General features: G+C 74.2%; 53 protein-coding genes, 1 tRNA gene, 1 pseudogene and 1 riboswitch (1 of these 56 only partly in view). Of the genes and pseudogenes, 25 read left to right on the forward strand and 30 right to left on the reverse strand.

All coding sequences use genetic code 11. The features are described from left to right. Nucleotides 1-141: 141 nt before the first annotated feature. The 5 genes from HNR61_RS43035 to HNR61_RS43055 form a co-directional block, all read right to left on the reverse strand. Nucleotides 142-474: an FmdB family zinc ribbon protein gene (locus tag HNR61_RS43035; RefSeq protein WP_182848920.1), complete on the reverse strand. Its 333-nt coding sequence runs from the start codon at nt 472-474 to the stop codon at nt 142-144. A 276-nt stretch (nt 475-750) separates the two neighbouring features. Further along, nucleotides 751-2,235, reverse strand: a complete 1,485-nt coding sequence (locus HNR61_RS43040; RefSeq protein WP_182848921.1) for a potassium/proton antiporter — start codon at nt 2,233-2,235, stop codon at nt 751-753. A 104-nt stretch (nt 2,236-2,339) separates the two neighbouring features. Continuing rightward, nucleotides 2,340-3,329: an NAD(P)-dependent oxidoreductase gene (locus HNR61_RS43045; protein ID WP_182848922.1), complete on the reverse strand. Its 990-nt coding sequence runs from the start codon at nt 3,327-3,329 to the stop codon at nt 2,340-2,342. A 34-nt stretch (nt 3,330-3,363) separates the two neighbouring features. Next, nucleotides 3,364-4,383: a hypothetical protein gene (locus tag HNR61_RS43050; protein WP_182848923.1), complete on the reverse strand. Its 1,020-nt coding sequence runs from the start codon at nt 4,381-4,383 to the stop codon at nt 3,364-3,366. A gap of 50 nt (nt 4,384-4,433) precedes the next feature. Next, nucleotides 4,434-5,015: a 5-formyltetrahydrofolate cyclo-ligase gene (locus HNR61_RS43055; RefSeq protein WP_067818885.1), complete on the reverse strand. Its 582-nt coding sequence runs from the start codon at nt 5,013-5,015 to the stop codon at nt 4,434-4,436. 33 nt (nt 5,016-5,048) lie between these two features. Here HNR61_RS43055 and galU point away from each other — a divergent pair, with 33 nt between their 5' ends. From galU to HNR61_RS43090, 7 genes are all read left to right on the forward strand, one after another. Then, entirely contained in the window at nt 5,049-5,975 is a 927-nt protein-coding gene (gene galU / locus HNR61_RS43060) for a UTP--glucose-1-phosphate uridylyltransferase GalU (protein WP_182848924.1), read from the forward strand. Between the two features lie 28 nt (nt 5,976-6,003). Beyond that, nucleotides 6,004-7,212: a molybdotransferase-like divisome protein Glp gene (gene glp, locus HNR61_RS43065; RefSeq protein ID WP_182848925.1), complete on the forward strand. Its 1,209-nt coding sequence runs from the start codon at nt 6,004-6,006 to the stop codon at nt 7,210-7,212. A 5-nt stretch (nt 7,213-7,217) separates the two neighbouring features. Next, nucleotides 7,218-7,703, forward strand: a complete 486-nt coding sequence (gene moaC, locus HNR61_RS43070; protein WP_182849010.1) for a cyclic pyranopterin monophosphate synthase MoaC — start codon at nt 7,218-7,220, stop codon at nt 7,701-7,703. 100 nt (nt 7,704-7,803) lie between these two features. Further along, a complete protein-coding gene (locus HNR61_RS43075) occupies nt 7,804-8,664 on the forward strand; it encodes a hypothetical protein (RefSeq protein ID WP_182848926.1) in 861 nt (286 codons plus the stop codon). Between the two features lie 136 nt (nt 8,665-8,800). Continuing rightward, on the forward strand, nt 8,801-9,298 hold the full coding sequence (locus HNR61_RS43080; protein WP_246444970.1) for a MogA/MoaB family molybdenum cofactor biosynthesis protein: 498 nt from the start codon (nt 8,801-8,803) through the stop codon (nt 9,296-9,298). Between the two features lie 54 nt (nt 9,299-9,352). After that, the gene (locus HNR61_RS43085) at nt 9,353-11,545 is read left to right on the forward strand and encodes a WD40 repeat domain-containing protein (protein ID WP_182848928.1); all 2,193 of its coding nucleotides are present in this window, start codon (nt 9,353-9,355) and stop codon (nt 11,543-11,545) included. 103 nt (nt 11,546-11,648) lie between these two features. Then, nucleotides 11,649-12,398, forward strand: a complete 750-nt coding sequence (locus HNR61_RS43090) for a sugar isomerase domain-containing protein (RefSeq protein WP_182848929.1) — start codon at nt 11,649-11,651, stop codon at nt 12,396-12,398. A 6-nt stretch (nt 12,399-12,404) separates the two neighbouring features. Here HNR61_RS43090 and HNR61_RS43095 read toward each other — a convergent pair whose 3' ends face one another. Beyond that, complete coding sequence (locus tag HNR61_RS43095; protein WP_182848930.1) at nt 12,405-13,190, reverse strand: DeoR/GlpR family DNA-binding transcription regulator; 786 nt, start codon at nt 13,188-13,190, stop codon at nt 12,405-12,407. A gap of 131 nt (nt 13,191-13,321) precedes the next feature. Here HNR61_RS43095 and HNR61_RS43100 point away from each other — a divergent pair, with 131 nt between their 5' ends. The 7 genes from HNR61_RS43100 (at nt 13,322) to HNR61_RS43130 (ending at nt 18,683) form a co-directional block, all read left to right on the forward strand. After that, complete coding sequence (locus HNR61_RS43100) at nt 13,322-14,227, forward strand: SIS domain-containing protein (RefSeq protein ID WP_182848931.1); 906 nt, start codon at nt 13,322-13,324, stop codon at nt 14,225-14,227. Continuing rightward, complete coding sequence (gene nagA / locus HNR61_RS43105) at nt 14,224-15,348, forward strand: N-acetylglucosamine-6-phosphate deacetylase (RefSeq protein ID WP_182848932.1); 1,125 nt, start codon at nt 14,224-14,226, stop codon at nt 15,346-15,348. Before HNR61_RS43100 ends, nagA begins: the two co-directional genes overlap by 4 nt. Continuing rightward, on the forward strand, nt 15,345-16,256 hold the full coding sequence (locus HNR61_RS43110; RefSeq protein ID WP_182848933.1) for a 1-phosphofructokinase family hexose kinase: 912 nt from the start codon (nt 15,345-15,347) through the stop codon (nt 16,254-16,256). Before nagA ends, HNR61_RS43110 begins: the two co-directional genes overlap by 4 nt. Next, entirely contained in the window at nt 16,244-17,080 is an 837-nt protein-coding gene (locus HNR61_RS43115; RefSeq protein ID WP_182848934.1) for a class II fructose-bisphosphate aldolase, read from the forward strand. The genes HNR61_RS43110 and HNR61_RS43115 overlap by 13 nt, the downstream gene beginning before the upstream one ends. 102 nt (nt 17,081-17,182) lie before the next feature. Then, on the forward strand, nt 17,183-17,809 hold the full coding sequence (locus HNR61_RS43120; protein ID WP_182849011.1) for a GNAT family N-acetyltransferase: 627 nt from the start codon (nt 17,183-17,185) through the stop codon (nt 17,807-17,809). 202 nt (nt 17,810-18,011) lie between these two features. Continuing rightward, nucleotides 18,012-18,551, forward strand: coding sequence for a divisome protein SepX/GlpR (gene sepX / locus HNR61_RS43125; RefSeq protein ID WP_182848935.1), 540 nt, complete (start codon nt 18,012-18,014; stop codon nt 18,549-18,551). A 58-nt stretch (nt 18,552-18,609) separates the two neighbouring features. Next, nucleotides 18,610-18,683, forward strand: a tRNA-Ala gene (locus HNR61_RS43130). Nucleotides 18,684-19,455: 772 nt separating this feature from the next. On the opposite strand, the pseudogene HNR61_RS48825 reads toward HNR61_RS43130, so the two are convergent. The 5 genes and pseudogenes from HNR61_RS48825 to HNR61_RS43150 form a co-directional block, all read right to left on the reverse strand. After that, a pseudogene (locus tag HNR61_RS48825) lies at nt 19,456-19,641 on the reverse strand (sigma factor-like helix-turn-helix DNA-binding protein); the annotation flags it as partial. A gap of 12 nt (nt 19,642-19,653) precedes the next feature. Continuing rightward, nucleotides 19,654-19,911, reverse strand: coding sequence for a sigma factor (locus HNR61_RS48830; protein ID WP_246444971.1), 258 nt, complete (start codon nt 19,909-19,911; stop codon nt 19,654-19,656). Nucleotides 19,912-20,034: 123 nt separating this feature from the next. Beyond that, nucleotides 20,035-22,320, reverse strand: a complete 2,286-nt coding sequence (locus HNR61_RS43140; protein ID WP_182848936.1) for a sensor histidine kinase — start codon at nt 22,318-22,320, stop codon at nt 20,035-20,037. 153 nt (nt 22,321-22,473) lie between these two features. Further along, complete coding sequence (locus HNR61_RS43145) at nt 22,474-23,334, reverse strand: terpene synthase family protein (protein ID WP_182848937.1); 861 nt, start codon at nt 23,332-23,334, stop codon at nt 22,474-22,476. 64 nt (nt 23,335-23,398) lie between these two features. Next, complete coding sequence (locus HNR61_RS43150; protein WP_182848938.1) at nt 23,399-24,769, reverse strand: cytochrome P450; 1,371 nt, start codon at nt 24,767-24,769, stop codon at nt 23,399-23,401. A 250-nt stretch (nt 24,770-25,019) separates the two neighbouring features. Here HNR61_RS43150 and HNR61_RS43155 point away from each other — a divergent pair, with 250 nt between their 5' ends. After that, nucleotides 25,020-25,916: a glycosyltransferase gene (locus HNR61_RS43155; protein ID WP_182848939.1), complete on the forward strand. Its 897-nt coding sequence runs from the start codon at nt 25,020-25,022 to the stop codon at nt 25,914-25,916. Here the strand turns inward: HNR61_RS43155 and HNR61_RS43160 are convergent. The 7 genes from HNR61_RS43160 to HNR61_RS43190 form a co-directional block, all read right to left on the reverse strand. Then, complete coding sequence (locus tag HNR61_RS43160; protein WP_182848940.1) at nt 25,906-26,784, reverse strand: NmrA family NAD(P)-binding protein; 879 nt, start codon at nt 26,782-26,784, stop codon at nt 25,906-25,908. The genes HNR61_RS43155 and HNR61_RS43160 overlap by 11 nt on opposite strands. A gap of 271 nt (nt 26,785-27,055) precedes the next feature. Continuing rightward, a complete protein-coding gene (locus tag HNR61_RS43165) occupies nt 27,056-28,021 on the reverse strand; it encodes a TAXI family TRAP transporter solute-binding subunit (protein WP_182848941.1) in 966 nt (321 codons plus the stop codon). Beyond that, on the reverse strand, nt 28,018-29,391 hold the full coding sequence (locus HNR61_RS43170; protein WP_182848942.1) for a sensor histidine kinase: 1,374 nt from the start codon (nt 29,389-29,391) through the stop codon (nt 28,018-28,020). Before HNR61_RS43170 ends, HNR61_RS43165 begins: the two co-directional genes overlap by 4 nt. Continuing rightward, a complete protein-coding gene (locus HNR61_RS43175; RefSeq protein WP_182848943.1) occupies nt 29,391-30,062 on the reverse strand; it encodes a response regulator transcription factor in 672 nt (223 codons plus the stop codon). Before HNR61_RS43175 ends, HNR61_RS43170 begins: the two co-directional genes overlap by 1 nt. A 141-nt stretch (nt 30,063-30,203) precedes the next feature. Beyond that, the gene (locus tag HNR61_RS43180) at nt 30,204-30,692 is read right to left on the reverse strand and encodes a hypothetical protein (RefSeq protein WP_182848944.1); all 489 of its coding nucleotides are present in this window, start codon (nt 30,690-30,692) and stop codon (nt 30,204-30,206) included. 224 nt (nt 30,693-30,916) lie between these two features. Beyond that, nucleotides 30,917-32,206, reverse strand: a complete 1,290-nt coding sequence (locus tag HNR61_RS43185; RefSeq protein ID WP_312898370.1) for a TIGR04013 family B12-binding domain/radical SAM domain-containing protein — start codon at nt 32,204-32,206, stop codon at nt 30,917-30,919. Between the two features lie 30 nt (nt 32,207-32,236). Next, complete coding sequence (locus HNR61_RS43190; RefSeq protein WP_182848945.1) at nt 32,237-33,382, reverse strand: hypothetical protein; 1,146 nt, start codon at nt 33,380-33,382, stop codon at nt 32,237-32,239. Between the two features lie 133 nt (nt 33,383-33,515). On the opposite strand from HNR61_RS43190, the gene HNR61_RS43195 reads away from it, so the two are divergent. The 4 genes from HNR61_RS43195 to secY all read left to right on the forward strand — a co-directional run bounded on the left by HNR61_RS43195 (nt 33,516) and on the right by secY (nt 36,966). Continuing rightward, nucleotides 33,516-34,118: a class I SAM-dependent methyltransferase gene (locus HNR61_RS43195; RefSeq protein WP_182848946.1), complete on the forward strand. Its 603-nt coding sequence runs from the start codon at nt 33,516-33,518 to the stop codon at nt 34,116-34,118. A gap of 84 nt (nt 34,119-34,202) precedes the next feature. Continuing rightward, a complete protein-coding gene (locus tag HNR61_RS43200) occupies nt 34,203-35,036 on the forward strand; it encodes a transporter substrate-binding domain-containing protein (RefSeq protein WP_312898371.1) in 834 nt (277 codons plus the stop codon). Continuing rightward, nucleotides 35,033-35,545, forward strand: coding sequence for a hypothetical protein (locus HNR61_RS43205; RefSeq protein ID WP_182848947.1), 513 nt, complete (start codon nt 35,033-35,035; stop codon nt 35,543-35,545). Before HNR61_RS43200 ends, HNR61_RS43205 begins: the two co-directional genes overlap by 4 nt. A gap of 125 nt (nt 35,546-35,670) precedes the next feature. Beyond that, on the forward strand, nt 35,671-36,966 hold the full coding sequence (gene secY / locus HNR61_RS43210) for a preprotein translocase subunit SecY (protein ID WP_182848948.1): 1,296 nt from the start codon (nt 35,671-35,673) through the stop codon (nt 36,964-36,966). A gap of 54 nt (nt 36,967-37,020) precedes the next feature. On the opposite strand, the gene HNR61_RS43215 is transcribed toward secY, so the two are convergent. From HNR61_RS43215 to HNR61_RS43235, 5 genes are all read right to left on the reverse strand, one after another. Then, complete coding sequence (locus tag HNR61_RS43215) at nt 37,021-38,391, reverse strand: S41 family peptidase (protein ID WP_182848949.1); 1,371 nt, start codon at nt 38,389-38,391, stop codon at nt 37,021-37,023. Nucleotides 38,392-38,464: 73 nt separating this feature from the next. Next, nucleotides 38,465-39,136, reverse strand: coding sequence for a response regulator transcription factor (locus HNR61_RS43220; RefSeq protein ID WP_182848950.1), 672 nt, complete (start codon nt 39,134-39,136; stop codon nt 38,465-38,467). Further along, complete coding sequence (locus HNR61_RS43225) at nt 39,133-40,356, reverse strand: sensor histidine kinase (RefSeq protein ID WP_182848951.1); 1,224 nt, start codon at nt 40,354-40,356, stop codon at nt 39,133-39,135. The genes HNR61_RS43220 and HNR61_RS43225 overlap by 4 nt, the downstream gene beginning before the upstream one ends. A 122-nt stretch (nt 40,357-40,478) precedes the next feature. Then, nucleotides 40,479-40,715 carry a hypothetical protein gene (locus HNR61_RS43230; protein WP_182848952.1) on the reverse strand — a complete coding sequence of 79 codons (237 nt, stop codon included), beginning with the start codon at nt 40,713-40,715 and terminating at the stop codon, nt 40,479-40,481. Between the two features lie 118 nt (nt 40,716-40,833). Then, nucleotides 40,834-41,700 (reverse strand): SGNH/GDSL hydrolase family protein, encoded by an 867-nt coding sequence (locus HNR61_RS43235; RefSeq protein ID WP_182848953.1) that lies wholly within the window; start codon nt 41,698-41,700, stop codon nt 40,834-40,836. Between the two features lie 84 nt (nt 41,701-41,784). Here HNR61_RS43235 and HNR61_RS43240 point away from each other — a divergent pair, with 84 nt between their 5' ends. Continuing rightward, on the forward strand, nt 41,785-42,360 hold the full coding sequence (locus HNR61_RS43240) for a TetR/AcrR family transcriptional regulator (RefSeq protein ID WP_067825669.1): 576 nt from the start codon (nt 41,785-41,787) through the stop codon (nt 42,358-42,360). Between the two features lie 10 nt (nt 42,361-42,370). Here HNR61_RS43240 and HNR61_RS43245 read toward each other — a convergent pair whose 3' ends face one another. From HNR61_RS43245 to HNR61_RS43260, 4 genes are all read right to left on the reverse strand, one after another. Beyond that, entirely contained in the window at nt 42,371-42,670 is a 300-nt protein-coding gene (locus HNR61_RS43245; protein ID WP_182848954.1) for a hypothetical protein, read from the reverse strand. A gap of 93 nt (nt 42,671-42,763) precedes the next feature. After that, nucleotides 42,764-43,168 (reverse strand): ACT domain-containing protein, encoded by a 405-nt coding sequence (locus tag HNR61_RS43250; protein ID WP_182848955.1) that lies wholly within the window; start codon nt 43,166-43,168, stop codon nt 42,764-42,766. A 107-nt stretch (nt 43,169-43,275) separates the two neighbouring features. Continuing rightward, nucleotides 43,276-46,860, reverse strand: a complete 3,585-nt coding sequence (gene cobN, locus HNR61_RS43255; RefSeq protein ID WP_376770307.1) for a cobaltochelatase subunit CobN — start codon at nt 46,858-46,860, stop codon at nt 43,276-43,278. An 11-nt stretch (nt 46,861-46,871) separates the two neighbouring features. Beyond that, nucleotides 46,872-47,057: riboswitch (cobalamin riboswitch) on the reverse strand. Between the two features lie 26 nt (nt 47,058-47,083). Then, nucleotides 47,084-48,322, reverse strand: a complete 1,239-nt coding sequence (locus tag HNR61_RS43260; protein ID WP_182848956.1) for an RNA-guided endonuclease InsQ/TnpB family protein — start codon at nt 48,320-48,322, stop codon at nt 47,084-47,086. A gap of 103 nt (nt 48,323-48,425) precedes the next feature. Between HNR61_RS43260 and cobG the strand changes: the two genes are divergently transcribed. Genes cobG through HNR61_RS43275 form a run of 3 tightly spaced genes read left to right on the forward strand, consistent with a single transcriptional unit; the run spans nt 48,426 to nt 51,726 of the window. Next, nucleotides 48,426-49,607 (forward strand): precorrin-3B synthase, encoded by a 1,182-nt coding sequence (gene cobG / locus HNR61_RS48835; protein WP_312898372.1) that lies wholly within the window; start codon nt 48,426-48,428, stop codon nt 49,605-49,607. Beyond that, complete coding sequence (locus HNR61_RS43270; protein ID WP_182848957.1) at nt 49,604-50,224, forward strand: precorrin-8X methylmutase; 621 nt, start codon at nt 49,604-49,606, stop codon at nt 50,222-50,224. The genes cobG and HNR61_RS43270 overlap by 4 nt, the downstream gene beginning before the upstream one ends. Next, complete coding sequence (locus HNR61_RS43275) at nt 50,224-51,726, forward strand: precorrin-2 C(20)-methyltransferase (RefSeq protein WP_182848958.1); 1,503 nt, start codon at nt 50,224-50,226, stop codon at nt 51,724-51,726. The genes HNR61_RS43270 and HNR61_RS43275 overlap by 1 nt, the downstream gene beginning before the upstream one ends. On the opposite strand, the gene HNR61_RS43280 is transcribed toward HNR61_RS43275, so the two are convergent. Then, on the reverse strand, nt 51,714-52,454 hold the full coding sequence (locus tag HNR61_RS43280; RefSeq protein WP_312898373.1) for a cobalt-precorrin-6A reductase: 741 nt from the start codon (nt 52,452-52,454) through the stop codon (nt 51,714-51,716). The genes HNR61_RS43275 and HNR61_RS43280 overlap by 13 nt on opposite strands. A 17-nt stretch (nt 52,455-52,471) precedes the next feature. Here HNR61_RS43280 and HNR61_RS43285 point away from each other — a divergent pair, with 17 nt between their 5' ends. Then, on the forward strand, nt 52,472-53,506 hold the full coding sequence (locus tag HNR61_RS43285) for a cobalt-precorrin-5B (C(1))-methyltransferase (protein ID WP_182848959.1): 1,035 nt from the start codon (nt 52,472-52,474) through the stop codon (nt 53,504-53,506). Here the strand turns inward: HNR61_RS43285 and HNR61_RS43290 are convergent. Further along, on the reverse strand, nt 53,466-54,611 hold the full coding sequence (locus HNR61_RS43290; protein WP_182848960.1) for an MFS transporter: 1,146 nt from the start codon (nt 54,609-54,611) through the stop codon (nt 53,466-53,468). The two genes, HNR61_RS43285 and HNR61_RS43290, sit on opposite strands and share 41 nt — an antisense overlap. 102 nt (nt 54,612-54,713) lie before the next feature. On the opposite strand from HNR61_RS43290, the gene HNR61_RS43295 reads away from it, so the two are divergent. Next, the gene (locus HNR61_RS43295; protein ID WP_067825655.1) at nt 54,714-55,229 is read left to right on the forward strand and encodes an Lrp/AsnC family transcriptional regulator; all 516 of its coding nucleotides are present in this window, start codon (nt 54,714-54,716) and stop codon (nt 55,227-55,229) included. Here the strand turns inward: HNR61_RS43295 and HNR61_RS43300 are convergent. Continuing rightward, nucleotides 55,180-55,617, reverse strand: partial view of a nitroreductase family deazaflavin-dependent oxidoreductase gene (locus tag HNR61_RS43300; protein WP_182848961.1) — the 3' portion only. 93 nt of this gene lie beyond the right edge of the window; only the last 438 of its 531 coding nucleotides appear in the window; its start codon lies beyond the right edge, outside the window; the stop codon is at nt 55,180-55,182. The genes HNR61_RS43295 and HNR61_RS43300 overlap by 50 nt on opposite strands.

Below are 55,617 nucleotides of genomic sequence, written 5' to 3' on the forward strand. Positions count from 1 at the left end.
GCGCCCATTTTTTATAGTGGTTTGGGGTGGGTGGGGGGGGGGGGGCGCCCGCCCCCCCCGCGCCCCCCCCCCCCCCCCCCCCCCCCCCCCCCCGCGGGGGGGGGCCCCCCCCCCCCCCCCCCCGCGGCCGGTCGGGGAACGTCAGGCGACCTTCTCGGACGAGGTCGAGGAGGTCGACGAGGAGGAGGTCGAGGAGTCGGACGAGGCCGTGGAGCCGTTCGACGAGCCGTTCGACGAGCTGTCCGACGAGCCGTTCGACGCGGACTTCGCGGGCGAGCCCACGGTCGAGGTCGAGCCGCCGCGGCTGTCGGTGCGGTAGAAGCCGGACCCCTTGAAGATGATCCCCGCCGCGGAGAAGACCTTGCGGAGCTTGCCCTGGCACGCCGGGCATTCGGTCAGCGCGTCGTCGCTGAACTTCTGCACGACCTCCAGAGGCTCGCCGCACTCGGTGCAAACGTACTGATACGTCGGCACGGTTCCTCCTCGCTGCCTCAGCCCGGACGGCGGGCTGGCACTCACTCGAAACGACTGCTAATGGTACCGATGAATGGAACAGGATTCGTCCGCGACCTGTTCCCGACGCGAAGCCGCAGGTCAATGCCGCTCTCAGGAGGGCCGCGGCCAGGCCCTCCCGAGAGGGGCCGCCGGGCCGTGGCTTCCTCGGGGCGGGCCATGGCCTCCCCGGTCCGCGGCGTGGTCCGGTCGGTTCGGGTCGGGGCCTGGTGGGTTCGGGGCGTGGTCGGTTCCGGTTCAGGCCCCCGTCTCGCCGAACCAGCCGGCCAGCTTGCCGCGCCGGGAGACCGCGCGCAGGCGGCGTTCGGCCGCCTCCCGGGCCTCCTCGGTGGTGATCACGAGCAGGGTGTCGCCCGCGCGCAGCGGTGTGGTCGGTTCGGGAACGAAGCTCGCGCCGTCCCGCACGATCAGCGTGATCTGCGCGCCCTTCGGCAGCCGCAGCTCGAAGATCTCCACACCGTTGAGCCGGGAGTCGTGGGGGACGCGGATCTCCAGCAGGTCGGCGTGCAGCTCCTCCAGCGGCGCGGCCTCGACGTCGAGCTCGCGGGCCCGTTCGTCGCTCTCCAGCCGGCACAGGCGGGCCGCCAGGGGCAGCGTCGGCCCCTGGAGCAGCGTGAACACCACGACGATCACGAACACGATGGAGAACAGCCGGTCCGCCCCGGCCACGTTGTTGACCATCGGGATGGTCGCCAGCACGATCGGCACCGCGCCGCGCAGGCCCGCCCACGAGGCGAAGAGCTTCTCGCCCCAGGTGAGCCCGAAGCCCGGTGTGGACAGCACGACCGACAGCGGCCGGGCGACCAGCAGCAGCACGAAACCGATGACCAGGGCGGGCAGCAGTTCCGCGGGCAGTTCCGACGGCGAGGCCAGCAGCCCCAGCATCACGAACAGGCCGATCTGCGCCAGCCAGGCGATGCCCTCGGCGAAGCCGCGGGTGGCGGGCCGGTGCGGGAGCCGCGCGTTGCCCAGCACCAGCGCGGCCAGGTAGACGGCGAGGAAGCCGCTGGCGTGCAGTTTCGCGGCGGCGCCGTACGAGCCGACCGCCAGCGACAGCACGGCGATCGGGTACAGGCCGGACGCCGGGAGTGCCATGCGGCGCAGCGCCTGCGCGCCCAGCCAGCCGATCGCGGTGCCGACGGCGGCGCCCGCCGCCAGCTCGTAGAGCATGACGACGAGCAGGTGGAGCAGGTTGGGGGCGACGGCGTTCTGGACGCTGAGCGTGATCACGACGATCACGACGGGGGCGTCGTTGAACCCGGACTCGGCCTCCAGCAGGCCGGTCAGCCGGGACGGCAGGGGGAGCCGCCGCAGCACCGAGAAGACCGCGGCGGCGTCGGTGGGCGCGAGCACGGCGGCCAGCAGGAACGCCAGCTGCCAGCCCATGCCCAGCAGCTCCATCGCGGCCAGCGCCACCACGACGATGCTGATCAGGGTGCCGATCGTGGAGACGGCGAGGGCGGCGGGAACCGAGGGCCGCACGTTCCGCCAGTTGGTGGTGATGCCGCCCTCGGCGAGGATGAGGACCAGGGCGGCCAGGCCCAGGATCTCCGCCAGCAGGGCGTCGTCGAACCGGATGCCGAAGCCCGACTCGCCGATCAGCAGGCCGAGGCCCATGTAGGCCAGCAGCGTCGGCAGCCCGGCGCGGTGGGACAGCCGGACCGCGATGATCGCGCAGAGTATGAGCGTGGCTCCGAGGAGTAGCCAGGTTTCGAGCGGCACATCCCTCCCCGTGGGGTCGCGAGAAAAAGATCGTTAAGGAATCCTACTTAGTCGCGCGCCGACAACACATTTCCGCTGATGGTTGTCGGGCGGTCAGCCACCGTTCATCGGCGTTTGACCTGGGGATCCACGCCGTTGACAACGCTGGCGGCGGGCCGCCCCTCCACCACGGCGGTGATGTTGTCGCGCACCCGCGTGACGATGTTGAGTTGGGCCTGCCCGGTCGCGCCCGCGACATGCGGGGACAGCAGGACGTTCTCGTGCGCCCGCAGCGGATGGTCCTCCGCCGGGGGCTCGGTGTCGAACACGTCCAGCGCCGCCCCGGCGAGCCGACCCGACTCCAGCGCCGCCAGCACCGCGTCGTCGGGCGCGATGCCGCCGCGCGCGACGTTGACCAGCAGCGCCCGGTCCGGCAGCAGCGCCAGCCGGTCGGGGCCGACCAGCCCGCGCGTGTCGTCGGTGAGCGGCAGCGCCAGCACGAGGATGTCGGACCTGGCGAGCAGGTCGTCGAGGTCGCGGTAGGTCGCGACGGCGTTCTCGCGCCGCCGCCGCGACCAGTAGGACACCGGGCAGCCCAGCGCCGCGAACAGCCGGGCCGTCTCCGCGCCGATCGCGCCGTAGCCGACGATCCCGACCCGCTGGGTGTGGATCTCGCGGGGGCCGCGGGCGAGGGCCTCCATCTGGGGCCAGCCGCCCGCGCGGACGGCCCGGTCGTTCCAGACCAGGCCCCGGCACAGCGCGAACGCCGCGCCGACCGCCCACTCGGCGACCGAACGCGCGTTGGCCCCGGCGGTGTTGGCGGCCGGGACGCCGGCCGCGGCCAGCGCGGCGGTGTCGAGGCTGTCGGTGCCCACGGCGGGCATCTGCACGAACGCCAGCTTCGGCGCGGCGGCGACGGCCTCGGCGTCCAGGGCGAGCCGCCCGGTGAAGTCGCCGATCACGATCTCGGCCTCGGGCAGTGCCGCCAGCAGCCCGGCGCGGTCCCGCGCCGCCGGGAACAGCACCTCGACCGAGTCGCCGAGCTGGGTGAACAGTCCGCGCACCAGGTCCTCGTCCAGCGGGGGCAGGGCCAGAATCCGCCATGGCGCCGTCATGTCAATGCCTCCAATGCTCGTGATGGGATGGGGGTCAGGCCCAGCGCGGCAGGTCACTGCGCACGAAACCGGCGAACAGGATGCCGGGCCGCTGGTCGGCGCCGGGCCGGAACGCCAGCCGGACGACCCCGTCCCCGGCGGTCCCGACCTTCGCGCCCGGCATGATCTGCGACCAGGGCCGCCCGGTCGCCGAACGCCCGGACCCCAGTTCGGTCCTCAGCCTGGTCGCGGCGGTGCTCGCGTCCCCGGCGACCCGGACGCACATGACCTCTTCCAGGTCGTTCTGTGCGGCGCCGCCGACCGCCGTGCCGACGAGTTCGGCGGATCCCTCCCGCTGGGAGAGGTACGCGGCCAGCGGGGTGCCGAGGCAGCGCGCGACCGCGGCGAACGCCGGGTCGGCGTCCAGCGCCCGCCCGCCCGCGTCCTTCGTGACCAGGTCCAGGGTGGCGGGGAGGCGGGCGTAGGTGAGGCCGCGGCCGGAGTCGACGCGGATCGCGTTGAGCGGGTGCGTGGGGAGGATCCCCTGCTTGGCCAGCGGGTCCTTGACGTCGAACGACCCGTCGGGGCGGCGGACCCAGGTGTCGCCGGTCCGCTTGTGGCCGAGGCCGCCGAGCCTGCCGCCGATCGCGTCCGCGTCGAACGGCCCGGTGAGGTGCCCGGCGACGGTCGGCGGCAGCCCCGCCTGCCAGGCGTGCCCGGCCTTCGCGGGGTCGATGCCGGTCGGCCCGGCGATCGTCGCCGCCGGGTAGCGGCCGAGGTCGCCCAGCCCGATCGGCAGCGCCGACAGTCGGGACCTCTCCAGCGGGCCGCCCGCGAGCGCCCGCAGGCGTTCCTGGTGGCTGTAGGTGAAGCTCCGCCGGGTGCGGTCGTCGGCCTTCACCTGCGACAACGCGAACAGCAGCCCGCTGGTCGGAGCGCCGTTCACCGGTGTTGACGGCCGGGCCCCCTTCCCCTCGCCGCCTTTGCCGCCTCCGTCGTCGCCGCACGCCGCCATGGACAGCGTCAGGGCGGTCACCCCGATCAGGGCAGCCGCGCGCCGGGCGAGAGCACTCACATAACCTCCGCGAGAGAGAGTCCGGCGGCGGGGGGCGGAACCAGGAGAAATCAGGAGAACCGTATCAACCCGCCGCCCGGTGTCACGGCGGCGCGGACGCGCTGGTCGTGCGGCTCGGCGGGCACCTCGTCCAGCAGTTCGCCGTCGTAGACCAGCGCCACGGTCAGGATCGCCGGGCCGACCCGGGCCAGCGCCCGGTCGTAGGACCCGCCGCCCCGGCCCAGCCGCATCCCGCCCCGGTCCACGGCCACCGCCGGGACCAGCACGACGTCGGCGCGCCCGACCGCCTCCGGGCCGCGCGGCGGCTCGGTCGGCTCCAGCAGCCCGAGCCGTCCGGGCTCCAGCGAGTCCGGCCCCTCGTAGGACGCCCAGTCCAGGTCGCCGTCCGGCAGCAGCCGGGGCAGGATCACGTACGTCCCGCGTTTCCACAGCGCGTACAGCAGCCCGCGCGTGTCCGGTTCGTTGCCGATCGACACGTACGCCGCGACGGTCCCGGCCATCTCGACCTCGGGGGCCGACAGCAGCGCGTCCCGCATCGCCCGCCCCGCCGTGGCACGGGCGTCGGGGGACAACGCCGCACGTCGGGCCAGCAGTTCGGTGCGGAGGGAGGCTTTGGAGGCGATGTCCTGCACGCGTTGGTCCTTGTCGGTGATTAGGGTCTGTGTATGGCCGACTATGCACGTGTAACCAAGGCGGTCGTCCCGGCGGCCGGGCTTGGCACCCGATTCTTGCCCGCCACCAAGGCGACGCCCAAGGAAATGCTCCCGATCGTGGACAAGCCCGCGATCCAGTACGTCGTCGAGGAGGCGGTGGACGCGGGACTGTCCGACGTCCTCATGATCACCGGTCGGAACAAGCGCTCCATCGAGGACCACTTCGACCGGGCCTACGAGCTTGAGGAGGCCCTGGACGCCAAGGGCGACACCGAGCGCCTGGCCGCCGTCCGCGAGTCGGCCGACCTGGCGATCATGCACTACGTGCGGCAGGGCGAGCCCAAGGGCCTCGGCCACGCGGTGTACTGCGCCCGCCAGCACGTGGGCCGCGAGCCGTTCGCGGTGCTGCTCGGCGACGACATGATCGACGCCCGGGACGACCTGCTCAAGCGCATGATCGAGGTGCGGGAGCAGCGCGGCGGCAGCGTCGTGGCGCTGATGGAGGTCGCGCCGGACCAGGTCTCGGCCTACGGCTGCGCCGCGATCGAGGCCACCGACGACGACGACGTCGTCAAGATCACCGACCTGGTGGAGAAGCCCGCCGCCGACGAGGCCCCGTCCAACTGGATCATCATCGGCCGCTACGTGTGCGACGCGGCCGTGTTCGACGTGCTGGAGAAGACCCCGCCCGGCCGCGGTGGCGAGATCCAGCTCACCGACGCGCTGCGCACCCTCGCCGACACGCCCGCCGACCAGGGCGGCGCCGTGTGGGGCGTGAAGTTCCGGGGCCGCCGCTACGACACCGGCAACAAGCTGGAGTACCTGCGCACCGTCGTGCAGTTCGCCTCCGAGCGCGAGGACCTGTCGGCCGAGTTCATGGAGTGGCTGCGCGGGTTCGTCGCCGACCACGACGGCGTGGGCACCGCCGAGGGCAAGTGACGGCACGTCACACTGGGGGACCGTGGGCATGAGAACGGTCGATGAGCATCTGGCGGACATCCTGGACAGCGTCCCGGTGCTGCCGCCGCTGGACCTTGCGCTGCTGGAGGCCCAGGGCGCCGTCCTGGCCGAACCGGTCGCGGCCCCCGTGCCGCTGCCGCCGTTCGACAACTCCGCCATGGACGGGTACGCGGTGGTCGCCGCCGACGTCGCGGGGGCCTCGGAGTCCTCGCCCGTCGAGCTGCCGGTCATCGGCGACATCGCGGCCGGCGACTCCGGCGTGTCGGCGATCCGCCCCGGCCTCACCGCGCGGATCATGACGGGCGCGCCGGTGCCCGCCGGGGCCGACGCGGTCATCCCGGTCGAGTGGACCGACGGCGGCACCGCCACCGTCCGGATCGTCCGGCCCGCCCCGCCCGGCAACTACATCCGCCGGGCGGGCGAGGACGTGCTGTCCGGGCAGGTCGTGGCCGAGCCGGGAACGCGCCTGAACGCGCCGCGGCTCGGGATGCTCGCGGCCGTGGGCCGGGCCCGCGTCGTGGTGCGTCCCAAGCCCCGCGTGGTGGTGCTGTCCACCGGCGACGAGCTGCGCGAGCCGGGAACGCCGCTGTCGCCCGGCCAGATCTGGGACTCCAACAGCTTCATGCTGACCGCCGCCGTCGCCGAGGCGGGCGGCGTCGGCTACCGGCAGGCGAAGGTCGACGACGACCCCGCCAAGGTGCTGGAGACCCTGCGGGACCAGCTCATGCGCGCCGACGCGATCGTCACCTCCGGCGGGGTGTCGATGGGCGCGCGCGACGTGGTCAAGGAGGTCCTGTCCGCGACGGGCACGGTCGCGTTCCACAAGGTGGCGATGCGGCCGGGCAAGCCGCAGGGGTTCGGGCTGCTGGAGGGCGTCCCGGTGTTCACCCTGCCCGGCAACCCGGTCAGCGCCTACGTGTCGTTCCAGGTCTTCGTGCGGCCCGCGCTGCGCGCCATGCAGGGCCTGCCGCCCGAGCCGCTGCCGACCGTCAGCGCCATGCTCACCGAGGACGTGCGGTCCCCGGCCGGGCTGCGGCACTTCCTGCGCGGGCGGCTGACGTTCGAGCGCGGCCGCTACGCCGTCACCCCCGCCGAGGGGCAGGGCTCCCACCAGCTCGGCTCGCTGTCGTCGGCCGACGCGCTGATCGCGCTGGCCGAGGACGCCGAGGCCCTGCCCGCCGGCTCCCACGTCGAGGTCATGAGGATGCCGTCATGAGCGCCATGGGTTCGGAGTTCACCGGGTTCAGCCACCTGGACGAGACCGGGGCCGCCCGGATGGTGGACGTCACCGCCAAGAACGTCTCCAGCCGTTCCGCCACCGCCACCGGCTTCGTCCGCGTGTCGGCGGAGGTGGTGAACGCGCTGCGGTCCGGCGAGGTCCCCAAGGGCGACGCGCTGTCGGTCGCCCGCATCGCCGGGATCATGGGGGCCAAGCGCACCCCGGACCTGGTCCCGCTGTGCCACCCGATCGCCATCCACGGCGTGACCGTGGACCTGGCGGTGGAGGACACCGGCGTGGCGATCACCGCGCGGGTCCGCACCCTGGACCGCACGGGCGTGGAGATGGAGGCGCTGACCTCGGTGACCGTGGCGGGCCTGTCCCTGATCGACATGATCAAGGCGATCGACCCGTCGGCCGTGCTGACGGACGTGCGGGTGGAGGAGAAGACCGGCGGCAAGACCGGCCTGTGGCGCCGCTCGGGCTGATCCTCCCGCGCGGCTGATCCGACCGGTACCGGAACGAGACGGACACGCGATCCGGGTCCCCGATGCTGTGGCCGACCGACGACCGGCATCGGAGGCCCGGATGTCCCTACGGCGGATGGCCGCGCTCGGCCTGGTCCTGCTGCTGCTCGGCGGGCTCGCCGCCTGCGGCGGCACCGGCCGGCGCGGGCCCGGCGCGTGGGCGCACCTGACGGTGCTGCCGGACGGGGACGGCCGGCTCGACCTGTACGCGGCTGGCCCGCTGCGGTCGGACGCCGAGGTCCGGGCGCTGGCGGAGGAGATGGCGCGGGAGACGTTCCCCGGGGCGCGCGCGTCGCGGACGCGGACCCTGACCGACCGGGGCGAGCCGTTCGCCCGCGTCGACGTGGACGGCGTGTACCGGCCGGGCGAGCGGGTGTCCCTGCGCCTCGACACCGCCGCCGTGTGGCGCCGGCTTGAGGAACGGGGCTTCCCCGACGCCGGGGTGCGGCTGTGGTTGCCGTCGGTGCCGGTCACGCTGAGGCCCACGGCCCCACCGAACCTGGGATCCCGCGCGTGGCGGCTGCGCAAGGGGACGACGCCGCCGGTCGTCCAGGCGACGATGCGCCCGCAGGCGATGCGTTGGGGCGGAGCGATGGCGCTGCCGGTGGTGGGCGCGGTCGGGGTCGCGTTGGCGTTCTTCGCGCGGTGGAGGCGGCTGTCGCTGCCGGGGGCGTCGCTGGCCGTGGCCGCCGCGTTCGTCGCGGTGGTGACCTCGGCGGGCAGGCAGGGCGACAACCTGGGGGTGGCGGGCCTGGCCTCGGGCCGGGCGCTGGAGGCGGCGACGATCGCGCCGCTGGCGGCCCTGCCGCCGGCGCTGCCCGCCGCGATGGTGCTGGCGGTGACGCTGTACCGGCTGGCCGGGGGACGCCGGAGGTCCGGGCACCCCGAGACGCTGCCGGGGCGGAACGGCGCGTTCTGGTAGGGGCCCGCGCCGTTCCCGGCGGGGCTCCGTTTCGGTCGATCCGGTGCCGCCGCCCGTGCCGTCTGGCATAGCGTGACCTGGCACGCCGTCCGCGGGGGCCGGCGCAGTGGGGCATGGAGGTCAGATGATTCGGGCGATGGCGGTCACGGTGTCCAACCGCGCGGCGGCCGGGGTGTACTCCGACCGGTCCGGCCCGGTGCTGGTGGAGCTGCTGGAGGAGCTCGGCTGCCAGGTCCACGGCCCCGTCGTGATCCCCGACGGCGAGGCCGTCGCCGACGTGCTGCGCGACGCGGTCGAGGACGGCTACGACGTGGTCGTCACCACCGGTGGCACCGGCCTGACCCCGCTGGACCAGACCCCGGAGATGACCCGCCGGGTGGTCGAGCGCGAGATCCCCGGCATCGCCGAGGCCGTCCGCCAGGAGAACCGCGACGCGGTGCCGACGTCGATCCTGTCGCGCGGCGTCGCGGGCGTCGCGGGCGGCACGCTGATCGTGAACCTGCCGGGTTCGACCGGCGGGGTCCGCGACGGCATGCGCGTCCTCGGGCCGGTCCTGCACCACGCCGTGGACCAGATCGGCGGCGGCGACCACCCCCGCCCCGACACGGACGACACGGAGACCGGCCCGCTCTGACCGGTGCCCGGGATCGGCGGACCGGTGTCGGTGGACCCCGCTAGTTTGTCGATCATGACGAACCCCGAGCCGGACGTGACCGCCATCCTCACCGCGACCCCGGGCCGGGCCGGGGAGCTGCCGGCGGCGGCTCCGGGCCCACGGGCACGCCTGCTGGAGGCGGTCCACCGGCTCTCGGCGCACGTCCACCAGGATCTTTCCCCCGGGGCCAGGCGGCACCTGCTGGCCCTGGACGCGGCCCGGCACGGGGACCGCGCGCTGGCGGCCCGGATCATCGCCGCCCCCGTCCCGGACGAGCCCCCCGCCGCGTGGGGAGTGGAGTGGGCGACCGGCTCCCAGGTCGGATCGGCCATGAGCACGACGCTGACCGGGCACCACGGCCCGGTGATGGCGGCGGTCACCACGGAACTCGACGGACGCCCGCACCTCGTCACCCTCAGCGTGGTCGACGACGAGGACTTCGATGACGAGGAGGCCGAGGACGAGGGCGCGGTGCGCGTCTGGGACCTGACCACCGGCGAGCAGGTGGGCGCGCCGCTGACGTACCACTACGAGGGCGTGCACTCGCTGGCCGCCGTGGAACTCGACGGACGCCCGCACCTGGTCACCGTCAGACGGGGCGGAAGCGGACTGGTGTGGGACCTGACCAACCGCGACATCGTCGGTGAACTGCAGGCCGGGCACTCCGTGGCGGAGATCGCCGCCACGGTCCTCGACGGCCGTCCGCACCTGGTCAACGTCGGCCGGCAGGGAGACGTCGGCCTGTGGGACCTGACCACGCGCACGCTGGTGGGCAGGCCCGCGACCGGAGTCGCCGAGAGGACCGAGGCGCTGGCTGCGGCACAGGTCGACGGCCGCCCGCACGCGGTCACCGGCGACCGCGACGGCGTGGTGCGGCTGTGGGACCTGACCACCCGCGAGCAGGTCGGCGAAATGGTGACCGGGACCAGGATGCCGGTGAAGTGCGCGGCGACGACGCTGGTCGACGGCCGTCCGCACGCGGTGACCGGCGGCGGCGACGAGGCGTTGCGACTGTGGGATCTGACGACGTGCGAGCAGGTCGGCCGGCCCATGACCGGACACCGCGCGTACGTGGAGGCCGTGACGACGGTGGTGATCGACGGCCGCCCGCACGCGGTGACCGGCGGCGGTGACGGCACGGCGAGGCTGTGGGACCTGACCACCTGCGAGCAGGTCGGCGAGCCGGTGGCCGTACACGAGAACGCGGTGATGTCGGTCGCGACGGCCGATATCGACGGGGCCGTCCACGTCGTCAGCGGCTGCCAGGACGGGACGGTGCGGGTGTCGAACCTGACCGGCGGCTCCCCGGGGGACCCGCAGGCCGGGCACACCGACCACGTGTCGGCGATCGCCCAGGTGGGGATCGACGGCCGTTCGTACGCGGTGACCGGCGGCGAGGACGGCACGTTGCGACTGTGGGACCTGGACGCGGGAGCACCGGCTGGTGAGCCGGTGGAGACGCACCAGAGCACCGTGTGGGCGGTCGCGCCGGTGACGATCGACGGTCGTCCGCACGTGGTGACCGGCGGCGTCGACTCGACCGTCCGGCTGTGGGATCCCGACACCCGTGAGCAGGTCGGCGCGCCGATGACCGACGAGGATCCGGTGTGGTCGCTGACCGCCGTGGAGATCGACGGTCGTCCGCACGCCGTCACCGGCCGCACCGACGGGGCGATGACGGTGTGGGACCTGACGACCGGAACGCGGGTCGGCACGCCGATGACCGGGCATGACGAGGTGGTGCGCTCGGTGGTCGCGACCCGGCTGGACGGTCGTCCGCACGTGGTGTCCGGCGGTGGCGACGGGACGCTGCGGTTGTGGGACCTGACCACACGCGAGCAGGTCGGCGAACCCATGACCGGGCACGCGTACCAGGTGCTGACGATCGCGGCGACGACGATCGGCGGCCGTCCGCACGTGGTGACCGGCGGCGACGGCACGGTCCGCCTGTGGGACCTGACGACGCGCGAGCAGGTCGGCGCGCCGATGACCGGGCACACCGCGGCGGTGGTGTCGGTGGCGGTCATGGAGCTGGACGGGCGGCTCCACGCGGTGAGCGGTGGCGGCGGCAGCGACGGCACGGTACGGCTGTGGGACCTGACCACACGTGAGCAGGTCGGGCGGGAACTGCGCTTCCCCTCGGGGATCCGCTGCCTGTCGGTGCTGCCGGGCGGCCGCGTCATGGTCGGCTTCGGCTACGAGGTGGCCGTGCTGGCGCGGCTCTGACGGCCGCCTTGGGGAGGGCTTTCGGAGGGGGCTGTTCGGGCGGATGCTCGTCAGTGGCGGGCACGCGTCCCGGGTGCCCGGTCCCTGACCTCTTGGAGCTCCCATGAGCGAACTCGCCGACGCCTACCTGAACGCCGCCATCGCCCTGCTGGAGCGGCTGCGCGACGAGGAGGCCCCGGCGATCGGGGAGGCCGCCGAGGTGATCGCCGAGGCGCTCGCGGGCGGGCGCCGGCTGTTCGCGTTCGGCTGCTCGCACTCCTCGCTGCCGGTGCAGGACCTCGTCTACCGCGCGGGCGGGCTGATGCTGGTCAACCCGATCTACGGGCCCGGCATCGCGGCCCTCGACACCCGGCCGGCCACCCTCGGCAGCGCCATCGAGAGGCTGCCGGGCTACGCCGACGCGATCCTGGACAACGCGCCCGTCGAGCCCGGGGACGTGCTGATCGTCGTGTCGGTGTCGGGGCGCAACCCCGTGCCGGTCGAGATGGCCGCCTCCGCCCGCGCGCGCGGTCTCACCGTCATCGCCGTCACCTCCCGCGCGTACAGCGACGCGGTCGCCTCCCGGCACGCCTCCGGCAGGAAGCTGGCGGACGTCGCCCACCTGGTGCTGGACAACAAGGTGGGCGAGGGCGACGCCGTGCTGGAGGCCGAGGGCGTCCCGCAGCGGTTCGGCCCGGCGTCCGGCGTGACCGGCACCGCGCTGCTGCACGCGCTGGTCGCCGCGACCGTCCAACGGCTGGTGGCGCGCGGCGTGACCCCGCCGATCCTCCTGTCCGCCAACCTCGACGGCGGCGCCGAGTGGAACGCGCGCCTGCTGGCGGAGCACGCCGACCGCATCTTCTACCTGGGGTGACCCCGGTCAGGCGCGGACGACCCGCACGCCCGCCTCGGTGAACCCGTCCACCGCCGACTGCGCCACCGTCCCGTCGGTGACCAGCACGTCGATGCGCGCCGTGTCGCAGATCTTCGCGAACGCGCGCCGCCCCACCTTCGACCCGTCGGCGACCACCACGACCTGGTCGGCGCGTTCGGCCATCCGCCGGTTGACGTCGGCCTCGCTCTCGTTCTGGCAGGTGGCGCCGTGCTCGACGGTGACGCCGTTGACGCCGAGGATCGCCACGTCCAGCGTCACCTGGTCGAAGATCCCGGTGGCGAGCGGGCCGGTCAGCTCGTAGGACTGCGGGCGCGGCACCCCGCCGGTCAGCACGATCTTCACATGCGGGCGGACGGCCAGCTCGTTGCCGATGTTGAGGGCGTTGGTGACGATCGTGATCGCCGGGGACTCGCCCGTGGCGTGCAGGTCGGCGCGGGTGGCCAGGACCCGGGCGACCTCGGTGGTGGTCGTGCCGCCGTTCAGGCCGACGATCGAGCCGGGCCGGACCAGCTCGGCGGTCGCGGCGGCGATGCGCTGCTTCTCGGAGGCGTTGCGGGCGCTCTTGTACCGCAGGGGCAGGTCGTAGCTGACGCTGTGGGCGACCGCCCCGCCGCGCGTGCGGGTGAGCATCTGCTGCTGCGCGAGCTGGTCGAAGTCGCGGCGGATCGTGGCCGCCGAGACGTCCATGCGCCGCGCGGCCTCCTCGACGGTGAGCTGACCGGCGTCCGAGAGGAGTCCGAGCAGGGAGTTCCAGCGTTCGTGCCGGTTCACACCGGCCCCCTTTCGCCCGGGAGTGCGCGGGTTCGTGACGGTAGCCCCGGATTCTAGCGCTGCACGGTATTGCTCCTTTCTGCTTGGAGTTGTTATAAATCGATCAACATTGAGCAGAGAAGGAGGCGACCGTGGCGGACGTCCCGTCGGCCGGGCACACCGAGGCCGAGATCGCCAGCCAGCCCGCGTGCTGGGCCCGCGCCGCCGACGCGGCCCCCGCGCTCGCCGGGACGCTGCCCCGGCCCGGGGAACGCGTCGCCGTCGTCGGCTGCGGCACCTCCTGGTTCGCCGCCCAGTCGTACGCGGCGCTGCGCGAGGCCGCCGGGCACGGCGAGACCGACGCGTTCGCGGCGTCGGAGGCGCCCCTGGACCGCCGCTACGACCGGCTGCTGGCGCTGACCCGCTCCGGGACGACCACCGAGGTGCTGGCCGCGCTGGACCGGGTGCGCGGCCGCATCCCGACCGTCGCGATCACCGCCGATCCGGCGACGCCGGTCGTGGACGCCGCCGACGAGGTCGTGGTGCTGGACTACGCCGACGAGCGGTCGGTGGTGCAGACCCGCTTCGCGACCACCCAGCTCGTCCTGCTGCGCGCCGTCCTCGGCGAGGATGTCGCCGCCGCGCTCGCCGACGTCGGACGCGCCCTGGCCGACCCGCTGCCCGAGGCCGCCGTGACCGCCGCGCAGTTCACGTTCCTGGGCCGGGGCTGGACGGTCGGGATCGCGCACGAGGCGGCGCTGAAGATGCGCGAGGCCGCCGGGGCGTGGACCGAGTCCTACCCGGCGATGGAGTACCGGCACGGACCGATCGCGATCACCGGCCCGGGGCGGGTGACGTGGTCGTTCGGCAAGCCCCCGGCGGGCCTGGCCGCGCAGGTCGCGGACGTCGGCGGCACGATGATCACCTCGGCGCTGGACCCGCTGGCCGACCTGGTCCGCGTGCAGCGGCTGGCGGTCTCCCTGGCCCGCGCCGCCGGAGCCGATCCGGACACCCCGCGCAACCTGACCCGTTCGGTGATTTTGGAAGATGGGGCATGACGCTTCTCACGAACGCCCGCCTCGTCCTGCCCGGCGAGGTCCGCACCGGCTCCCTGAACGTGCGGGACGGCCGCATCGTCGCCGACTCCGACCCGGCGGACGGCCCGGCCCCCGGCGAGGTGGACCTCGGCGGGCGGTACGTCGTCCCCGGCTTCGTCGACATGCACGTCCACGGGGCGGCCGGGACCTCCTACCAGAGCGGGACGCCCGAGGACGCGCGGCGCGTCGCCGAGTTCCACCGGGCGCACGGCACCACCACGACCATGGCCAGCCTCGTCACCGGCGACGCCGCCGAGCTGCGGCGCGCGGTCGCCGGGCTGGCCGAGGCCGCCCAGGACGGGCTGATCGCGGGCGTCCACCTGGAGGGCCCCTACATCGCGCCGTCCCGGTGCGGGGCGCACGATCCGGCGCTGCTGCGCGACCCCGACCCCGGCGAGTTCCGCGAGCTGGTCAAGCTGGGACGCGGGCACATCCGCATGATCACGCTCGCGCCGGAGCTGCCCGGCGCGCTCGACCTGGTGCGCGAGGCCGCCGCCGAGGGCGTGCTCGCCGCGCTCGGGCACACCGACGCGACCTCCGCCGTGACCCGCGCCGGGTTCGACGCGGGCGCCCGGGTGGCGACGCACCTGTTCAACGCGATGCGGCCGCTGCACCACCGCGAGGGCGGGCCGGTCACCGCCGCGCTGAACGACGCCCGCGTCACCGTCGAACTGGTCAACGACGGCATCCACGTGGCCCCCGACGTCGCGCGGCTGGTGTTCGCCGCCGCCCCGGACCGGGTCGCGCTGATCACCGACGCGATGGCGGCGACCGGGATGGGCGACGGCGAGTACATGCTCGGCGTGATGCGGGTGCGGGTGTCGGGCGGGCGCGCCACCCTCGCCGAGGGCGGCTCGATCGCGGGCAGCACGATCACGATGGCGGACGCGTTCCGGCGCGCCGTCACCGACGTCGGCCTGCCGATCACCGTCGCCGCGCGGGCCGCCTCCCTCACCCCGGCGCGCGCCCTCGGGCTGGACGCCGAGATCGGCTCGCTGGAGCCGGGGAAGGCCGCCGACCTGGTCGTCCTCGACGAGGACCTCGGCGTCTGGCGGGTGATGAAGGGCGGCCACTGGCAGTGATCCTGACCGTCACCCCGAACGCCGCCCTCGACGTCACCTACGAGGTCGACGCGATCGCCTGGGGCGGCTCCAACCGGGTCGCCGCCGTCCGGCGGCGCGCGGGCGGCAAGGGCGTCAACGTCGCCCGCGTCGCCGCCGCGCTCGGCGCCCCCGTCCTGGCCACCGGCCTGCTCGGCGGCGACACCGGCGCGCTGGTCCGCGCCGACCTGGACCGCTGCGGGCTGCGGCACGACTTCCTCGCGATCGCAGGCACGTCGCGGCGGACGCTGACGGCCGTCGCGACCGGCACCGGCCAGGCGACGGTGTTCAACGAGCCGGGGCCGTGGATCGGCGCGGGGGAGTGGGAGGCGTTCCTCGCCCACTACCGGGGGCTGCTGCCGGAGGCCGACGTCGTGGTGCTGTCGGGGAGCCTGCCGCCGGGGGCGCCGGAGTCGGCGTACGCGACGCTGGGCGGGATCGCGTCCGTCCCGGTGATCCTGGACGCCGACGGGGAGGCGCTCGCGCGGGGCGTCGCGGGCCGCCCCGCCCTGGTCAAGCCGAACGCCGAGGAGCTGGCGCGCGCGACGGGACGTTCCGACCCCCTCGGCGGCGCGGCGGCCCTGCGCGCCGCCGGAGCGGGAGCGGTCCTGGTCTCGCTCGGCGCCGACGGCCTGCTCGCGGTCACCCCGGACGGCGCCTGGCGGGCCTCCCCGCCCCGGCCCGTCACCGGCAACCCCACCGGCGCCGGGGACGCCGTCGCCGCCGCCGTCGCCTCCCGCTGGGGCGAACCCTGGCCCGACCTGCTGCGGCACGCCGTCGCGCTGTCGGCCGCCGCCGTGCGCGCCCCCGTCGCGGGAGACTTCGACGCCGCCCTGTACGCGCGCCTCCTCCCCGAGATCACCGTGCAAGGAGTCCCATGCCCCTCGTGACCACCGGCGAGATCGTCGGCCCGGCGGCGGACGCCGGGCGCGGCGTCGGCGCGTTCAACGTCATCCTGCTGGAGCACGCCACCGCGATCGTCGCCGGGGCCGAGGCCGCCGGAGCCCCCGTCGTCCTCCAGGTCAGCGAGAACTGCGTGCGCTACCACGGCGCGGCGGCCCCGGTGATCAGCGCGGCGCTGGCGGCGGCGCGCGGGGCGTCGGTCCCGGTGGCGGTGCACCTGGACCACGCGACCTCGGCCGGCCTGGTGCGCGAGGCGGTCGGGCTGGGCGTCGGCTCGGTGATGTTCGACGCCTCCACGTTCCCGTACGCCGAGAACGTGACGGCCACCGCCGAGATCGTCTCCTGGTGCCACGCCCGGGACGTCTGGGTCGAGGCGGAGCTCGGCGAGGTCGGCGGCAAGGACGGCGTCCACGCGCCCGGCGCGCGCACCGACCCGGCCGAGGGCGCCGCCTACGCCGCGGCGACGGGCGTGGACGCGCTGGCGGTGGCGGTCGGCAGCTCCCACGCGATGCTGACCCGGGACGCGGTGCTGGACCTCGACCTGATCGGGAGACTGCGGGCGGCGGTCCCCGTTCCGCTCGTGCTGCACGGGTCCTCCGGCGTTCCGGACGCGACGCTCGCGGCGGCGGTCTCCCGCGGCATGACCAAGATCAATATCGCCACCCGGCTCAACGAGGTCTTCACCGGGGAACTCCGCGCCGCCCTGCGGGACGGCCCCGCCCGCGTGGACCCCCGCAAATATCTGAAGCCCGCGCGCACGGCCGTCGCGGCCGAAGTGGAACGCCTCCTGGGCCTGCTCGGCGCCGCCTAATGCCCCGTTTTGTGGCACCGGACCTGGGTGGATCGGAACTCGTCGGCGACAATTGATGGCGTCCGAAGGCCGGACCAGGGAATCATGGGAGCCGTGGAACGCATGCGGGGATGGCCGGTCACCCTGACCGAAGGCCCGGTGGGGCTGCGCCCCCTGCGGCACCGTGATGCCGCCACCTGGCGGGAACTACGCGTCCGCAACGCCGACTGGCTGCGCCCCTGGGAGCCCACCAACCCCGAGACGCCCCTGTTCCGCAGCGGCCTCGGCCCCTACCTGTCCATGGTCCACACCATGCGCCGCGAGGCCCGCCAGGGACTCGCCCTGCCGTGGGTGGTGACCTACGAGGGGGCGTTCGCGGGACAGCTCACCATCGGCGCGATCGTGTGGGGCTCGGCCCGTTCCGCCCAGATCGGCTACTGGATCGACCGGCACGTCGCCGGCCGCGGGGTGATCCCCACCGCCGTCGCCCTCGCGGTGGACCACTGTTTCTTCACCGTCGGGCTGCACCGCGTCGAGGCCAATATCCGCCCCGAGAACGCCGCCAGCCGCCGCGTGGTCGAAAAACTCGGATTCCGCGAAGAGGGAATTCGCCGCCGCCATCTCCACATCGACGGGGCATGGCGCGACCACATCTGCTATGCGTTGACCGTGGAGGATGTCCCCGGCGGCCTGCGCGCCCGCTGGCTGGGCCGTGACCAGGCGTTTCCCCGGCCGTCCTCGGCATCGTGACGTTTGCCCGCCCCGCCGAAAAAATCTTGCGACCAAGAAGACTCGGCAAACGGAGAGTAACCACGGCATCGATCTCGCGACACACCGCCCTTTATGCTCGTCAACCTCTGACACCGGCTCGTACCGTGCGGGGCGTGACCCTGCTCCCAATGCACGTGCGCGCGCCGAAAGTCGGCCGCGCCTCGGCCCCGGCGGTGGGCCGGTGAGCAGTGCCGTTCTCTATCTCGCCATCGTCGCTGTCTGGGCCATCGTCCTGGTACCCATGTGGCTGCGCCGCGACACCGAGCAGTCCGGTATCTCCAAGATCCTCCACAAGGATGCCGAGGAGGAGGCGCCCGAGGAGGAGGAACCGGAGGAAGAGACCGAGGTCACACCCCGCCGCAACGCCCGCGGCCGCGCCGCCGTCATCGCCCGCCGCCGCCGGCGCACCGCGGGCCTGTCGCTGCTCCTGCTGACCGCGATCACCGTCCCGGCCGCCGGCGTGGCCCCCTGGTGGATCGTCGCGCCCCCCGTCCTCCTGCTGGCGGGCCACCTGACCCTGCTGCGCGTCGCGGTGAAGATGGACGCCGCCCACGCCGCCGAGGAACGCGCCCGCCAGGCCGCCGAACGCATCCGCGCCCGCGAGGCGGCCCGCGCCGCCGAGGCCGCCACCCCCCAGGCCGAGATCATCGAACTGTCGGCGCCCGCGCAGGAGGAGGTCTTCGACCAGTACGCCGACGACCGCCGCGCCGTCGGCGAGTGACCAGCGCGCTTTGATTCCCACCCACCGCACGATCAGTGCTAATCTACTTCTCGTCCGCGGGGCTGTAGCGCAGTCCGGTAGCGCACCTCGTTCGCATCGAGGGGGTCAGGGGTTCAAATCCCCTCAGCTCCACCCGTGACAAGGCAGCCCACCTGCGTTTGCGCAGGTGGGCTGCCTTATTTGTGTTCTGTGTGTGGTCGGTCGTGTTCGGTGATCATCGGCTCATGGTGGGTACACGGGCCGAGTATGTGTCGTCGTTTCGGCCGTGGGGCGTTGCGAGGGTGCGTCGTTTGGCAGCGGAGGGTCGGGGGTGGGCCTCGGCGCTGTGCCCTCGCTCGGGCGTCTGGGGGGCGGGGGTGCCGCCGTTGAGTTACTGGCGTTGCTTGGTGCGCTTGGTTGGGGTGCGGTCGGGGCTCTTGCAGGTTCCGCTGTAGAGGGCGGTTGGCCAGATCACCTTGCTTGTTGGGTTGGTGGCCAGGTACTGGGTGATGGTCTGCTTGCGGGTGTGGCCCTCCTTTCGCAGTTTCTCGGTGGGGAGGCCGTCGGGGACGAGGGCCACGGTCTTTCCGGTGGGCAGGGCTCCCGCGTCGGGGGCGGTGATCGTCGTCCAGCCGAGGGTGTCGTCCCGTCGGTGGCAGTCCCCGTAGGACAGCAGTCGGCCGTTGAGCCAGGCGACGGCGATGGTCCCGGTGGGGCACTGGATCGTGATCGCGGTGTTGGGGCCCGTGGGGGTGAAGTCGATCCGTGTCCTGCCGAGGCTCCCGCCAACGCTCCGCCTGCCGCTCGCATCCGGTTGCCCCGGCGGATTCGCTGCTGTACTTCGGCCATCCGGTCGCCCCCGCTCGGGGCGTTGGCGCTGGCCTCCGCCAGTGTCTGTCGCAGTTCTTCTTCGAGTGTGGGCATCTCAGACCCTCCTCGATTCCGCGGTGACGGCGACGATCTGCGGGTCGACGCGCATCTTGGCCAGTGCCTTGCTGGTCTGGAACTTGACGGTGCCGACCGAGCAGCCGAGGATCTCGGCGACCCTGGGCTCGCTGAGGTCCTCGAAGAACCGCGGCACCAGCACCGTCCGCTGCCCGCGCGGCAGCTTCCCGAGGGCCTCCTACGGCAGGGCCCGGTTGTTGACCGCTCCCATGGCGTCGCCGGCGGCGGTGGCCTCGGGCGGCGCGGACGTCGGGACCTCGCCCCGCCACCACGACGTGTGGGTGTTGACCAGGATGCGGTACACGTACGGGTCGGGGTCGTCGCCGATCCGCCGCCATGCCCGCCACGCCTTCACCAGCGCGGCCTGCACCAGGTCCTCGGCCTGCGCCCAGTCGCGGCACAGCAGGTAGGCGGTGAACTCCGCCCGATCTCGCATAGGGCTCGCCTTTCGTCGCGTTCCTGCCGGTACTACCGGTGAGGTCCGCGCGATGAAAACGACGAATGCCAGGAGTTCCGTGTCTGAAGGAGGCGGGGCCGCCGGTGTGGCGGCCCCGGTTTGTTACTCGTCGTCTGGGGTGGGGGCGGTTTTGTTGCGTCCCTTTTTGGTGCCGCTCTGGTAGGCGCTCATGATGCGGCGCACCTCTTCCGGGGAGCGGGTGTCCTGGTCGTCGGGAACGGGTTCCGGAGCCTCGGAGGGCTCGTCGGTGCGCAGTTCCGGGACCAGGTGCTGCTGGGGCCGGCGGACCGGCAGGCCGTGTTCGGTGGTCTGCCGGGGCTCGGGGCTGGGGGCCGGGGCGATCCGGTCGGGCTCCTGCCGCGGGCGCGGTGCCGTGGCGACGGCGGCGGCAGGCTCCTGCGGGGCGGTGATGACCGACAGGCGGACGGGGGCGGGCTTGGCGTTCGGGCCCGTGCCGGTCGGGGTCCTGCGGGCGGTGCCGGTCGTGGGGGTGTCGTGGGGCGCGGGCGGGTCCTCGAACAGGTCGGGGGGCAGCAGGACCACCGCCGACACGCCCCCGTAGGGGGACGGCTTCAGGGTCACCGAGATGCCGTGGCGGCGGGCGATCAGGCCGACGACCCGGTGTCCCAGCTGGGTGGTGCTGGACACGTCGAAGCTGGGCGGGTCGACGATCAGCTGGTTGGCCTCCTGGAGCCGCTCGGGCGACATGCCCACGCCCTTGTCCTCGATCGTCAGGGCCAGCCCGCGGGGGACCGGCTGGGAGGAGATCTCCACCGTGGTGTCGGCGCTGGAGAAGCGCAGGGCGTTGTCGATCAGCTCGGCCAGCAGGGAGATGACGTCCCGGGCGCGGCCGCTGAGCCAGCGCTCGTCGACCGGCTGGGTCGTGACGCGCTGGTAGTCCTCCACCTGGCTGACGGCGTGCCGGACGGCGTCGAGGAGGGCGATGGGCCTGCGGGCGCCGGTGTAGGCGGGCTCCCCGGTCAGCAGCAGCAGGTTCGCGCAGTGGCGGAAGGTCTGGGTGGCGAGCTCGTCGACGCGGACGATCCCGCCGAAGACCGCGGGGTCCAGGTCCCGGCGGCGTTCCAGCTCGTCGAGGGCGAGCAGCTGGCGCTGGGTCAGCGCCTGGGTGCGCAGCGCCTGGGTGCGCAGGGTGTTGCGGAAGCCGAGCCGCTGCTCGGCCAGCTGGACGGCGGCGTCGATCGCGGTCGTCCGCACGCGGTTGATGGCCTGGCCCACCTGCCCGACCTCGTCGTCCCCGAACTCCAGGGGCGGGACCTCGGCGGCGGCGTCGAGCCGCTCGCCCTGGCCGAGCCGGTCGACGACGGCGGGCAGCTTGTCCTCGGCCAGCTCCTGGGCGGCGACCTTGAGCCGGTGGAGCTGGCGCAGCAGCAGCCGCGAGGTGGTGATGGCCAGCGTGATGGAGGCCACCACCGCCACCAGGCCCAGTCCGGCGGCCAGCACCAGGCGCGCCAGCACCCACAGGCCGACGGGCTGGGCGCGTTCCACGACGGCGTCGCCGCCGGCGTCGATGGTGGCGTCCAGGTCGGACAGGACCTGCCGGGTGACCGACTGCCACTGGGCGGCGGTCACGGGCGGACGGTTGCCGCGCACGCGGCCGAGCAGGCGCTCCTCCAGGGACCGCAACTGGGTGAAGGCGCCGCTATGCGTCACCTGGTCCAGGCGGCGCTGGTCGGCGGGCGCCAGCTGGGTGTGGGCGTCCTGGAGCTCCATCCGCGCGGCGCCGACCGCCAGCGCGAACTGGGCCTGCCGGGGCTCGGTGACGCGGGCCCCGGCCAGCCGCGCGGCCATGATGGCGTCCTCGCGGGCCAGCAGCTCGCGGGCCCGCGTCAGCGCGATCAGCGCGCGGCCGTCGGCGGCGATGCCCTGGTCGTCGAGTTCGGCGTTGGCCGAGTGGATCACGAACGTCGCGTCGATGGCCGCGTCGAACGGCTGCACGGCGCTGGTGTGGTCGGTGGTGTCGGCGTCCACCGCCGCGCGCGCCGCCTGCAGCGCGCGCAACCGCTGCGCGGTCAGCTTGACCGCGCGCTGGATCTTCTCACCGGGCGCCTGGTGGGCCTGCCTCTGCCACTGGCGGATCATCTGGTCGGTGCGGGCCCGCTGCTCGACCAGGCTCGGCGGGGCGACGCGGCGTTCCCGGGCGCCCAGGTACACCAGCGACAGCCGGCGCTCGTCCTGGAGCACGTTGGTCAGGGTCTTGGACGGGCGGCCGACGGTGGTGTCCCGCTCGGCGGCCTGCAACAGGTTCCAGCCGTCGCGCACGGTGACCCAAGCGGAGAACCCCCAGAGCGCGATGAGGGAGAGCAGGACCGCTGTGATCTTCGACCGCAGCCGGATCTTGCGGGACTCGGGAGGGGGGCGCAGACGCATCTACCAGTCCTAGCAGGGCGCAACGAGCGGGGAGGCGCAAACAGAGGGCGTCGGTATCTCGGCCGTCGCGGTCCGAACCAGCCGCGATGGTGTCACCGGGCACCCGGATGCACGTGCATCACCATAGCAACGCGGGCCTCACCATGATCCTCGTCAGCGGTCGGAAACGCTTTCGTCATCGAGGGTTCCCCAGTAGTCCCGCCCGTCGCCATAGAAGGCCGCGCTGTACTCGATCTGGCGCCGGAGATAGGTGATCTGCCGGGGGCAGGCCGTGCGCAGGGGCTCCAGGCAGCGGTCGCGGCGGGCGATGAGGTCGTCGATGTGGCGGCGGGCGGCGGTCTCGTCCAGGCCCAGCATCAACGCGTTCAGGTCGCTCCAGGAACGGTCGCGGCCGATGGTGGCGAGGTCGTTGTAGAGCCGCAGGGCCTGCTGCACCAGGCGGCTGGCCCGCCGCAGGACGTCCAGGTGTTCGCGGGTGGCGTCGTCGCCGGTGACGATCCAGTGGGTGACGTTGACCCAGGTCGAGCCGAAGTTGTCGGCGTTGTCGAGGTACTGCCGCCAGGTGGGCGCGTGGCCGGCGACCCATGCCCACTCCCGCTCCATCGCCGTCAGCATGCGCCGCAGCTCCTCGCGCCATACCGGCAGCGCGTCGTGGCCGGCCAGGTCCGCGCGGAGTTCGGCCAGCATCGCTCCCAGCGCGTCGTGCGGAGGGTGGCCGTCGGCGACGCGCAGGCAGCCGTCGACCAGGGCGCGGACCTGCTCGGCGCCGGTGGCCTGGTGGTCGATCAGCCAGTCGACCGCGAAGATCCACAACGCGGTGCGGGCGGGCGCGCGCAGTTGCGCGGGGGTGCACCAGGGGGCGCCCCAGGCGATCGCCTGGGCGACGCGCGTGGCGGTGTCCGGGCCCAGTGGCGGGTCGGGGAACAGCGTCGGGTAGCGGCGCATGCGGTCGTGGAGGTCGCGAGCGCATGCGAGGGCCGTCGCCGTGGTCTGGTGGTCGGTGGCTTCACGCATACGCGTCTCCTGGACGGGCAGGGCCGGAGTTGTCGGCGGCAAGTATGCCGATCGGGGACGGGCCTCAGGCGCGCGGTGCCACCCGCAGCCTGACCGGTTGGCGCGGTTGCACCGTCAGCGACAGCTTGGGCCGGACGGGGTCGGCCACGGCGATGTCGCAGCGGCGCACCAGCTCGGCCACGACCAGCGTGGCCTCCTCCAGGAAGAACGCCTCGCCCAGGCACTGGTGGACGCCGTCGCCGAAGGGCAGGTAGGCGAGCGGGTCGCGGGTGCGGGACCGCTCGCGGGTGAACCGCAGCGGGTCGAACCGCAGGGGGTCGGGCCAGAACTCCGGCAGCCGGTGGGTCAGGTACGGCGAGATGACGAGGGTGGTCCCGGCCCGCACCGGGACGTCGCCGAGGACGTCGTCGGCGGCGGCCATCCGGGGCACCGCCCAGCCCACCGAGTAGATCCGCAGGACCTCGCGCAGCACCATCCTCGTGTAGGAGAGCTCCCGGACGTGGTCGCGCCGCAGGCCGCCGTCGCCGATCACCCGGTCGACCTCTTCCCGCACCCCCTCCAGCACCTCGGGGTGCTCGGCGAGCGCCACCCAGACCCAGGTCAGGGCGATCGCGCTGGACTCGCTGCCCGCCACGAACAGCGCGACGATGTCGTCGACGATCTGCTGGTCGGTCAGCGGCCGCCCGTCGGCGCCGGTGCCCCGCATGAGCTTGGTGATCACGCTGTGCTCGGGGACGGCGTGCCGCCGGGCCTCGGCCAGCAGCGGTTGCAGGATCCGGCGCACCGTCCGGGTGGCGCGCCAGAACGCCAGGTCGCCGGGGAGCGGGACGGCGTGCGGCACGAACGGCAGGGCCATCCGCCACAGCAGGCTCCCCATCGCGGTGGCGATCGACTCGCCGAGGCGGTCGCCCTCCCCGGCGGGGATCAGGTCGCCGAAGAACACCGGGTCGATGACGCGCTGCACCAGGCGCGTCATCTCCGTTCCGGCGTCCACGGGCCCGGCGGCCGCGCGTTCGACCAGCTCGTCGGTGCCGGCGGTGATCCCGTCCAGCATCGCGCCGCTCATCTGCCGCAGGTGGGCGCCGGAGAACGCGCTCTGCAGGATCTGGCGGCTGGCGTGCCACTGGGGACCCTCGCCGCCGATGCCGTCGCCGGTCAGCCGGCCGAGCGCCGACCACATCGCCGCGCCGCGCGGGTAGTTGTCGGCGTGGTCGCGCAGGACGTGCCGCAGGTGGTCGGGATGGGTCACCAGCAGCGGGCGGAACGGTCCCAGCCGGAGCTGCGCGATCCGCCCGGGCTCCTCTCGGGCCAGCCGGTCCAGCAGCTCCAGCGGGCCGCCGCGGCGCACGTCCTTCCAGATGGCGCGCAGCGGCACCGGCCGCAGGGCGGGGTGTTCGGGTTCGGCGGGCGTCTGGACGCCGCTGATGGTCGACATGGCCGTTCCTCGTGCTCAGGTGGCGCGACATCATGCCGACCCCGGGTCCGGGGACGGCGACGAACCGGCCGCCACGCCCGTTCGTAACCTTGAGCGGGATACCCGTTACCGAGCGGACATAAGGGTCAATTTGGACGTGAGCTGGCGCACACGCGGGGTGCCGGCCGGGTGCCGCGGGCGTCGAGGGGAGTCGTCCGCGCCCGGGGATGGTTCAGTTTCCCGGAACGCCCTCTCAAGCCTGGAGTGACGAGTGACCCAGCCCACGATCGACCCGGCCCTCGGACTCATCGACGTCGATTCGCCCCGCTCGCTCCGGGACGTCGAGGGCGGCGTCGCCGTCGTCATCCCCGCCCACGACGAGGAGGACAGCGTCGCCCGCGTGGTCGGGGACGGTTTCAGGGCCCTGGAAGCGCTGGGGGTGGACGGTGAGGTCGTCGTCGCGGCCAGCGGGTGCACCGACGCCACGGCCGAACGGGCCGCCGCCGCGGGGGCCCGGGTGACCGAGGCGGCCGAGGGCAAGGGCAACGCCGTTCTCGCGGGCGTGAAGGCGTCGACCGCGGACGTGGTCTGCCTCATCGACGGCGACCTCCGGTACCTGGGGGACGAGCCGCTCGCCGTCTCCCTGGTCGCCCCGATCCTGCGGGGCGTCGCCGAGGCCACGATCGCGGACCTGTACTGGCGCCCGATCTACCCCCAGCTCTGGCTGCACGGCTTCTTCGCGCCGCTCGCGGGCCGCCTGCTCCCGGAGGCGCTGCCGACGTTCGGGACGACCCCGTGGTCCGGCCAGCGGGCCGCGCTCCGGGAGCTGTGGCCGACCGCGCTGCCCGAGGGCTTCACCTGCGACCTGGCCATCCTGCTGCACTGGCACGACAGCGGCGCCCGCCTCCGCCCGGTGGTCACCGACGACTGGGTGAACCCGCAGCGGCCCAAGCCCGACCTCATGCGCCAGGAGTTCGCCCTGCTCGCCGACCACGCCGTCGCCAACGGCCGGGTCGACGCCCGGCGGAGGGAGGACCTCGAAGCCTGGTTCACGGCCGTTCACGCGTACATGGCGACGTACCGGCCCGGCGAGGACGACCCGCAGGAGTTCGAACGCTCGCTCCTGCGCCGTTCCCTCGCCGAGCTCGACGCCGCGCTCAGCCGCTGAGGAACGCCGGGCGCAGACGGGCGTAGGCCCAGGCCGCGAGGGTGGTGGGGGTCGTCGTCACCACGTCGCGCGGCTGCTCGGGGACCAGGTCGCGCGTCCCGGCCGTCATGCCCACGATGCCCTCCACGGCGCCGGGGGGCAGGCCCGCCGAGCGCAGCGCGGCGCGGACGTCGTCGTCGCCGACGGCCTTGAGCCGGACGGGACGGTCCAGCACCTCGGTGAGGATCCGCGCGACCTGTTCGTAGGTGAGGTCCTCCGGGCCGTGGACGGCCTGGACGAGGTGGCCCTTCCACCCGTCGTTGAGCAGCCGCGCGGCCACGACCTCGCCGACGTCGCGGGGATCGACCCACGGCAGGGGCCGGTCGGGCGGGACCGAGGTGGTCAGCTCGCCGCGGGCCAGGCCGTCGAGGTCCATCAGCAGGTTGGTGAAGAAGTAGCCGCAGCGCAGGTGGAGCGTGTCGGCGGGGGTGGCGTCGAGCCGCTCCTCGATCCAGGCCAGGGCGTCGATGTGGCCGGCGCCGCGGCGTCTCTCGGCGCCGACGCTGCTCAGCAGCACGACCCGGGCGACGTCGCCGGCCCGGGCGGCCTCGACCAGGCCGGAGGCCGTCCGCCGGGAGGTCCCGACGGGGTCCTCGACCGTGTGGGGGGTCGGGTCGACCCAGAAGACCGTCCGCGCGCCGGCGATCGCCTCGCGGACGAACGCCGCGTCGGTCAGGTCGCCGCGCCGCACCTCGACGCGTTCGCCGGTCGCGGCGTCCAGCCGTGCCGGGTCGCGGACCAGTACGCGCGGGCGGACGCCGGCCTGGAGCAGCAGCCGGACCACGCGGGAGCCGACGTGTCCGGTCGGAGTGGTGACGACGATGGTCATCGGTGGTGCCCTCTCGTTTCGGTTCCGTGGAACCGTACGAACGAAAGAGGACGGCCACTGGCCTGTTTCGTCGCGGAATCCGTGGGCTCTGCCCGCGGCCGGTGTTGGGAACGTACACCGACCGCGGGCGGAGCTGGGATAACGGCGGTTTTCACCGCACCACCACGGAGGTGCCATTAGATAACCGCGAGGGGGGCCGGGCCCGCCATGGTTGGGCGCCGAAATTGAGCTGTCCTTAACAAGTCGTTTCGGGCTGTGACTGTGCTGTGGCTCACTGGCCCCGGCGGGTGACCATGACCTTGGAGTCGCGGTAGTACCGGGCCGCTCCGGGGTGCAGGGCCACCGGGTAGGTGGCGGTGGCCGTGCGGTGGTCCAGGCGGCGGGCCTCGGCGTGCGCCTTCACCAGCGTCGGCTTCGCGTCGAACAGCAGGGCGGTGAGCGCCCGCGCCCTGGCGCCGCCCATGTCCGAGCGGACCACCAGCACGTTGGCGATCCCCACGGTGGTGACCTCCTCGCCGAGCGCGTAGGTGTTCGCCGGGATCGAGCGGGCCTGGTAGACCTCTCCGTACTGCTGCTGGAGCCCGTCGACGATGTGCCCCATCGACAGGATCCGGATGCGCGTGGCCGCGGTCAGGTTCGCGACGGCGGGCGTCGGCAGGCCGCCGGTGAAGAAGAAGGCGTCGATCTCGTCCTTGCGCAGCGCCTCGGCCGAGTCGGCCGCCGACATGCGGCGGCGGTCGATCCCGCGGTCGGGGTCGAGGTCGATCGCCTCCAGCACGCGGGTCGCCACCACCTCGGTGCCCGAGTCCGGCGACCCGGTCGACACCCGGCGGCCGCTCAGGTGCGCCATCTGGCGCACCGGTCCGTCGGCCCGCACGACGACCTGGAGGTAGTCGTCGTAGAGACCGGCCAGCGCCACGACGGGCAGCGGGTGGGTGAACGCCCCCTCCCCCCGGACGGCGAGCGCCGCCGAGTCCACGGTCGTGAAACCGACGTCGGCGCGCCCGTCGGCGACCAGGCGGAGGTTCTCCACGGAGGCCGCGGTGGTCAGCACGCGGGCGTCGGCGTGCCACCGGCGCGCGGCGGCGGCCGCGTAGGCCGTGCCGAGCGTGTGGTAGACGCCGCCCTGCCCGCCGGTCGCGATGGTCAGGCGGTCCAGGGGAGGGGGCGGGGCGAGGTCGCAGGCGGCGGCCACCAGGGGGAGGGCCAGCAGCGTCCTGCGCCGGAGGCCCGTCACCGCGCCGCCCGCAGACGGATCCGCGCGTCCACCCCGTGCGGCTCGGCGGGCAGCAGGTCGAGGGACCCGCCGCCCGCCGTCACCAGGGACGTGGCGATGGTGACGCCGAGGCCCGAGCCGTCGAGGTTCTGGTCCCGGGGGTGCCGCCAGAACGGTTCGGCCGCCCGGCCGAGCTCGTCGGGCGCCATGCCCGGCCCGTTGTCGACCACGTGCACCTCCACCCACTCCGGGTCGGGCCGCTCGACCCGCAGCGTGACGGTGCTGCCCGGCCCCGCGAACTTCACCGCGTTGTCGATCAGCGCGTCCAGCACCTGGTCGACGGTGTCGGCGGTGGCCAGGGCGACCGCCGGTCCCTCTCCCTCGCGCGCGAGGGTGACCCCCTCCTCCGCCGCCACGTCCCGCCACGCGGCGGCCCGGGCGTCGGCGACCTCCGCCATGTCGATGGGGCCGAGCTCGGTCGAGGCCGCGTCGGCGTGCGCGTAGGCGAGCAGAGCGTCGTACAGCCGCGCCATCCGCTCGATCTCCTCGATCACGAGCTGGTGGTCCTCCCGGCCGCTGGGCAGCGTCTGGGGGGCGAGGTTGTCCATGGCGAGCCGGACCCGGGCCAGCGGCGTGCGGAGCTGGTGCCCGGCGTAGGAGACGAACGCGCGCTGCCGTTCGATCAGCATCGAGATCTGCTCGGCCATGGCGTTGAACGAGGTGACCAGGTTGCGCAGCTCGCGGGGGCCGGAGGTGAAGCCGACGCGCTCGCCGAACCGCCCCTCGGTCAGCGCGTGCGCGGCGGCGTCGAGCTCGTGGACCGGGCGCAGCAGCCAGCGGGTGAGCCGGGAGGCGGCGAGCACGCCGACCAGCAGCGCCGCCAGGCACTCCCCGGCCAGGGTCGCCCAGTTGCGCAGGGTGGTGGCGCGCAGCCGGTCGGTCGGCGACAGCGTGAGCGCCGCCCCGATGACCTCGCCGTTGCGGGCGATCGGCTCCACGACGATGAGCGGGTCGCTGCTCCACGGCCAGAACACCTCGGCGGTGGCCGACCGGTTCCCCGACAGCGCCTCGTCGATCTTCGCGCGGACGCGCGGCGCGTAGGGATCCACGTCGGTGCCCGACACCAGGACCGGTTCGCCGTCGCGCCCGACGACGAGCGCGCCGATGCCGTACAGCTGCTCGTACTGCCGCAGCTCCGCCCGCAGGGCCATGGTCTGCCCGGTGCGCAGCGCGGTGTCCGCGATCGACGCGAACCGGATGGTGTCGTTGACCCGGTCCAGGAACATCGCCTGGGTGTCCCGGGAGGCGGCCGCCGTGGCGAGCGGCACGCTCAGCACCCCCAGCACGGCGACGATCAGCGTCAGGAACGTTCCGAGCAGCCGCCATCGCATCAGGCGCTCCGGGCCGTGTCCCCGGCGGGCACCAGCCGGTAGCCGACGCCGTGCACCACCTCGACCCGCGCGACGTCACGGATCTTGGTGCGCAGGGTCGAGATGTGCACGTCCAGGGTGCGCGACTTGCCCTGCCAGCCGGTCCCCCACACCTCGCGCAGCAGCCGCTCGCGCATCAGCACGACGCCCTGCTCGCGGATCAGCACGGCCAGCAGCGTGTACTCCTTGGGGGTCAGCCTGATCTCCTGGCCGCGCGCCGAGGCCATCCGGGCGTCCAGATCGACCCGCAGGTCCCCGAGGACGCGGACGCCCTCGTGCCGCGGCCGCGCCCGGCGCAGCACCGCGTCCACGCGGGCCTGGAGCTCGGCGATGCCGAACGGCTTGACCAGGTAGTCGTCGGCGCCGCCGCGCAGGCCCGCCACCCGGTCGCGCTCGGTGCCGCGCGCCGACAGGATGATGATCGCGACCTCGCTGCGCTGGCGGAGCCGCCGGCAGACCTCCATGCCGTCCAGGTCGGGCAGGCCGAGGTCCAGCAGGACCAGGTCGCACGGCGGCGCGGCCAGCGCGGCGCGGCCGTCCACCACGTGCTCGATCTCGTAGCCGCACTGCCGGAGCGACTTGACCAGCGAGGTCGCGAACCTCCGGTCGTCCTCCACCAGCAGAACCCGCATCGCCGTCCCCCGTCCCCCGTCACCCGCGCCGGGGCGGTCGGCGCCCGCCGGAGTCGAAACGTTTCGACCTGCCCTGCCGGACCGCAGGGCCCCGCGTTCCTCCCATCTACCGTGAGATACCACAAATCCCTTCCCGCGGACTCAGGAAACGGAGGGAGATCCCTTCAACTCCCACCTCTTCCAGCCCTTGCCGTCGAGGTTGAAGTTCAGGTCGACGTAGCCGTCGCCCGTCCAGCCGCCCTTCTGGGTGGAGAAGACGCGCGCGGTCGTACAGTTGCGCTTGCCGAGCTTGTACTGGTTCATGACCTTGGTGTAGTCGCAGGTCTTCGACTTGTAGGTGCTGTTCTTGCGCTCCAGTCGCACCCTGACCTTGACGCCGTCGAAGTCCGTGCCGCCGTAGGTCCGGAACCACTCGACGTGGACCCACGCCTTGTGGTTGTAGCCGTCCTTCTGGACGCAGGTCTTGACCGCGATCTTCCCGACGACGGGGAGCGTGTGCTGCTGCCATCCGCTGCACCTGGTCGTCGCGGCGGAGGCCGGCGCCGCGCCGAGCGCCAGGACGCCGCCGGTGACGAGCGGCACGGTCACCACGGCGACGACGGTCCGGGACGGCTTCCATGGTCCGCGCATGGGCGTTCCTTTCTGGTCCGGCCCGGGCGGGGCCTTGGATCTGGCGGGCGAACGACCTTGGATAACGTTTTCCGGAGGAGTTCCGGACGGTCTTTCGTCCTGTTCGCCCTCATGAAGCCGTGCCGTGCCGGGAATGGCCAGAGCGGCGCCGCCGGATTTGATCAGTCCTTAACATCCCGCTACGCGCAGCGCCAGGAAGATCACCATCCGGGGCGGGGACGGGGTCAGACGCGGCGGCGCGGCGCGCGGCGGGGGTAGGCCCTGGCGGTCTCGGCCAGGCGGGCGGAGTGCTCGGCCTGCTTGCGCCAGTGGCCGTAGGCGTCGCCGCGCTGGGCCAGGCGGTCCAGCGCGCGCATCGTCTCCAGCGGGATGAACGCGGGCTCGGCGTCCCGCCAGGGCGTGCCCGGCAACGGCATGAACGTGTGCGTGTGGATGCGGGCGCCGAGGTCGGCCAGCTCGGAGGCCAGGGCCAGGGAAGCCCTCTGGTCGGTCGCGTCCTCGCCGGGCATGCCGAAGATGAAGTCCACGTTCGGGCGGAAGCCCTCGGCGACCGCGATGCGGACGGCGGCGCGGACCGGGTCCGCGCCGTGGCCCCGGCCGGACGCCGCGAGGACGCGGTCGGAGCCGGACTGGGCGCCGATGATGATGTTGTCGTTGGCGACGTACCGCTTGAGCAGGCGCATCGCCGCGGGGGTGACGTGCTCGGGGCGGACCTCGGAGGGGAAGCTGCCGAAGAAGATCCGGCCGTGCGGCGGCAGCTCCTCCCGGACGGCGGACAGCAGCTCCTCGACGGCGTCCAGGTCGGGGTCGGGACCCGGGGAGCCGTAGGACAGGGACGTCGGGGTGATGAAGCGGACGTCGCGCAGGCCGTGGGCGGTGATGCGCCGGACGTGCTCGCGGACGCTGTCGACCGAGCGGTGCCGGAACCTCCCGCCGAACATGAACGGCGTCTGGCAGAACCGGCACGTGTAGCGGCAGCCCCGCGTGATCTCGATCGGCCCGACGGTGCGGCGGGGCGCCGGGAACGACGGGAACGCGTCCAGCGGCGGCTGCGGCGCCGGGCCCGTGCGCAGGGCCACGCCGTCGTCGTCGCGGAGGGCGAGGCCGGGGACGGCGGTCAGCGGCGTCCCGGCGCGGAGCGCCTCGACCAGGGCGACGATCGTGGACTCGCCCTCGCCGATCCCGGCCAGGTCCCAGCCGGAGTCGATGACGTGCTGCGGCTCGGCGGTGGCGTGGACGCCGCCCGCGACGTGCAGGGCGCGCGGGTCGTCGGCCAGCTCCCGGACGGCGGCCAGCTCGGCGGCCATGGCCTCGGCGTCGGGGGAGTAGAACGACCAGAGGACGAGGATCCGGTCGGCCCCGCACGCGGTGATCTCGGCGGCGGTCTCCTCGGGCGTCGTCCCGAACCGGATCTCGCACTCGGTCCCGGCGGCCTCCAGCGCCGCCAGCAGCGCGTGCACCCCGTAGGTCACGGCCTTGCGGTACCGGACCACCACCCCGACGTTCACGGTCACGGACGGCAGCGTAGTACCCGTCCGCCCGGCTCAGCCCCTCGGAAGCTCGTCCACGGCCAGCCGGACGAGGACGGTGAGGTTGCGGCAGCGCGGCGGGGTGTCGTCCGCCAGGTGCCAGGAGATGTTCTCGTCCCAGGTCGTGCAGTCGAGGACGAGGCCGCAGGCGCGGTCCTCGTCGTCGGCGGCCAGCGCCAGGGCGAGGTCCAGGGCGGGGCTCGGGCCCTCCAGCCCCCGGCGGAAGCCCTCGAACTCGGGGAGCAGCGGCGCGGCGGCGGCGGGGGACAGCGCGCCCAGCACGATCAGCCAGGCCCGCTCTGCGGGCGCGGCCTCGGGCCAGCGCGACAGCAGGGCGGGGAGGGCGCCGACGACCTCGCGGCAGGCGCGGGCCGCGTGCGCGGTGGGGGCGGGCTCCTCACCGGCGGCCGGGGACGGGTCGAAGGAGGCGATGTAGGCGAGGTCGGCCAGCAGCTCCAGGCGGTACTCCGGGGTCATCACCGGGTCGCACGCCATGCGGGCGAGGAACGGGATCGTCGGCGGCGTGGCGCTGTAGCAGGTCTCCTGGTGGACGATGGCGCTGAAGTACTCGAACGTCGCCTCGTCCCAGCCCTCGTCGTTCGCCGCCATCGCCCGCAGGATGTCCGGGGTGTCCTCGGCCGAACCGTAGGCGTGCTTGAGCGACGGCCAGTCGACGTCGTCGAGGCCGGGCAGGGGGACAGGGGTCCCGGACGGGCCGCCGGAGGCGGGCCGGTCGAGCCGGTAGGTGATGACGGGGCGCGGGGCGCGGGCGGGCGCGGCGGACAGGGCCGCCAGGCGCGCGGCCCGCGCCTCGGCAGGGGGCCGGTCGTCGGCGCCGTCGGGGAGCAGGGCTCGGGCCGTTTCCGGGACCGCCTGCATGAGGGTGCAGGAGCCGCCGCGTTCGGCCGCCAGCGTCTTGACGATCCGGGTCTCCACGGCCGTCCACCACCGCACGTCGTCGTCGGGGTAGGGGCCCGCGTCGAGGGCGGTGACCTTCCAGGAGGTCTCGTAGAAGCGGTGGAAGGGCTGGTCGGGGACGCCCTCGCGTACGGAGACGGCCGTGTGGCCGCGCTCGGTCAGGAGCCGCGCCACCTCGTGGGCGGCGTCCTCGTCGGGCAGGTGGACCAGGTAGGCGGCGGCGTGTCGCGGGAAGTGGCTCATCGGGCGCTCTCGGTCGGGGAGCGCCATTCAACCGTGCCGCCCTGACAGTCCGGTACCGGCGGGTTCGGGAAGGGTCCGGCGCGCTCGCGGCGGGAGGCATAGCATCGGCTTCGCACCCGACCGAGGAACGGCCATGCCCGGGATCGCTGGAACAGCCGGATACAACGAGGCGGCCGACGTCCTCGTCCGGCAGTACGAGACGCTCGCGTTCGAGGACGTCCACGCCGACGTCCTCCACCTGCTGCCCGACGCGCCCGGACGGGTGCTGGACGTCGGGGCCGGGAGCGGGCGGGACGCCGCCGCCCTGGCGCGGCTCGGCCACCGGGTCGTGGCCGTCGAGCCCGCCTGCGAGCTGCGCGAACGCGCCCGCCGGCTGCACGCCGACGCCCCGGTGACCTGGATCGACGACGCGCTGCCCGAGCTGGAGGCCGTGCACCGGGGCGGGCGGCGGTTCGACCTCGTGCTGCTGTCGGCCGTGTGGATGCACCTCGACGGGGACGAGCGGGCGCGGGCGATGAAGAGCGTCGCGTCGCTGCTGGTCCCCGGGGGGCGGGTCGTGCTGACCCTGCGGCACGGGCCGGTGCCCCCGGCGCGGCGGATGTTCGACGTCCCGGTGGCCGAGACGGTCGCGCTGGCCGAGGTCAACGGGCTGCACGTCGTGCACCGGGGGACCCGCGGCGACCTGCTCGGACGGCCCGGACTGCGGTGGAGCGTGCTCGGACTGCAACCGTTCTGATCTTGCGAAGGGCTTGACTGTGGTGGTGGAGTCGGCATCATCGCTCACAGAGGGTCGGGCGGGCGGGCAGTCGGGGGTGCGGGCGTGATCCAGACGATCACCGGGCGGGGAGCGCGCCTGCTGCTGGCCGCCGGGGTCCTGGGCGGCGCGCTGACCGCGTGCGGGCAGACCGGCGGCGACTCGCTGCTCGACAAGCAGGCGCTGGTCGTGGGGGTGCGCCCGGACCTGCCGGGACTGGGCGTCCGCAAACCGGACGGCACCTTCGAGGGCTTCGACATCGACGTGGCCCGGTACGTCGCCGGACGGCTCGGCAAGAGCGTCCGGTTCGTCCCGGTGCTGGCGGCCGACCGGCTCACGGTGCTCACCTCCGGGCGGGCCGACCTGGTGCTGGCGACGCTGTCGGTGACGCCGGAGCGCAAGGAGAAGATCGCTTTCGCGGGCCCCTACTTCGTGTCCTACCAGGACGTCCTCGTCCGCTCCGACGCGCGGAACGTGAAGGTGGTCCGCGACCTGAGGGGCCGGACGTTCTGCGGAGTGGAGGGCGCGGACCCGGTGCAGCGGCTGCAGGCCCTCGCCGGGATGACCGCCGAGGTCCGCAGCGCCAAGGACTACGACCAGTGCATGGCGATGATGGACTCCCGCGCGGTCGACGCGATCACCACCACCGACGTGATCCTGGCCGGGCTGGCCCGGAAGGCGGGCGGTGGACGGTACCGCCTGATCAACGCCAGGCTCGGCGAGCAGAACACCGGCATCGGCATGCGGCAGGGCGACCCCGAGGGCTGTGAGGCGCTGAACCGGGCCATCACCCGGATGTACCAGGACGGCACCGCGGCGCGGCTGGTCGGCAAGTGGTTCGCGGGCACGGGCCTGGAGAAGACCAACGTCGAGGTGCCGCAGTTCGAGGGCTGCCTGTGACCGGGCCGCCCACCGGGCCGCCCGCGGCCGTGGACACGCCGCTGCGGCGGAGGCTGCTGCTCCTCATCGCGGGGTTCTTCGGCGTCGCGGTGGGCGCGGCGCTGCCGGCCCTGCCCGGCGCGGCCGGGACCGGGCACGCCGACGCGGTCCGCACCGGGACGGCCGCCGCCGCGCAGTCGGCCTGCCGCGAGCAGGCCGGCCGCGCCGTCGCCGGGGAACGCAGGGACACGCCCGCGCGGGCCCCCGGCGCGCGGCCCACGGTGTTCTGGGCCGGGCTCCCGGCCGCGCACTGGCACCACGGGCACTGGGACCACGGGCCGGCCGACCGGGCCGTCGCGGCGTACGACCACGCGGTCGCGGTGCTCGCCGACGCGTTCGCGGCCGGGGAACGCCGCAGCCGGGCCGCCGCGGCGAACGGCCGCGCGGCGGCGCTGCCGGGCCTCGCGCCCTCGGCCGTCCGGGAACGCGGACCGCCCGCCTCCACGGGTCCCGACGTTCCCCTTTCCTGACCGCGGCGCTCCGTGCGGGTGCGCCGCGGCGCACCCTTGTGGAGGCAAGTCATCTCTCGCCATGTTCCGGCGAACGCGTGCGCCGCGTTCGCCCGGCCGCTGTCGCGCCGGTACGGGGTGGTCGCGTGCTGAGCGCGTTCACGCGGGCGTTCCGCACGCCCGACCTGCGGCGCAAGCTGCTGTTCACGCTGTTCGTCATCGTGCTGTTCCGGATCGGCCAGAACGTGCCGGTCCCCAACGTCAACGTCGCCGTGCTCCGCGACACGGCCGCCGCCGCGAAGAAGGGCGACCAGCTCTACGGGATGCTCGACCTGTTCAGCGGCGGCGCGCTGCTGAAGCTGTCGATCTTCGCGCTCGGCGTCATCCCCTACATCACCGCCAGCATCATCCTGCAGCTGCTGACGGTCGTGATCCCCCGGCTGGAGGCCCTGAAGAAGGAGGGCCAGGCCGGCACCACGAAGATCACGCAGTACACGCGGTACCTCACCGTCGGGCTGGCGACCCTGGAGGGCGCGGGGCTGGTCGCGATGGCCGCCACCGGGCAGCTGTTCCAGAACGTCCCGGGCGCCGGGTCCCTGCTGCGCGACACCGGCCCGTTCGCGATCGTCACCATGGTGGTCTGCCTGGTGGCGGGCACCGCGGTGGTGATGTGGCTGGGCGAGCTGGTCACCGACCGCGGGGTCGGCAACGGCATGTCCATCCTGATCTTCACCCAGGTGGTGGCGGTCTTCCCGGCGCAGTTCTGGGGGATCTACAAGACCCAGGGCCCGTTCGTGTTCGTGCTGGTCATGCTGGTCGGCCTGGCCATCATGGCGGGCGTGGTGTTCGTCGAGCAGGGCCAGCGCCGCATCCCCGTCCAGTACGCCAAGCGGATGGTGGGGCGGCGCATGTACGGCGGGGCCGCGACCTACATCCCGCTGAAGGTCAACCAGGCCGGGATCATCCCGGTGATCTTCGCGTCGTCGCTGCTGTACCTGCCGATCCTGGCCACCCGGCTGTGGCCGGACGTGAGGTGGCTCCAGCAGGTCCAGCCGTACCTGCGGCCGGAGAACCCCTGGCACATGGCCGGCTTCTTCCTGCTGATCGTGTTCTTCACGTACTTCTACGTGGCGATCACCTTCAACCCGGTGGAGGTCGCCGACAACATGAAGAAGTACGGCGGGTTCGTGCCCGGCGTCCGCCCGGGGCGGCCGACCGCCGAGTACCTGGACCACGTGCTGTCGCGGATCACCGCGCCCGGGGCGCTGTACCTGGGGGCGGTGTCGCTGGTGCCGCTGGTGGTGCTGGCGATGCTCGGGGTGGGCGACCAGTTCCCGTTCGGCGGGACGAGCATCCTGATCGTCGTCGGCGTCGGCCTCGACACCGTCAAGCAGATCGAGGCGCAGCTCCAGCAACGCAACTACGAGGGGTTCCTGCGGTGACCCCCTAGGCGCACGGTGCGCGCCGCCCGCCCGGCGGGGCGGGCGGCGCGCCGTTCACCGCGCCAGCAGCGCGCGCGCCCGGGCGAGCGCGGAGTCGCGTCCGGCGGCGAGCTCGGCGTCGGTGAAGACGGGGGCGCGGACGGTGGGCGGCACGCCCCGGCCCTCGTGGGAGACGCCGCCGGCGGAGCGGTAGTCCTCGTTGCCGAGGGCGAGGATCCAGCCGTTGGGCAGCGCGCGGACCAGCACGTCGGAGAACACGCCCTGCGTGGTGGCGCCGACGCGGTGCGGCGCGGGGGAGCGCCCCGTCAGGCCGAGCGTGAACGTCTCGGCGGCGCTGACGCTGAGGTCGCTGGTCAGGACGGCGACCGGGCCGGTGTAGCGGGGACGGTCGGAGGGCCGTACCCGCACCGTCTGGAACGCGGTCCCCGGCGCGCGCTTGCGGTAGGCGACGTAGGGCCGGTCGGTCAGCCGGGACGCGATGCGCACGCCGAGCGCGTCGTGGCCGCCGCCGTTGTACCGCACGTCGATGATCAGGCCGCGCAGGGCGCGGACGCGGTCGCGGGTCAGGACGGCGTCCAGCGCCCGGTCCAGCTCGGCCCGCTGCTCCGCGTAGACGGCGTTCGCGCCCGCGTACCCGGTGAAGGCGGTGACGCGCAGGTAGCCGAGCCGCCGCGGCAGGTCGGCGTAACCGACCCGGCCGTCGGCCCAGGTGCGCAGCGGGACGCCGACGTTGCGCAGCACGGCCTTGTCCACGCGGGCGCGGAACGCGTCGTCGTGCCGGCGGGTGCCGGGGCGCCGTCCGGCGAAGGACCGGCCGCCGACCGGGTCGGCCACGCCGGTGTGCGCGTCGCCCAGCGGCCGGATCATGTCGCTGAGGATCGTGAACAGCCGGTCGGGGGAGGTGTGCCGGGTGACCCGCGGCCGGTGGCGGGCGCGCAGGGCGTTCCAGTCGACCCCGCGGGCGGCGAAGAAGGGGTAGTGCTCGGCGAACGTCGTCCAGAACACGTCGAAGACCGTGCGGGGGTCCTTCGGCATGGGGCGGGTGCAGCGGTCCGGCAGGGACGGCAGGCGGCGCAGGTCCACCCGGCCCACCGAGCCGGGGACGGTGAGGACGAGACCGCCGCGCGGGCCGGGGCGCAGGACCATCTCGGCGCCGTCGTCGGCGGCGAACCGGACCCCGCCGGAGCCGTCCGGACCGGCGCTCCGCAGCTCGCCGCCGGGCAGGCAGCTGATCGAGGTGGTCTGGTAGAGCCGCAGCCGGGCGCCGTCGACCACGGCGACCTGGCCGTAGGCGGCGGTCCGCCACACGCCGCCGGGAGGCCGGGCGGTCTCGGCGGCGGCCGGAACGGCCGGGGCGGCGAGGAGGACGAGGGAGGCGGCGACCGGCGCGCCCCTCAGGGTCCTGCGCGGTGTCTTCGTCGGCATGGGAACGACGCTAGGCCCGGCCGGGCGCGTCACGCGTCGTACCCAGGTCGCCACCTGGAGTAGGACCTCGGTCCTATGCCTGGGGGACGCCCGGGGCGACCAGCCCGGACTCGTAGGCGGCGATCACCGCCTGGGCGCGGTCCCGCGCGCCGGTCTTGGCGAAGACGCTGGAGATGTGGTTCTTCACGGTGGAGGGGGTGATGGCCAGCTCGGCGGCGATGTCGGCGTTGGACCGCCCGCGCGCGATGAGGGCCAGCACCTCGCGTTCGCGTCCGGTCAGCGCGTCCAGGCCCCTCGGCGGCGTGCCGGGTCCGGTGGGCGCGGCCCGCACGAACGTGCCGATCAGCCGGGTCAGCAGGCGGGGCGCGACGGCGGCCTCGCCGCGGTGCACGGTCCGCACCGCCGCCGTCAGCTCCTCCGGGGACGCGTCCTTGGGCAGGAACCCCGACGCCCCGGCGCGCAGCGCGCCGAGCACGTACTCGTCCAGGTCGAACGTGCTGAGCGCCAGCACCCGCGCCTCGGGGACCAGCCGGGCGATCCGGCCGGTGGCGGCCACCCCGTTCAGGCCGGGCAGGTGGATGTCCATCAGCACCACGTCGGGGCGCAGCGCGGCGGCGCGGTCCACGGCCTCGCCGCCGTCGGCGGCCTCCCCGACCACCTCCATGTCGGGCTGCGCCCCGATGATCATCCGGAATCCGGTGCGGACGAGGGCGTGGTCGTCCACCAGCAGCACCGAGATCGTCATGTCGCCTCCTGGGGCAGCGCGTCCGGGGGAAGGGGGAGGCGGGCCCGCACCCGGAACCCGCCTCCGGGGGCGGGCCCGGCGGCGAGGTCGCCGCCGCACAGGGCGACCCGTTCGGCCATGCCGCGCAGCCCGTGCCCGTGGCCCGGCCGGTCCGCGGGGGCCGGCGCGGGGGCGGGCCCGCCGGAGCCGTCGTCGTGGACCTCCGCCTCGACCGCCGTGTCGGTGTAGCGCAGCACGACCCGCACCCGGGCCCCGGCGGCGTGCTTTTGGGCGTTGGTCAGCGCCTCCTGCACGGTCCGGTAGACCGCCAGGTCGGCGGCCGGCGGCAGGGGACGGGCCCGGCCCTCGACGCGCAGGTCGGCGCGGACCCCGGCGGCGCGGGCCCGCTCGACCAGCGCGGGCAGCCGGTCGGCGCGGGCGTCCGGCTCGGGCTCGTCGTCGGCGCGCAGCACCGCCAGGAGCCGCCGCATCTCGGCCATCGCCTCGCGGGCGGTGCGCTCGGTGGTGACCAGCGCCTCGGCCGCCCGTTCGGGGTCGGCGGCCATGGTGGTGCGGGCCGCGCCGACCAGCACGCTCATCACGCTGATGTGGTGGGCGACGACGTCGTGCAGCTCGCGGGCGATGTGGCGGCGTTCGGCGCGGACGGCCTCGGCGGCCCGCTCGGCGCGCCGCCGTTCGGCGGTCTCGGCGCGCAGCCGCGTGTACTGGCCGAGGACGAGCGCCAGCAGCGCGGCCACCGCGTTCGCCATGTCGGTGGGGCTGTGGACGGCGTAGGCGACGGCGCCCGCGCCGGTCGCCGCCAGGCCGCTCCACCAGCCGGTCCGGTACGGCAGGTACCGGCCGACGGCGTACAGCGCGACGAGGCTGCCCAGGCTGAGCGGGTCGAACGGCAGCTCCGGCAGCAGCAGCCAGCCGGTCAGGTCGGCCGCGACGATCACGGTGAGCGTGAGCAGGGGCCGGGTCCGCCGGACGAGGACCACGCCGACCTGCGCCAGGCCGAGCAGCAGCCCGGCCGGCAGGGCGAGGGGCACCGGGCCGTCCGGCCAGCGCTTGACGACGATGTCCAGCAGGACGGCCAGCATCAGCAGCGCCAGGGCCGCGTCGGCGGCCCGGGCCCGCCGCTCCGGGGTGAGCGCCGTGACGAGCGCGCCGGCCCGGCGGCGCGTGACCGCGGTCCGGCGCGGTGCGGACGGCGGAAGCGCCCTCGACCCCACGACCATGATCCTGAGCGTAGGACGGTGGGCCGCCCCCGTCGTCCTCCGCTGGGTGGACCCTGACCTGGGACTTCGGTACCACCCGCCGCATCGCGCGTCCGACGGGCGAGGGACGGGTCCGGTGCGGGTCAGGCGGTCGCGGGGGCGGCGGTGTCGCGGCGGGGGACCTGGCTGTAGTCCTGCCCGTCGAGTTTGGTGATGGCGTCGGCGGCGACGCGGGTGACGCGGGCCGTCCAGGAATCGTCGTCGATTTCCATCCAGGCGATGCGCGCGCCCCAGGACCCCTCGGGGAGGCGTTCCCAGGCGAGCAGGTAGGCCGGGCCGTCAACGGTGCTGGACTGGACCATCGGAGGCACATGCGACATATGTTTCTTCTACCTGTCCGGTGTGACATTCCGCGAGGGTCTTACGGCAATTCCCTTTTCGTTTTCGGGAATTCCGCGGTGGCGGAGGGCGCCGGGGCGCGCGGGGGAGGGCCGTCGCTCAGCGTCGCGACAGCCACTCCGAGACCAGGTCGGCGACCATCGCTCCGCCCCGGTCGCTCAGGTGCAGGTGGTCGACGAGGAGTTCGAGGCCGTTGCCGCGGGCCACCTCGTCCCAGCTGTGGCCGAGCAGGTAGTGCCGGGCCCCGGCGAGGAAGGCGAGGGTGAAGCCGAACCCGTAGGGGGCGGCTTCTCCGCCGCGCCGCCGCAGGTGGTCGGTCATCCGCTCGTTCAGCGGCACGTAGTCGGCCCCGGCGCGCTCGGCGGTCTCCCTGACGGCGGCGTTGTATCCGGCGGCCTTGCGGTTGAGGTCGCTGCCGATCTCCTCGCCGATCGGCGGGAGGGACACCAGCGCGACACGGGCGGAGGTCCGCGCCTTCAGGCGGCCGACGATCGCGGTGAGGTTGTCGCGGTAGCGCTGGAGCGGGACGCCGTCCCGCACGTCGTTGGCCCCGATCAGGACCGTGACGGCGGTGGGACGGCAGGCGACGACGTCGCGGTCGAGGCGCTGGAGCAGGTCGGCGCTGGTGTCGCCGTTCTTCCCGGCGTTGACGAACTCGAAGGCCCGGTGCGCGGCCCGGTCGCGCAGGTCGCCGACCCAGTCGGCGCCCAGGGTGCCCTGGGTCATGCTGGCCCCCGCCGCCACGACGACGGGACGGCCGCCGGGGCGCGGGCCGTCCGCGCAGGCGTCGGCGGGCGGGTTGGCGGGCGGGCGGACGAACGTGAGGTACCCGGCGGTCCCGGTCGCGGCGAGCGTTCCGGCGAGCAGCAGGCACAGCGCGATGACGATCCGCCTTCGCAGGCCGGCGCGCCGGGATGGGTGGGCGGGACGCCGTTCTTCGGTGCCGCCGGTCACGGTGGTGCGCATGGTGCTCCTCCAGGGGGGTTAGTGAACACTAACCGCTATCATGAGCTAGCGTTCACTAACCTGTCAATCGGCGGAGGGCACCGAATGAGCACGCGGGAGCGGATCCTGGACGCGGCGGCGGAGATCCTGCGGACGCGGGGCGTCGCGCAGGCCACCACCAAGGAGATCGCGCAGGCGTCGGGGGTGTCGGAGCCGACGCTCTACAAGCACTTCCCGGACAAGGAGCGGCTCCTGCTGGCCGTCCTCCAGGAACGGCTGCCCGGACTGTCGCGGGTCGCGGTCCGGCCCGGGGAGGGCGAGGTGGAGGACAACCTCGCCGCGCTCGCGCACGCGGCCCTGGAGTTCTACCAGCGGTCGATCCCGATGCTGGGCGCGCTGCTGGCGGACCCGCGGCGCATGGAGTCGCACCGGGTGGCGATGGACCGGCACGGCGGCGGCCCGGGAAGGGCGGTCGCGGCGTTCGCCGCCTACCTGAGGGCCGAACGGGACCTCGGACGCCTGCGCGCGGAGGCGGACCCGGACGCCGCGGCGGCGCTGCTGGTCGGCGGGTGCTTCCAGGAGGCGTTCCTGCGCTACTACGGCCACGGGCCGGAGGCCGCCGCCGCGCCCCGCGGGTTCGCCGAGGCGCTCGCCCGCGCCGTGGTCCGGCCGCTGCTGTGACCGCGAGGGGTCAGGTCGGGCTGTCGGCCTCGGACCGCCCGGACCGGGCGCGGTCGGTGCTGCGGTGCCAGTTGTGGAGGGAGCGCGCGCCCGCGCCGAACAGCAGGGCGGCCACGGCCAGCAGGACGATCTCGGGCGCGTTCGCGCCGCCGGCGTTGACGATCAGCAGGATGTCCACGCCCAGCAGGGCGATGCCGAGGAGGAGAAGGGCGTACCCGATCCAGAAACTGCGGTCCGAGAAATCCTCGCTCGCGGAGGAGCGCGGGATCCCCGTCCCTTCGGACGAGGGGTTTTCCGGGGTGTCGTTCATCTTCCACCTCCGTTCAGGAAAACGCGATGCTCGCGCGTCAAAAGAAATGGGGACGCTGCCGGGAACTCCTTTGCGTTCCGGCCGCGGCGGCGCTCAGCGCGCGCCGTCGCGCCCCAGGCCGCGGAGGATCGCCACGGCCTCGTCCGCGCGGTCGCGCGGGACGAACAGATGGTCGTGGTGGTAGGCGGAGACCACGTTGCAGCTGATGCCCGCCCCGGCCAGCGCCGTGGAGATCGCGGCCATCATCCCGACCGCCTCCAGGGCGGAGTGGATCCGCAGCACGATCCACGCGCTGGGGAACGCGGACTCCAGACCGGCCGCCTCGGCCCGCTCGCGCGGCAGGACCAGCGTGCGACCCTCGGGTTCCTCGAATATCAGCAGCGGTTCGACGTCGGGGGGAGTCGAGCGGTCGGGCGACGTGACGAACACGTACTCACCCGCGTGCAACTCCGGATCGAGTCCGGCCAGCAACTTCGCGAGGTCGGTTTCCCCGCTCATACACCCCCTCCCCTTGAGGTCCTACTGGGAAAACGACCCGCCGCCGGTTTTTGTTTCCGGCGGCGGGTCGGGCGAATTCTTGGTGTTTTCTTGAAGAAGCGCGGGCGTCAGTCGGTGCCGGACTCCAGGTCGCCCTCCACGCGGAGGTAGAGCTGCTTCAGCGCCTCCAGGGTCTCGGCCTCCGGGTGCTCCCACATGCCCCGGTCGGCGGCCTCCAGCAGGCGTTCGGCGATGCCGTGCAGGGCCCAGGGGTTGGACTCCTCGAAGAACTTCTGGTTCTCCGGGTCCAGCGCGTAGGTCTGGGCCAGCTTCTCGTACATCCAGTCCGCGACGACCCCGGCGGTGGCGTCGTAGCCGAACAGGTAGTCCACCGTCGCCGCCAGCTCGAACGCGCCCTTGTAGCCGTGGCGGCGCATCGCGGCCAGCCAGCGCGGGTTCACCACCCGGGCGCGGAAGACGCGGGAGGTCTCCTCGTTGAGGGTGCGGGTGCGCACGGCGTCGGGCCGGGTGCTGTCGCCGATGTAGGCCGCGGGCGCCCTGCCGGTCAGCGCCCGGACCGTGGCGATCATGCCGCCGTGGTACTGGAAGTAGTCGTCGGAGTCGGCGATGTCGTGCTCGCGGGTGTCGGTGTTCTTGGCGGCGACGCTGATGCGGCGGTAGGCGCTCTCCATGTCGGCGCGGGCCGGGACGCCGTCCAGGTCGCGGCCGTAGGCGTAGCCGCCCCAGACCGCGTACACCTCGGCCAGGTCCGAGTCGTCGCGCCAGTTCCGGCTGTCGATCAGCGGCAGGATGCCCGCGCCGTACGCGCCCGGCCGGGACCCGAACACGCGCATGGTGGCGCGGCGGCGGTCGCCGTGGGCCGCCTCGTCGGCGCGGACGTGGGCGCGCACGAAGTTGTCGGCGTCGGGCTCGTCCTGCGCGGCGGCCAGCCGGACCGCGTCGTCGAGCATCGCCACGGCGTGCGGGAACGCGTCGCGGAAGAACCCGCTGATGCGGACCGTCACGTCGATGCGCGGACGGCCGAGTTCGGGCAGCGGGATCGGCTCCAGGCCGGTCACGCGGCGGGAGGCGTCGTCCCAGACCGGGCGCACGCCGAGCAGGGCCAGCACCTCGGCGATGTCGTCACCGGAGGTGCGCATCGCGGAGGTGCCCCACACCGACAGCCCGACCGACCGCGGCCACTCGCCGGTGTCCTCGCGGTAGCGCTCCAGCAGCGAGTCGGCCATCGCGCGGCCGGTCTCCCAGGCCAGCCGGGACGGCACGGCCTTGGGATCGACGGAGTAGAAGTTGCGGCCGGTCGGCAGCACGTTGATCAGGCCCCGCAGCGGGGAGCCCGACGGGCCCGCCGGGACGTAGCCGCCGTCCAGCGCGTGCAGCACCATGCCGATCTCGTCGACGGTCCGGTCCAGCCGCGGGACGATCTCGGTGGCGGCGAACCGCAGGATCTCCGCGACCTTCCCCTCGGCGACCTCGCCGGCGGCGTCCGGGTCCCAGCCCCGCTCCTCCATGGCCAGCACCAGGGCGCGGGCCCGCTCCTCGAACGCGTCCACCTCGCCCCGGTCGCGGCTGCCCTCGTCCAGGCCGAGGGCCTCGCGCAGGCCGGGCAGCGTCACCGAGCCGCCCCACATCTGCCGGGCGCGCAGCATCGCGAGGACCAGGTCGGCGCGGCCCTCCCCGGCCGGGGCCTGACCGAGGACGTGCAGCCCGTCGCGGATCTGGACGTCCTTCACCTCGCACAGCCAGCCGTCCACGTGCAGCAGGAAGTCGTCGAACTCCGCGTCGTGCGGCCGGTCCTCCAGCCCCAGGTCGTGGTCGAGCCGGGCGGCCTGGATCAGCGTCCAGATCTGGGCGCGGATCGCGGGCAGCTTGGCGGGGTCGAGCGCGGCGATGTTGGCGTGCTCGTCCAGGAGCTGTTCCAGGCGGGCGATGTCGCCGTAGCTGTCGGCGCGCGCCATCGGCGGGATCAGGTGGTCGACCAGGGTGGCGTGGGCGCGGCGCTTGGCCTGCGTGCCCTCGCCGGGGTCGTTCACCAGGAACGGGTAGATCAGCGGCAGGTCGCCGAGCGCGGCGTCCGGCCCGCAGGAGGCCGACATCCCGGCGGCCTTGCCGGGCAGCCACTCCAGGTTGCCGTGCTTGCCGACGTGGACGACCGCGTGCGCGCCGAACCCGTCCTGCAACCACCGGTACGCCGCCAGGTAGTGGTGGCTCGGCGGCAGGTCGGGGTCGTGGTAGATCGCCACGGGGTTCTCGCCGAAGCCGCGCGGCGGCTGGACCATCACCACGACGTTGCCGGACCGCAGCGCCGCCAGGACGATCTCACCCTCGGGATCATCGGAGTCGTCCACGAACAGCTCGCCGGGCGGCGGGCCCCAGTGACGCTCGATGTCCTCGCGCAGGTCCTCGGGGAGCGTGGCGTACCACCGCTTGTACCGGGACGCGGGGATGCGGATCGGGTTGCCGGTGAGCTGCTCCTCGGTGAGCCAGTCGGCGTCCTGGCCGCCCGCCGCGATGAGCGCGTGCATCAGCGCGTCGCCCTCGCCGGGCAGCTCGTCGCCGACGTCGTAGCCGCGCTCGCGCATCGCCCCCAGCAGGGCGATCACGCTGGCGGGGGTGTCGAGGCCGACGGCGTTGCCGATGCGGGCGTGCTTGGTCGGGTACGCCGACAGCATCAGCGCGACGCGCCGCTCCGGCGCGGGAACGTGGCGCAGCGCGCCGTGCCGGACGGCGATCCCGGCGACGCGGGCGGCGCGTTCGGGGTCGGCGACGTAGACGCTCAGCCCGTCCTCGTCGATCTCCTTGAACGAGAACGGCACCGTGATCAGCCGCCCGTCGAACTCCGGCACCGCGACCTGCGTGGCGGTGTCCAGCGGGGACAGGCCGTCGTCGTTGGCCTCCCACGCCTCGCGGCCGCCGGTCAGGCACAGCCCCTGCAGGATCGGGACGTCGAGGGCGGCCAGCGCGCCGACGTCCCACGCCTCGTCGTCGCCCCCGGCCGAGGCGAACGCCGGGCGCGTGCCGCCCGCCGCCAGCACCGTGACGACCAGCGCGTCGGCCTCGCCGAGCCTGTCGAGCAGCTCCCGCTCGGCGGTGCGCAGGGACGCGCAGTAGACCGGGAGGGCGCGGCCCCCGGCGCTCTCGATCGCCGCGCACAGGGCCTCGACGAACGCGGTGTTCCCGGCCAGGTGGTGCGCCCGGTAGTACAGGACGCCGATCAGCGGCCCGTCGCCGCCGGCCGCCTCGCGTTCCAGGACGCCCCAGGTGGGCGTCGGGGTCGGCGGGCCGAAGCCGTGCCCGGTGAGCAGGACCGTGTCGGACAGGAAGCCGAACAGGTCACCGAGGTTGGCGGGACCGCCGTGGGCGAGGTAGGCGTGCGCCTCCGCCGCCACCCCGGCCGGGACCGTGGACAGCTCCATCAGCTCGGCGTCGGGCTGCTGCTCGCCGCTCAGCACGACGACCGGGCGGGGCCCGGCCAGCAGCGCGTCCAGCCCCTCCTCCCAGGCGCGGCGGCCGCCGAGCAGCCGCACGACGACCAGGTCCACGCCCTCCAGCAGGGCGGGCAGGTCCTCGACGGAGGTGCGGGCCGGATTGGCGAGACGGAAGGCGGCGCCGGACGCGCGCGCGCTGAGCAGGTCGGTGTCCGACGTGGACAGCAGCAGGATCACGCTGGTCGAGTCCTCACCCGGGGTTTCCACGCCCCGAATCGCAGGGTCACTGCGACAACCGGAGTCTCCTGGCTCCCGGATCGACGCTCGCCCCGGCCTTCCCGCTGACGCAGTGGCCCTGGGTGGGGTCCGCTCCCCGGTGACAGTGGCGGGACCGCGCCGGACTTCCACCGGCTTCCTCCGCTTTGTCGCTGCTCACACATTGACGTCCTCCCCAGTTGGGAACGGGGGATTCCGGCCTGACGGCAATCGGTCACTCTACCGTCTTCCGGCGGGTTCCTGCTTCAACGACCCGTGCCACGCAAAACGGTGGTCTCACCGGGGCTCCACAGGCGTTTAGCGTCTCCGCATGCCCTCGTGCGAGGGTGCGTCCGGCGGCGACGGTCCGGCGTCCTTCGTCCAGCACGTTGCGAGCGGCGTTGACGTCTCGGTCGTGTCGCGTCCCGCACCCGGGGCAGCGCCACTCGCGGACCTTCAGCGGCTTGGGGCCGTCGCGGCGACCGCACGCCGAACAGATCTGCGACGAGGCGAATCCCCGGTCGGCCCGCGCGAAGACGCGACCGTGCCGCCTCGCCTTGTCCTCCAGCATGGCGAGAAACCGTCCCCATCCGGCGTCGTGCACGCTCTTGGCCAGGCGGGAGCGTGCCAGACCTCGCACCGCCAAGTCCTCCACGTGGACCGCTTGGTTGTCGCGGACCAGCCAGGTGGACAACTGGTGATGGAACTCCCGGCGTGCGTCGGCGGCCCTGGCATGCTGACGAGCCAGGCGGGTCCGTGCTCTCGCGCGGTTCTCACTTCCTTCGGCGGTTCGGCTGAACGCCCTGGCGGCGCGTTTGAGCTTGCGTTCCCTCCGGCGCAACCACTTCGGGTCGCCGATCCTGGTGCCGTCCGACAGGACGGCGAAGTGCGTCAGGCCGAGATCGATCCCCACCTGCCGTTCGGTGGACGGCAGCGGACCGAGAGCGGGAAGGGCGACCGCGAACGAGGCGAAGTACCGGCCGGCCGCGTCCTTGACCACGGTGACGCTGGACGGATCGGCAGGGAGCGGCCGTGACCAGACGATCTTGACGTTCCCGACTTTCGGCAGCGACAGTCGCCCGCTGGATGTGATGCTGAAACGGGCGTTGCGGGTGAACCGGATCGCCTGGCGACCTTTGCGCCTCTTGGGCGACGGGGGGTTGACCGAGGGTCCGCCCCGCCGTCCGGCGCGTGAGTTCCAGAAGTTGCGATAAGCGACACACAGATCTGCCAGTGATTGTTGCAGCACCACGGCCGACACCTCGCCCAGCCAGGATCGTTCGGGAGTGCGCTTGGCCTGGGTGATCACCAACTTGGACAGTTCGTTATCGGAGATCGCCCGTCCCTGCCGGCGAGCTTCCTCTCGCACGCGCAGCCCGTCGTTGTAGACCACACGGGCGCACCCGAACGCCTTGCCGAGCGAAGTCCGCTGAGCGGGGGTGGGATACAGTCGGTAGTTATAGCGAAGCTGCATGTGTTCGAACGTACGGGCGATGAAGATCGTTGGCCTGGGTTCGAGGAAACCGGGGTCCCGGTGGCCGATGGAGAGGCGCTTGGATGCGCCTAGTATCCGGGCTGTGTCTGCCTCTTCGTCTGCTTCCTCCCGTTCCGGTCCTGACTCCTGTCCCGGGCTGCTGCGGATCCACCGGGCCGCCGACGGCGGGCTGGCGCGGGTCCGGCTGCCCGGTGGGCGGGTGGACCGGCGGGGGTTCGCGGCGCTGGCGGATGCGGCCGTCGAGCTCGGCAACGGCGGGCTGGAGCTCACCTCCCGGGGGAACGTGCAGGTCAGGGGGCTCGCCGCCGGGGCGGAACGGGAGCTGAGCGGGCGGTTGCGCGACGCGGGGCTGCTGCCGTCGTTCACTCATGAACGGGTGCGGAACATCGTCGCCAGCGCGCTCAGCGGGCGTGACGGGCGGGGGCTGGCCGACGTGCGTCCGCTGGTGGCGGAGCTGGACGCGGGGCTGTGCGCCGATCCGGGGCTGGCGGAGCTGCCGGGGCGGGTGCTGTTCGCGCTGGACGACGGGCGCGGGGACGTGGTCGCGCTGCGTCCGGACGTGGGGCTGTACGCGGTCGCGGAGGACGTGTTCGCGCTGGTCGTGGGCGGGCGGGACAGCGGGGTGCGGGTCGGCGCGGGCGACGCGGCGGCGGCCGTGCTGGAGGTCGCGCGGGAGTTCCTGCGGGTGCGCGAGGGCGAGTGGCGCGTCAACGAGCTGGACGATCCGCTGCGGCTGGTGCCCGGCGGGGCGGGGGCGGTCGAGCTGCCGCGGACGCCCGCGCCGCCACCGCTCGGGGTGGTCGCGCAGCGGGACGGGCGCAGCGCCCTGTCGGGGCTGGTGCCGCTGGGACGGCTGGAGTCCGCGCAGCTCGACGCGTTGCGGGCGGTGGACGAGCTGATCGTCACGCCGTGGCGGACCGTGGTCGTTCCCGATTTGACTGACGTGTCACACTCCTATGGCCTGGTCGCCGCCGACGACTCCCGTTGGGTCGGGCTCACCTCGTGCGCGGGACGGCCCGGCTGTGCCCGATCCCTGACCGACGTGCGCGCCGACGCCGCCGCGGCGCGCGCCGCGTGCGGGAGCGGGCTGCCCGTGCACTGGACCGGATGCGACCGCGGCTGCGGCCGCCCGGCCGGGCGGCACGTCGCGGTGGTGGCGACGCCGGGCGGGTACGAGGTGCGGCTCGGCGACGAGGTCCGCGCGCGGTCCCACGACCTGACGGCGACGGCGGCGGCCGTCGCGACGACACGGAGGAGCGAGTGATCGACTACGTTCGCGACGGCGCCGAGATCTACCGGCGCTCGTTCGCGACCATCCGGGCCGAGGCCGACCTGGCGGGGCTGCCCGGGGACGTCGCCCGGGTCGCCGTCCGCATGATCCACGCCTGCGGGATGGTGGACCTGGTCGGCGACCTGGACTACGCGCCGGGGGCCGTCGCGGCGGCGCGCGGGGCGCTGCTGGAGGGCAGGCCGATCCTGTGCGACGCGAAGATGGTCGCGGCCGGGGTGACGCGCAAGCGCCTGCCCGCCGGCAACGAGGTGATCTGCACGCTCGACGACCCCCGGGTGCCCGCGCTCGCCGAGGAGCTGGGCAACACGCGCAGCGCCGCCGCCCTCGACCTGTGGGGGGACCGGCTGGACGGCGCCGTCGTCGCGATCGGGAACGCGCCGACCGCGCTGTTCCGGCTGCTGGAGCTGGTCGCGGCGGGCGCGCCCCGGCCCGCCTGCGTGCTGGGGATCCCGGTCGGCTTCATCGGGGCCGCCGAGTCCAAGGTCGCGCTCGCCGAGTCCGACCTGCCGCACGTCGTCGTGCACGGGCGGCGCGGCGGCAGCGCCATGACCGCCGCCGCCATCAACGCCATCGCGAGTGAGGAAGAGTGATGACCGGACACCTGTACGGCGTGGGGCTCGGGCCCGGCGATCCGGAGCTGGTCACTCTGAAGGCGGCGCGGCTGATCGAGGGCGCCGACGTGGTCGTGTACCACTCGGCGCGGCACGGGCGCAGCATCGCGCGGTCGATCGCGGCGGCCCACCTGCGGGTCGGGCAGATCGAGGAGCCGCTGATCTACCCGGTGACCACCGAGAGGGTCGGCGACTACCGGGGGATGCTGGAGGAGTTCTACGACCGGTGCGCCGAGCGGCTCGCCGACCATCTGGACGCCGGGCGCTCGGTGGTCGTGCTGTGCGAGGGGGACCCGTTCTTCTACGGGTCCTACATGCACCTGCACAAGCGGCTGGCCTCGCGTTACCCGACCGAGGTCGTGCCGGGGGTGACGTCGGTGAGCGGGGCGTCGGCGGAGCTGGGGCGGCCGCTGGTCGAACGCGACGAGGTGCTGACGGTGCTGCCGGGGACGCTGCCGCCCGAGAAGCTGGCCGAACGGCTCGCCGCCACCGACTCGGCCGCCGTGCTGAAGCTGGGGCGGACGTTCGGGAACGTGCGCGAGGCCCTGGAGCGGGCGGGACGGCTCGACGACGCCTGGTACGTGGAGCGGGCGACGACCGACGAGCAGCGGATGCGGCCGCTGGCGGAGGTCGACCCGGAGGGCGTGCCGTACTTCTCGGTGGCGATCCTGCCCAGCCGGGTGCACGAGGAGACGCGGCGGGCGCTGCCGGAGCCGGTTCCGGCCGGGGAGCGGCGGGGCGAGGTCGTGGTCGTCGGGCTCGGGCCCGCCGGGCGCGAGTGGCTGACGCCGCAGGCCCAGGACGCGCTGGCCTCCGCCGACGACCTGATCGGGTACGGGCCGTATCTGGACCGCGTTCCGCCGAACCCGCGCCAGCGGCGGCACCCGTCCGGCAACACCGTGGAGGCCGAGCGCGCCGCCCGCGCCCTGGAGCTCGCCGAGCGGGGGCGGCGGGTCGCCGTCGTGTCGTCGGGCGATCCGGGCGTGTTCGCGATGGCGACGGCCGTGCTGGAGGTCGCCGCGGAGGAGCGCTGGCGGCACGTTCCGGTGCGGGTGCTGCCGGGGCTGACCGCCGCGCAGGCGGTCGCGTCCCGGATCGGCGCGCCGCTCGGCCACGACTACTGCGTGATCTCGCTGTCGGACCGGCTCAAGCCGTGGGAGGTGATCGCCGACCGGCTCGCGGCGGCGGCCTCGGCCGATCTGGCGATCGCGGTCTACAACCCGGCCTCCAGGACCCGGCGGCACCAGGTCGCCGAGGCCCGCGACCTGCTGCTCAAGCACCGTTCGCCCGACACGCCCGTGGTGATCGGGCGGGACGTGGGCGGGCCGGAGGAGAGCGTGCGGGTCGTGCGGCTGGCCGAGCTGGACCCGGCGGACGTGGACATGCGCTGCCTGCTGGTGATCGGCTCCTCGCAGACCCGGGTCGCCGAGCGCGGCGACGGCTCCCGGATCGTGTTCACGCCGCGCCGCTACCCGGCGTGACGCGACAGCCAGTCCAGGGCCCGGTCCACCGTTCCCACCGACGCGACGCCGGGCGGGAGCGGTGGGCGGTCCACCATCACCACCGGGACTCCCAGCTCGCGGGCGGCGGTGAGCTTGGCCTCGGTCATCGGGCTGCCGCCGTCCTTGGTGACCAGGCAGTCGACGGCGTGCTCGCGCAGCAGCGCCCGTTCCTCGTCGAGGGTGAACGGGCCGCGCGCCAGCACCGTCGCGTGGCGCGGCGGCAGCGGCGGCTCGGGCGGGTCGACCGAGCGGATCAGGAACCAGCGCCGGTCGTCGCCGGCGAACGGCGCCAGGTCCTTGCGGCCGGTGGTCAGGAAGACGCGTTCGCCGGGCAGGTCCGCGGCGGCGGCCGCCAGGGTGGGGACGCGCCGCCAGTCGTCGCCGGGCCGTTCGGTCCAGCCGGGGCGGCGCAGCACCAGCAGCGGCAGGCCGGCGCGTTCGGCGGCCCGCACGGCCGAGTCGGTCATCACGGCGGCGAACGGGTGGGTGGCGTCCACCACCGCGTCGATCCGTTCGGCGCGCAGCCACGCGGCCAGGCCGTCCGGGCCGCCGAACCCGCCGACGCGGGTGCGGCCCTCGGGCAGCAGGGGCGCGGCGGTGCGGCCCGCCAGCGAGCTGACGACGTCGAAGGCGGGGTCGGCGTGCAGGCGTCCGGCGAGGTCGCGGGCCTCGCCGGTACCGCCCAGCAGCAGGATGCGTCGGGTCACACTGGAAGACTAGGAGGGTGAGCGAACTCCGTTACGGCTGGACCACCGGCGCGTGCGCGACGGCCGCGACGAAGGCGGCGCACGCGGCGCTGCTGGGCGGCGAGTTCCCCGACCCCGTCGAGATCGTGCTGCCGAGGGGGCAGCGGCCCGCGTTCGCGCTGGCGGTGGAGGAGCGCGGCGACGGGTTCGCGATGGCGGGGATCGTCAAGGACGCGGGCGACGACCCCGACGTCACGCACGGCGCCCTGGTCCGGTCCACGGTGCGGCCGGGGCCGCCGGGCGGCGGGGTGACGTTCCGGGCGGGGCCGGGCGTGGGGACGGTGACCAAGCCGGGGCTGCCGCTGGACGTCGGGGAGCCCGCCATCAACCCGGTGCCGCGCCGGATGATGCGCGAGGTGCTGGGCGACGCCGACGTCATCGTGGAGATCTCGGTGGACGGCGGCGAGGAGCTGGCGCGCAGGACGTGGAACCCGCGGCTGGGGATCCTCGGCGGGCTGTCGATCCTGGGGACGACGGGGATCGTCGTCCCGTACTCGTGCTCGGCGTGGATCGACAGCATCCGGCGGGGTATCGACGTGGCGCGGGCGGCGGGGTACACGCACGTCGCGGGCGCCACGGGCAGCACCTCGGAGAAGGTCGCCGCCGAGCTGTACGGGCTGCCGGAGGACGCGCTGCTGGACATGGGCGACTTCGCGGGCGCGGTGCTGAAGTACCTGCGGCGGCATCCGGTTCCCCGGCTCACCATCGCGGGCGGGATCGGCAAGCTCGCCAAGCTCGCGAACGGGCACCTGGACCTGCACTCCAAGCGTTCGCAGGTGGACTTCGAGGCGCTGGCCGCGCTGGTGGACGATCCGGAGACCGCCGGGCGGGTCCGGGGCGCGAACACCGCGCTCGACGCGCTGCGGATCTGCCAGGCGGCGGGCCATCCGCTGGGCGACCTGGTGGCGGCCCGCGCCCGCGAGGTGGCGCTGGAGACGCTGCGCGGCGCGCCTGTCGCGGTGGACGTCGTGGTCATCGACCGCGCGGGGACCATCGTCGGCCGAGCCGGGTGACCAGGGGCGCCGTCGCCAGGAGGCCCGCCGCGACCGCCAGGAGCCGGAAGCCGCCGAACGCCAGGACCGCCGTGCAGGCCAGCGACGCGACGGCGGCCAGGCCCCAGACCGCCGCGTCCACCGCGCCCTCCAGGCTCGCGCGCCCGGCGGCCGGGAGGTCGCGGGCCAGCCGGGTGCTGCCGCCGATGAAGCACAGGTTCCAGCCGTACCCCAGCAGGAACATCGCCGCCGCCTGGAACGGGGCGCCGCCGGGGCCCGCCCCGGCCAGCGCGCTCGCCGCCAGGAGCGTCGCCAGGCCCGCCGCGGCCACGCGGTCCGCGCCGTACCGGTCGGTGAGGCGGCCGGTGAGCGGGGACAGGGCGAACATGCCGAGGGTGTGCGCCGACAGCACCGTCCCGATCGGGGCGAGGCCGTGGCCGTGCAGGTGCATCTGGAGGGGGACGGCGGTCATCACGGCGACCATGACGACCTGCGCGGTCGCCATCGTCACGAACGCCGACCGGGCGGCCGGGGAGCGGGTCAGGTCGCGCGGGCGCGGGGCGGGGGGCCGCTCGGGCCCGCCGGTGGCGGCCGTGGCGACGGCCGCGGCGGCGACCGCGCACACCGCCGCCGCCAGCAGGAACGGGCCGGTGTGCGCGGAGAGCCCGGCGGACTCCGCCAGCTCGCCGGAGGGGGACAGCAGCAGCGGCCCGCCCACCGCGCCGACCGTCGCCGCCCACACCACCAGGCCGATGGCGAAGCCGCGGCGGTGCGGCGGGTGGAGCCCGGCGACCGCGTAGCGGGACAGTTGCGCGCTCGCGTTGCCGAGGCCGAGCAGCAGCATCCCCAGGCAGAGCGCCGGGACGTCGTGCCGGGCGGTCGCCCAGACCGCCAGGGCGGCCCCGGCGGTGGCGGCGAGGTAGCCGAGCGGCAGCCCGCGGCGGCGGCCGACCAGCAGCGCGCCGACGCCGGTGCCGACGATGCCCGCCGTGACGGGCAGGCCGCCCCGGGCCGGGCCGAGGTGGTCGGTGGCGACCAGGGTGCCGGTCGCCGAGGTGACGGCCATGGCCGCGTTCATCATCGCCGTCCCGGCGCAGAGCGCCGCCGTGTCCCGTCGCTGTCGCACGCGTTCAACGCTAGGCAGGCCGCCTGCGGCGTTGAAGGCGGAAGGCAAGGCGTTGGAGGCTGGTCCCCTGGCGTTCGCAAGGTCGGGGGCGGGGAGGACCTCATGATCGATGGAGAGCTGGATCCGACCGACTGGCGGATCCTGGACGAGTTGCAGCGCGACGGCCGCCTGTCGTTCAACCGGCTCGCCCGCCGGGTGAACCTGTCGCCGCCCGCCGTGGCCGAACGCGTCCGGCGGCTGGAGGAGGCCGGGGTGATCACCGGCTACCGGGCCGTGGTGGACCCGGCGCGGGCGGGGCTGCCGCTGACGGCGTTCGTGCGGATGCGCTGCTCGCTGGGCCGCTGCCTGCTGCGCACGACGACCGCCGAGGACTATCCCGAGGTGACCGAGGTGCACAAGCTCAGCGGCGGGTCCTGCACGATGCTGAAGGCGCGGGTGGCGTCGATGCGGCACCTGGAGGGGCTGCTGGAACGCCTCGGCGAGCACGGCGAGATGCACTCGTCGGTGGTGCTGTCCACCCAGTACGAGGGCCGTCCCGTCGAGCCCCCGCCGGCCGGGGCCCGCCCGGTCACCGCCGCCGAGGGCTGGTCCCGCCGGGACGGTCCGGGGGCCCGCTGACGGCCCGGCCCGCCGACAGCGTCAGGCGGACCATGGGCGGCGTGGTCACCGGCGCCCCGGTCGCCCTCTCGATGACGGCGCGCAGGTTCCGCCAGGCCCGGGGACGGGCGCGGGCGTAGCGGCGCAGGGTCTCGGCGGACTCCCGCTCCGGCATCGGGACCGCCCGGGCGGGGACGTCGCGGCGGAGGCCGGTGGAGACGCGGACGTCGGGGTTCGCCAGGACGTTGCGGTACCACTGGGAGCGCTCGCCGAAGCCGGAGACGACCACGTACGTGCCGGGGGCCGGGCGGTCCACGACCTCCAGCACCACGTGACGCCGGGCGCCGGTGACGCGGCCGGTGTGCTCCAGCATCAGCAGGCGGGCGCCGAACACCGCCCCCAGCCCGGC

Source organism: Actinomadura kijaniata (assembly GCF_014138665.1).
GTDB lineage: Bacteria > Actinomycetota > Actinomycetes > Streptosporangiales > Streptosporangiaceae > Spirillospora > Spirillospora kijaniata.

Excerpts from the sequence above, each read along its gene's own strand:
- HNR61_RS43045 (WP_182848922.1), bottom strand. The coding sequence starts at position 3,329 with ATGACGGCGCCATGGCGGATTCTGGCCCTGCCCCCGCTGGACGAGGAC.
- galU (WP_182848924.1), top strand. The coding sequence starts at position 5,049 with ATGGCCGACTATGCACGTGTAACCAAGGCGGTCGTCCCGGCGGCCGGG.
- glp (WP_182848925.1), top strand. The coding sequence starts at position 6,004 with ATGAGAACGGTCGATGAGCATCTGGCGGACATCCTGGACAGCGTCCCG.
- moaC (WP_182849010.1), top strand. The coding sequence starts at position 7,218 with ATGGGTTCGGAGTTCACCGGGTTCAGCCACCTGGACGAGACCGGGGCC.
- HNR61_RS43075 (WP_182848926.1), top strand. The coding sequence starts at position 7,804 with ATGTCCCTACGGCGGATGGCCGCGCTCGGCCTGGTCCTGCTGCTGCTC.
- HNR61_RS43080 (WP_246444970.1), top strand. The coding sequence starts at position 8,801 with ATGGCGGTCACGGTGTCCAACCGCGCGGCGGCCGGGGTGTACTCCGAC.
- HNR61_RS43085 (WP_182848928.1), top strand. The coding sequence starts at position 9,353 with ATGACGAACCCCGAGCCGGACGTGACCGCCATCCTCACCGCGACCCCG.
- HNR61_RS43090 (WP_182848929.1), top strand. The coding sequence starts at position 11,649 with ATGAGCGAACTCGCCGACGCCTACCTGAACGCCGCCATCGCCCTGCTG.
- nagA (WP_182848932.1), top strand. The coding sequence starts at position 14,224 with ATGACGCTTCTCACGAACGCCCGCCTCGTCCTGCCCGGCGAGGTCCGC.
- HNR61_RS43115 (WP_182848934.1), top strand. The coding sequence starts at position 16,244 with ATGCCCCTCGTGACCACCGGCGAGATCGTCGGCCCGGCGGCGGACGCC.
- HNR61_RS43120 (WP_182849011.1), top strand. The coding sequence starts at position 17,183 with ATGCGGGGATGGCCGGTCACCCTGACCGAAGGCCCGGTGGGGCTGCGC.
- HNR61_RS48830 (WP_246444971.1), bottom strand. The coding sequence starts at position 19,911 with ATGCGAGATCGGGCGGAGTTCACCGCCTACCTGCTGTGCCGCGACTGG.
- HNR61_RS43140 (WP_182848936.1), bottom strand. The coding sequence starts at position 22,320 with ATGCGTCTGCGCCCCCCTCCCGAGTCCCGCAAGATCCGGCTGCGGTCG.
- HNR61_RS43145 (WP_182848937.1), bottom strand. The coding sequence starts at position 23,334 with ATGCGTGAAGCCACCGACCACCAGACCACGGCGACGGCCCTCGCATGC.
- HNR61_RS43150 (WP_182848938.1), bottom strand. The coding sequence starts at position 24,769 with ATGTCGACCATCAGCGGCGTCCAGACGCCCGCCGAACCCGAACACCCC.
- HNR61_RS43160 (WP_182848940.1), bottom strand. The coding sequence starts at position 26,784 with ATGACCATCGTCGTCACCACTCCGACCGGACACGTCGGCTCCCGCGTG.
- HNR61_RS43170 (WP_182848942.1), bottom strand. The coding sequence starts at position 29,391 with ATGCGATGGCGGCTGCTCGGAACGTTCCTGACGCTGATCGTCGCCGTG.
- HNR61_RS43175 (WP_182848943.1), bottom strand. The coding sequence starts at position 30,062 with ATGCGGGTTCTGCTGGTGGAGGACGACCGGAGGTTCGCGACCTCGCTG.
- HNR61_RS43180 (WP_182848944.1), bottom strand. The coding sequence starts at position 30,692 with ATGCGCGGACCATGGAAGCCGTCCCGGACCGTCGTCGCCGTGGTGACC.
- HNR61_RS43190 (WP_182848945.1), bottom strand. The coding sequence starts at position 33,382 with ATGAGCCACTTCCCGCGACACGCCGCCGCCTACCTGGTCCACCTGCCC.
- HNR61_RS43195 (WP_182848946.1), top strand. The coding sequence starts at position 33,516 with ATGCCCGGGATCGCTGGAACAGCCGGATACAACGAGGCGGCCGACGTC.
- HNR61_RS43215 (WP_182848949.1), bottom strand. The coding sequence starts at position 38,391 with ATGCCGACGAAGACACCGCGCAGGACCCTGAGGGGCGCGCCGGTCGCC.
- HNR61_RS43220 (WP_182848950.1), bottom strand. The coding sequence starts at position 39,136 with ATGACGATCTCGGTGCTGCTGGTGGACGACCACGCCCTCGTCCGCACC.
- HNR61_RS43225 (WP_182848951.1), bottom strand. The coding sequence starts at position 40,356 with ATGGTCGTGGGGTCGAGGGCGCTTCCGCCGTCCGCACCGCGCCGGACC.
- HNR61_RS43230 (WP_182848952.1), bottom strand. The coding sequence starts at position 40,715 with ATGTCGCATGTGCCTCCGATGGTCCAGTCCAGCACCGTTGACGGCCCG.
- HNR61_RS43235 (WP_182848953.1), bottom strand. The coding sequence starts at position 41,700 with ATGCGCACCACCGTGACCGGCGGCACCGAAGAACGGCGTCCCGCCCAC.
- HNR61_RS43240 (WP_067825669.1), top strand. The coding sequence starts at position 41,785 with ATGAGCACGCGGGAGCGGATCCTGGACGCGGCGGCGGAGATCCTGCGG.
- HNR61_RS43245 (WP_182848954.1), bottom strand. The coding sequence starts at position 42,670 with ATGAACGACACCCCGGAAAACCCCTCGTCCGAAGGGACGGGGATCCCG.
- HNR61_RS43250 (WP_182848955.1), bottom strand. The coding sequence starts at position 43,168 with ATGAGCGGGGAAACCGACCTCGCGAAGTTGCTGGCCGGACTCGATCCG.
- HNR61_RS43260 (WP_182848956.1), bottom strand. The coding sequence starts at position 48,322 with ATGCAGCTTCGCTATAACTACCGACTGTATCCCACCCCCGCTCAGCGG.
- HNR61_RS43275 (WP_182848958.1), top strand. The coding sequence starts at position 50,224 with ATGACCGGACACCTGTACGGCGTGGGGCTCGGGCCCGGCGATCCGGAG.
- HNR61_RS43295 (WP_067825655.1), top strand. The coding sequence starts at position 54,714 with ATGATCGATGGAGAGCTGGATCCGACCGACTGGCGGATCCTGGACGAG.